This is a genomic window from Rhodococcus sp. P4_B6, from assembly GCF_056402215.1.
The window spans coordinates 1-57,039 of record NZ_JBFUHV010000033.1 but is presented as its reverse complement, the minus strand read 5'-3'; the positions used below and the strand labels follow the sequence as shown (position 1 = coordinate 57,039).

At 68.4% G+C, this 57,039-nt stretch carries 52 protein-coding genes, 2 tRNA genes and 1 pseudogene (1 of these 55 only partly in view); 37 read left to right on the top strand and 18 right to left on the bottom strand.

What is annotated here, in order from left to right; all coding sequences use genetic code 11:
* Positions 1-204 carry the 3' end of a membrane protein YczE gene (gene yczE, locus AC1DWT_RS18315; RefSeq protein WP_477921634.1) on the top strand. 498 nt of this gene lie to the left of the window's left edge, so the window shows 204 of its 702 coding nt (coding positions 499-702); its start codon lies beyond the left edge, outside the window; it ends in the stop codon at positions 202-204.
* A 62-nt stretch (positions 205-266) separates the two neighbouring features.
* Here yczE and glgX read toward each other — a convergent pair.
* Positions 267-2,186: pseudogene (gene glgX / locus AC1DWT_RS18310) on the bottom strand (glycogen debranching protein GlgX); the annotation flags it as partial.
* Positions 2,187-2,269: 83 nt separating this feature from the next.
* Here glgX and AC1DWT_RS18305 point away from each other — a divergent pair.
* The 5 genes from AC1DWT_RS18305 to AC1DWT_RS18285 are packed head-to-tail and all read left to right on the top strand — an operon-like array spanning position 2,270 to position 7,012.
* Entirely contained in the window at positions 2,270-3,094 is an 825-nt protein-coding gene (locus AC1DWT_RS18305) for an ABC transporter ATP-binding protein (protein ID WP_072937719.1), read from the top strand.
* A 52-nt stretch (positions 3,095-3,146) separates the two neighbouring features.
* Entirely contained in the window at positions 3,147-3,989 is an 843-nt protein-coding gene (locus AC1DWT_RS18300) for an NUDIX hydrolase (RefSeq protein WP_072937720.1), read from the top strand.
* Between the two features lie 57 nt (positions 3,990-4,046).
* Positions 4,047-4,826, top strand: a complete 780-nt coding sequence (locus AC1DWT_RS18295; RefSeq protein WP_072937721.1) for an enoyl-CoA hydratase/isomerase family protein — start codon at positions 4,047-4,049, stop codon at positions 4,824-4,826.
* Between the two features lie 55 nt (positions 4,827-4,881).
* Positions 4,882-5,853 carry a class I SAM-dependent methyltransferase gene (locus tag AC1DWT_RS18290; RefSeq protein WP_072937722.1) on the top strand — a complete coding sequence of 324 codons (972 nt, stop codon included), beginning with the start codon at positions 4,882-4,884 and terminating at the stop codon, positions 5,851-5,853.
* Between the two features lies 1 nt (position 5,854).
* Complete coding sequence (locus tag AC1DWT_RS18285; protein WP_477921632.1) at positions 5,855-7,012, top strand: THUMP-like domain-containing protein; 1,158 nt, start codon at positions 5,855-5,857, stop codon at positions 7,010-7,012.
* A gap of 39 nt (positions 7,013-7,051) precedes the next feature.
* Here the strand turns inward: AC1DWT_RS18285 and AC1DWT_RS18280 are convergent, their stop codons facing one another.
* A complete protein-coding gene (locus AC1DWT_RS18280) occupies positions 7,052-8,359 on the bottom strand; it encodes an outer membrane protein assembly factor BamB family protein (protein WP_095860800.1) in 1,308 nt (435 codons plus the stop codon).
* Positions 8,360-8,545: 186 nt separating this feature from the next.
* Here AC1DWT_RS18280 and AC1DWT_RS18275 point away from each other — a divergent pair, with 186 nt between their 5' ends.
* On the top strand, positions 8,546-9,289 hold the full coding sequence (locus tag AC1DWT_RS18275) for an acyltransferase (protein ID WP_072937725.1): 744 nt from the start codon (positions 8,546-8,548) through the stop codon (positions 9,287-9,289).
* 25 nt (positions 9,290-9,314) lie between these two features.
* Entirely contained in the window at positions 9,315-9,572 is a 258-nt protein-coding gene (locus tag AC1DWT_RS18270) for a DUF3253 domain-containing protein (protein WP_072937726.1), read from the top strand.
* Positions 9,573-9,637: 65 nt separating this feature from the next.
* On the opposite strand, the gene AC1DWT_RS18265 is transcribed toward AC1DWT_RS18270, so the two are convergent.
* The 3 genes from AC1DWT_RS18265 to AC1DWT_RS18255 are packed head-to-tail and all read right to left on the bottom strand — an operon-like array spanning position 9,638 to position 13,253.
* Positions 9,638-10,882, bottom strand: a complete 1,245-nt coding sequence (locus AC1DWT_RS18265) for a glycosyltransferase family 4 protein (protein WP_072937727.1) — start codon at positions 10,880-10,882, stop codon at positions 9,638-9,640.
* Positions 10,879-12,477 carry a 1,4-alpha-glucan branching protein domain-containing protein gene (locus tag AC1DWT_RS18260; protein ID WP_378677225.1) on the bottom strand — a complete coding sequence of 533 codons (1,599 nt, stop codon included), beginning with the start codon at positions 12,475-12,477 and terminating at the stop codon, positions 10,879-10,881. The genes AC1DWT_RS18265 and AC1DWT_RS18260 overlap by 4 nt, the downstream gene beginning before the upstream one ends.
* Complete coding sequence (locus AC1DWT_RS18255) at positions 12,474-13,253, bottom strand: class I SAM-dependent methyltransferase (RefSeq protein WP_072937728.1); 780 nt, start codon at positions 13,251-13,253, stop codon at positions 12,474-12,476. The genes AC1DWT_RS18260 and AC1DWT_RS18255 overlap by 4 nt, the downstream gene beginning before the upstream one ends.
* 241 nt (positions 13,254-13,494) lie before the next feature.
* On the opposite strand from AC1DWT_RS18255, the gene AC1DWT_RS18250 reads away from it, so the two are divergent.
* The 9 genes from AC1DWT_RS18250 (at position 13,495) to AC1DWT_RS18210 (ending at position 23,194) form a co-directional block, all read left to right on the top strand.
* The gene (locus AC1DWT_RS18250; protein WP_072937729.1) at positions 13,495-14,295 is read left to right on the top strand and encodes an electron transfer flavoprotein subunit beta/FixA family protein; all 801 of its coding nucleotides are present in this window, start codon (positions 13,495-13,497) and stop codon (positions 14,293-14,295) included.
* Positions 14,296-14,341: 46 nt separating this feature from the next.
* Positions 14,342-15,298: an electron transfer flavoprotein subunit alpha/FixB family protein gene (locus tag AC1DWT_RS18245; protein ID WP_072937730.1), complete on the top strand. Its 957-nt coding sequence runs from the start codon at positions 14,342-14,344 to the stop codon at positions 15,296-15,298.
* A gap of 134 nt (positions 15,299-15,432) precedes the next feature.
* On the top strand, positions 15,433-16,266 hold the full coding sequence (locus tag AC1DWT_RS18240) for a GNAT family N-acetyltransferase (RefSeq protein ID WP_477921627.1): 834 nt from the start codon (positions 15,433-15,435) through the stop codon (positions 16,264-16,266).
* Positions 16,263-17,165, top strand: a complete 903-nt coding sequence (locus AC1DWT_RS18235; RefSeq protein ID WP_095860797.1) for a lysophospholipid acyltransferase family protein — start codon at positions 16,263-16,265, stop codon at positions 17,163-17,165. Before AC1DWT_RS18240 ends, AC1DWT_RS18235 begins: the two co-directional genes overlap by 4 nt.
* Positions 17,166-17,182: 17 nt before the next feature.
* The gene (locus tag AC1DWT_RS18230; RefSeq protein WP_095860796.1) at positions 17,183-18,403 is read left to right on the top strand and encodes a cysteine desulfurase family protein; all 1,221 of its coding nucleotides are present in this window, start codon (positions 17,183-17,185) and stop codon (positions 18,401-18,403) included.
* Positions 18,403-19,497: a tRNA 2-thiouridine(34) synthase MnmA gene (gene mnmA, locus AC1DWT_RS18225; RefSeq protein ID WP_072937734.1), complete on the top strand. Its 1,095-nt coding sequence runs from the start codon at positions 18,403-18,405 to the stop codon at positions 19,495-19,497. The genes AC1DWT_RS18230 and mnmA overlap by 1 nt, the downstream gene beginning before the upstream one ends.
* A complete protein-coding gene (locus AC1DWT_RS18220) occupies positions 19,494-20,516 on the top strand; it encodes a methionine synthase (RefSeq protein WP_477921623.1) in 1,023 nt (340 codons plus the stop codon). Before mnmA ends, AC1DWT_RS18220 begins: the two co-directional genes overlap by 4 nt.
* A gap of 41 nt (positions 20,517-20,557) precedes the next feature.
* The gene (gene ligA / locus AC1DWT_RS18215) at positions 20,558-22,648 is read left to right on the top strand and encodes an NAD-dependent DNA ligase LigA (RefSeq protein WP_072937800.1); all 2,091 of its coding nucleotides are present in this window, start codon (positions 20,558-20,560) and stop codon (positions 22,646-22,648) included.
* Positions 22,649-22,705: 57 nt separating this feature from the next.
* Positions 22,706-23,194, top strand: a complete 489-nt coding sequence (locus tag AC1DWT_RS18210; RefSeq protein ID WP_072937736.1) for a GNAT family N-acetyltransferase — start codon at positions 22,706-22,708, stop codon at positions 23,192-23,194.
* A gap of 39 nt (positions 23,195-23,233) precedes the next feature.
* Here the strand turns inward: AC1DWT_RS18210 and AC1DWT_RS18205 are convergent, their stop codons facing one another.
* Positions 23,234-23,884 (bottom strand): ACT domain-containing protein, encoded by a 651-nt coding sequence (locus AC1DWT_RS18205; RefSeq protein ID WP_025432327.1) that lies wholly within the window; start codon positions 23,882-23,884, stop codon positions 23,234-23,236.
* Positions 23,885-24,088: 204 nt separating this feature from the next.
* Here AC1DWT_RS18205 and AC1DWT_RS18200 point away from each other — a divergent pair, with 204 nt between their 5' ends.
* From AC1DWT_RS18200 to gatA, 3 genes are all read left to right on the top strand, one after another.
* Entirely contained in the window at positions 24,089-24,646 is a 558-nt protein-coding gene (locus AC1DWT_RS18200; protein ID WP_072937737.1) for an antibiotic biosynthesis monooxygenase, read from the top strand.
* 75 nt (positions 24,647-24,721) lie between these two features.
* Positions 24,722-25,021 carry an Asp-tRNA(Asn)/Glu-tRNA(Gln) amidotransferase subunit GatC gene (gene gatC / locus AC1DWT_RS18195; protein WP_095860794.1) on the top strand — a complete coding sequence of 100 codons (300 nt, stop codon included), beginning with the start codon at positions 24,722-24,724 and terminating at the stop codon, positions 25,019-25,021.
* Complete coding sequence (gene gatA, locus AC1DWT_RS18190) at positions 25,018-26,499, top strand: Asp-tRNA(Asn)/Glu-tRNA(Gln) amidotransferase subunit GatA (protein WP_072937739.1); 1,482 nt, start codon at positions 25,018-25,020, stop codon at positions 26,497-26,499. Before gatC ends, gatA begins: the two co-directional genes overlap by 4 nt.
* Here the strand turns inward: gatA and AC1DWT_RS18185 are convergent.
* Positions 26,496-27,947 (bottom strand): alpha/beta-hydrolase family protein, encoded by a 1,452-nt coding sequence (locus AC1DWT_RS18185; RefSeq protein WP_072937740.1) that lies wholly within the window; start codon positions 27,945-27,947, stop codon positions 26,496-26,498. The genes gatA and AC1DWT_RS18185 overlap by 4 nt on opposite strands.
* Positions 27,944-28,585, bottom strand: a complete 642-nt coding sequence (locus AC1DWT_RS18180) for a hypothetical protein (RefSeq protein WP_072937741.1) — start codon at positions 28,583-28,585, stop codon at positions 27,944-27,946. The genes AC1DWT_RS18185 and AC1DWT_RS18180 overlap by 4 nt, the downstream gene beginning before the upstream one ends.
* A 140-nt stretch (positions 28,586-28,725) precedes the next feature.
* On the opposite strand from AC1DWT_RS18180, the gene AC1DWT_RS18175 reads away from it, so the two are divergent.
* From AC1DWT_RS18175 to gatB, 4 genes are all read left to right on the top strand, one after another.
* Positions 28,726-29,922, top strand: a complete 1,197-nt coding sequence (locus AC1DWT_RS18175; RefSeq protein WP_477921618.1) for a sensor histidine kinase — start codon at positions 28,726-28,728, stop codon at positions 29,920-29,922.
* A 9-nt stretch (positions 29,923-29,931) separates the two neighbouring features.
* On the top strand, positions 29,932-30,594 hold the full coding sequence (locus AC1DWT_RS18170; protein WP_015890224.1) for a response regulator: 663 nt from the start codon (positions 29,932-29,934) through the stop codon (positions 30,592-30,594).
* A gap of 95 nt (positions 30,595-30,689) precedes the next feature.
* On the top strand, positions 30,690-31,721 hold the full coding sequence (locus tag AC1DWT_RS18165) for an ATP-dependent 6-phosphofructokinase (protein ID WP_072937743.1): 1,032 nt from the start codon (positions 30,690-30,692) through the stop codon (positions 31,719-31,721).
* 42 nt (positions 31,722-31,763) lie between these two features.
* Positions 31,764-33,278 carry an Asp-tRNA(Asn)/Glu-tRNA(Gln) amidotransferase subunit GatB gene (gatB, locus tag AC1DWT_RS18160; protein WP_072937744.1) on the top strand — a complete coding sequence of 505 codons (1,515 nt, stop codon included), beginning with the start codon at positions 31,764-31,766 and terminating at the stop codon, positions 33,276-33,278.
* A gap of 91 nt (positions 33,279-33,369) precedes the next feature.
* On the opposite strand, the gene AC1DWT_RS18155 is transcribed toward gatB, so the two are convergent.
* Positions 33,370-34,518, bottom strand: coding sequence for a PQQ-dependent sugar dehydrogenase (locus AC1DWT_RS18155; RefSeq protein ID WP_477921616.1), 1,149 nt, complete (start codon positions 34,516-34,518; stop codon positions 33,370-33,372).
* Positions 34,519-34,616: 98 nt separating this feature from the next.
* Between AC1DWT_RS18155 and AC1DWT_RS18150 the strand changes: the two genes are divergently transcribed.
* Positions 34,617-35,483 carry a DoxX family protein gene (locus AC1DWT_RS18150; protein ID WP_072937746.1) on the top strand — a complete coding sequence of 289 codons (867 nt, stop codon included), beginning with the start codon at positions 34,617-34,619 and terminating at the stop codon, positions 35,481-35,483.
* An 84-nt stretch (positions 35,484-35,567) separates the two neighbouring features.
* Here AC1DWT_RS18150 and AC1DWT_RS18145 read toward each other — a convergent pair whose 3' ends face one another.
* From AC1DWT_RS18145 to AC1DWT_RS18135, 3 genes are all read right to left on the bottom strand, one after another.
* Positions 35,568-37,109 carry an amino acid permease gene (locus tag AC1DWT_RS18145; protein ID WP_072937747.1) on the bottom strand — a complete coding sequence of 514 codons (1,542 nt, stop codon included), beginning with the start codon at positions 37,107-37,109 and terminating at the stop codon, positions 35,568-35,570.
* A 322-nt stretch (positions 37,110-37,431) separates the two neighbouring features.
* Complete coding sequence (gene ilvD, locus AC1DWT_RS18140; protein WP_477921614.1) at positions 37,432-39,276, bottom strand: dihydroxy-acid dehydratase; 1,845 nt, start codon at positions 39,274-39,276, stop codon at positions 37,432-37,434.
* Between the two features lie 52 nt (positions 39,277-39,328).
* Positions 39,329-39,826, bottom strand: coding sequence for a PH domain-containing protein (locus AC1DWT_RS18135; RefSeq protein WP_095860791.1), 498 nt, complete (start codon positions 39,824-39,826; stop codon positions 39,329-39,331).
* Between the two features lie 267 nt (positions 39,827-40,093).
* Here AC1DWT_RS18135 and AC1DWT_RS18130 point away from each other — a divergent pair, with 267 nt between their 5' ends.
* The 5 genes from AC1DWT_RS18130 to AC1DWT_RS18110 all read left to right on the top strand — a co-directional run bounded on the left by AC1DWT_RS18130 (position 40,094) and on the right by AC1DWT_RS18110 (position 46,486).
* On the top strand, positions 40,094-42,037 hold the full coding sequence (locus AC1DWT_RS18130) for an acetolactate synthase large subunit (protein ID WP_072937750.1): 1,944 nt from the start codon (positions 40,094-40,096) through the stop codon (positions 42,035-42,037).
* The gene (gene ilvN, locus AC1DWT_RS18125; protein ID WP_005240383.1) at positions 42,034-42,537 is read left to right on the top strand and encodes an acetolactate synthase small subunit; all 504 of its coding nucleotides are present in this window, start codon (positions 42,034-42,036) and stop codon (positions 42,535-42,537) included. The genes AC1DWT_RS18130 and ilvN overlap by 4 nt, the downstream gene beginning before the upstream one ends.
* 49 nt (positions 42,538-42,586) lie before the next feature.
* Positions 42,587-43,588: a ketol-acid reductoisomerase gene (ilvC, locus tag AC1DWT_RS18120; protein WP_174705454.1), complete on the top strand. Its 1,002-nt coding sequence runs from the start codon at positions 42,587-42,589 to the stop codon at positions 43,586-43,588.
* Positions 43,589-43,812: 224 nt separating this feature from the next.
* A complete protein-coding gene (serA, locus tag AC1DWT_RS18115; RefSeq protein ID WP_072937752.1) occupies positions 43,813-45,408 on the top strand; it encodes a phosphoglycerate dehydrogenase in 1,596 nt (531 codons plus the stop codon).
* A gap of 67 nt (positions 45,409-45,475) precedes the next feature.
* Complete coding sequence (locus AC1DWT_RS18110; protein ID WP_072937753.1) at positions 45,476-46,486, top strand: 3-isopropylmalate dehydrogenase; 1,011 nt, start codon at positions 45,476-45,478, stop codon at positions 46,484-46,486.
* Here AC1DWT_RS18110 and AC1DWT_RS18105 read toward each other — a convergent pair.
* Positions 46,483-47,727, bottom strand: a complete 1,245-nt coding sequence (locus AC1DWT_RS18105) for an MFS transporter (protein WP_072937754.1) — start codon at positions 47,725-47,727, stop codon at positions 46,483-46,485. The two genes, AC1DWT_RS18110 and AC1DWT_RS18105, sit on opposite strands and share 4 nt — an antisense overlap.
* Positions 47,728-47,842: 115 nt before the next feature.
* Between AC1DWT_RS18105 and AC1DWT_RS18100 the strand changes: the two genes are divergently transcribed.
* The 4 genes from AC1DWT_RS18100 (at position 47,843) to AC1DWT_RS18085 (ending at position 50,529) form a co-directional block, all read left to right on the top strand.
* Positions 47,843-48,616, top strand: coding sequence for a fumarylacetoacetate hydrolase family protein (locus AC1DWT_RS18100; protein ID WP_072937755.1), 774 nt, complete (start codon positions 47,843-47,845; stop codon positions 48,614-48,616).
* Positions 48,617-48,689: 73 nt separating this feature from the next.
* Complete coding sequence (gltX, locus tag AC1DWT_RS18095; protein WP_477921610.1) at positions 48,690-50,165, top strand: glutamate--tRNA ligase; 1,476 nt, start codon at positions 48,690-48,692, stop codon at positions 50,163-50,165.
* Positions 50,166-50,308: 143 nt separating this feature from the next.
* Positions 50,309-50,380 (top strand) — tRNA-Gln (locus tag AC1DWT_RS18090).
* A 76-nt stretch (positions 50,381-50,456) separates the two neighbouring features.
* Positions 50,457-50,529: transfer RNA gene (locus AC1DWT_RS18085), tRNA-Glu, on the top strand.
* Positions 50,530-50,592: 63 nt separating this feature from the next.
* Here AC1DWT_RS18085 and AC1DWT_RS18080 read toward each other — a convergent pair.
* From AC1DWT_RS18080 to AC1DWT_RS18070, 3 genes are all read right to left on the bottom strand, one after another.
* The gene (locus AC1DWT_RS18080; protein WP_015890240.1) at positions 50,593-50,760 is read right to left on the bottom strand and encodes a DUF5302 domain-containing protein; all 168 of its coding nucleotides are present in this window, start codon (positions 50,758-50,760) and stop codon (positions 50,593-50,595) included.
* Positions 50,761-50,846: 86 nt separating this feature from the next.
* On the bottom strand, positions 50,847-51,365 hold the full coding sequence (locus AC1DWT_RS18075) for a pyridoxamine 5'-phosphate oxidase family protein (protein ID WP_276139467.1): 519 nt from the start codon (positions 51,363-51,365) through the stop codon (positions 50,847-50,849).
* A gap of 38 nt (positions 51,366-51,403) precedes the next feature.
* A complete protein-coding gene (locus AC1DWT_RS18070) occupies positions 51,404-52,105 on the bottom strand; it encodes an IclR family transcriptional regulator (protein WP_015890242.1) in 702 nt (233 codons plus the stop codon).
* A 138-nt stretch (positions 52,106-52,243) separates the two neighbouring features.
* Between AC1DWT_RS18070 and leuC the strand changes: the two genes are divergently transcribed.
* The 3 genes from leuC (at position 52,244) to AC1DWT_RS18055 (ending at position 55,173) form a co-directional block, all read left to right on the top strand.
* Positions 52,244-53,665, top strand: coding sequence for a 3-isopropylmalate dehydratase large subunit (gene leuC, locus AC1DWT_RS18065; protein ID WP_072937758.1), 1,422 nt, complete (start codon positions 52,244-52,246; stop codon positions 53,663-53,665).
* Between the two features lie 27 nt (positions 53,666-53,692).
* Positions 53,693-54,301 (top strand): 3-isopropylmalate dehydratase small subunit, encoded by a 609-nt coding sequence (gene leuD, locus AC1DWT_RS18060; RefSeq protein ID WP_072937759.1) that lies wholly within the window; start codon positions 53,693-53,695, stop codon positions 54,299-54,301.
* 158 nt (positions 54,302-54,459) lie between these two features.
* Complete coding sequence (locus AC1DWT_RS18055) at positions 54,460-55,173, top strand: HU family DNA-binding protein (protein WP_477921608.1); 714 nt, start codon at positions 54,460-54,462, stop codon at positions 55,171-55,173.
* Positions 55,174-55,276: 103 nt separating this feature from the next.
* Here the strand turns inward: AC1DWT_RS18055 and AC1DWT_RS18050 are convergent, their stop codons facing one another.
* Both AC1DWT_RS18050 and AC1DWT_RS18045 read right to left on the bottom strand, forming a co-directional pair.
* A complete protein-coding gene (locus AC1DWT_RS18050; protein ID WP_072937761.1) occupies positions 55,277-56,212 on the bottom strand; it encodes an NUDIX hydrolase in 936 nt (311 codons plus the stop codon).
* A gap of 35 nt (positions 56,213-56,247) precedes the next feature.
* Positions 56,248-57,039, bottom strand: a 792-nt coding sequence (locus AC1DWT_RS18045) for a polyphosphate kinase (RefSeq protein ID WP_477921606.1), incomplete at its 5' end; no start/stop codon positions are given.

The following is a 57,039-nucleotide window of genomic DNA, read 5'->3' as shown; positions in this document are numbered from 1 at the left end:
GGGGTGGGCACCGTCGTCTACGCGCTGGGCATCGGCCCGCTCATCCAGTTGATGATGCGTTTCGGCGGCATCTACCCGACCGCGCGGAAGACGAGCAGTGCGGGACCGGACACCGCGACCGTGGAGTCGCCGGAGATCGGGCCGCCCGGTGCCGGTGCTCCGTCCGGTGAGGCCGAGTCGAACTCGGCGAGCACCGTCCCGTAGAACCATTCGGGACACCCCAGGGTGATCGCGGCAGGCCCGCCCGAGTGGAAGACGAGAAGCCAGCTGTCGTCGGTGAGCTGGTGCCCGTCCTCGGTGTGGGAGCGGATGTCGGAACCGTCGATCCACGCCTGCAGGGTGCGCCGGGAGTCGTCGTGCCACGCCGAATCGTCCATCTCGGCGCCGTCCGCGCCGAACCACACGAGGTCGGGATGGCCGGTGGGTGTGCGCCTGCCCTCGAAGAATTCCGGCTGACGCAAGGCGGGGGAGGCGCGCCGGAGGTCGAGGGCCCGGGTGACGAACGCGACAAGGGCCGGGTCCCCGGCGCTCCAGTCGAGCGGCCAGGAATCTTCAGGCGAGGTGCCTTCGGGGACGCAGTACGCGTTGTTGTTGCCGCCCAGGGTGTGACCGAATTCGTCGCCCGCGGTGAACATCGGTGTGCCGGTGGACAGGGCGAGGGTGGCCAGCAGCGCGCGGACGTGCCGGGACCGCGCCCCGGTGACCGCCGGGTCGTCGGTGGGGCCTTCGACGCCGTGGTCGACGGAGTCGTTGTGATCGGCGCCGTCCCGGTTGTCCTCGCCGTTGGCTTCGTTGCGTTTGCGGGTGTACGACACGAGGTCGGCGGCGGTGAACCCGTCGTGGGCAGTGACGAAATTGACGGTGGCCCAGGGGCGCCGGGTGCCGAAGACGTCCTCCGAGCCCGCCACCCGGGAGGCGAGTTCGCGCACCCCGGTGCCGCCGTTCCAGAACCGTCGAACGGTATTGCGGTACTTGTCGTTCCACTCGGACCACTGAGAGCCGAATTGCCCGACCCGGTATCCATCGGGCGTGGCGTCCCACGGTTCGGCGATCAGTTTGCAGCGCGTGAGAACGGGATCCGCGGTGATCGCGGAGAAGATCGAAGCGCGCGAATCGAATCGGCCGCCGCCGGGCCGGCCGAGCGCGGACGCGAGGTCGAACCGGAAGCCGTCGACCCCCATCTCGTGCGCCCAGTAACGCAGGCTGTCGCCGATCATCCGGACGACGACGGGCGACTGCGCGTCGACCGTGTTCCCGCAACCGGTGAGATCGATGTCGCGCCCCTCGGTATCGAGAAGGTAGTAGCCGGGGGCGTCGAGGCCGCGCCAGCTGAGGCTGATGCCGTCGACGCTCTGCTCGCAGGTGTGGTTGTAGACCACGTCCAGGACGACCTCGATCCCCGCGGCGTGCAGCGCGTCGACCATCGTGTGGAACTCGGTGATCTCCTCGCCGGGCACGACCGCGTACCCCGGGTGGGGGGCGAAGAACGCTGCGGTGGAGTATCCCCAGTGGTTGCGCATGCCCCGCGAGCGCACGGTGGCCTCGGAGACGTACGCCTGCACCGGGAGCAGTTCGACCGCGGTCACCCCGAGGCGCACGAGATGACCGACGACGGCCGGTTCGGCGAGACCCAGATACGTTCCGCGGTACCGCGGCGGCACGTCGGGGTGCCGCGCCGTGAACGACCCCACGTGGAGTTCGTAGACAACGGTTTCCTCCCACGGCCTTTCGATCCGCGGTCCGCTCGTGCGGGCGTGATCGGCCGTCACCACCGACAGTGGTGTGTGGCCGAGGCTGTCGATGAGCGACGGGCCGCCGAACGGGTCGCCGTCGTGGGAGAGCAGCGCCTCGTGGTCGCCGAGTTCGCCGGTGATGCGTGTGGCCCACGGATCCAGAAGTAGTTTGGCGGGGTTGAGGCGCACGCCGCACGCGGGATCCCAGCGACCGTGCGCGCGGTAGCCGTAGCGCTGCCCCGCGCCGACACCCTCGACGACGCCGTGCCAGATGCCGTACGTCCGCTGGACCAGGTCGATCCGGGTCTCGTCGCCCTCCTCCGAAATCAGGCACACCTGTACCAGTTCGGCGTCGGGGGCGTGAACCGCGAACTGCGTTCCGGTGCCACGCACTTTCGCTCCCAGGGGAAACGGCGACCCGGGCAGCCGCAGACTCGGCGGGAGAGACGACATCTCGCCGGGGTACGGATCGATGTGAGGCGACACGCAACTGATCCTGCCGTGAATGCCCGGAAGATGTGCGGGAAGATGGGTCCGTGCATGAACCTGATCCTGATCTCCTCATCGAATTCGACGACGTTCTCCTCCGCCGCGGGGGCAACACTCTGGTGGGCCCGGTCACCTGGAAGGTGGAACTCGACGAACGATGGGTCGTCCTCGGGCCGAACGGGGCAGGGAAGACGTCGTTGCTCCGCATCGCGGCCGCCGAACTGCATCCCACGAGCGGAAGCGCCTACCTCCTCGGTGAGCGGCTCGGCCGCGTCGACATCAACGAACTCCGGCCGCGGATCGGACTGTCCTCCTCGGCGCTCGCCAACCGGGTGCCGTCCGAGGAGGTCGTGAGCGATCTCGTCGTCTCCGCCGGCTACGCGGTGCTCGGGCGGTGGCGTGAGCGTTATGACGACATGGATACCGATCGTGCCGTAGAGATGCTCGAGAGCCTCGGCGCCGAACACCTCGCCAAGCGCACCTACGGCACGCTGTCCGAGGGCGAGCGCAAGCGCGTCCTCATCGCCCGTGCGCTGATGACCGACCCGGAACTGCTGCTGCTCGACGAGCCCGCCGCCGGTCTCGACCTCGGTGGGCGCGAGGAACTGGTCGCGCGCCTCACCGACCTCGCCGCCGACCCCGACGCCCCCGCGACGGTCCTCATCACCCACCACGTCGAGGAGATCCCGCCGGGATTCACCCACGCCATGCTCCTCAAGGAGGGGGCGGTGGTCTCGCAGGGGCTCTTGGACCAGGTCATCACGGCCGAGAACCTCAGCGAGGCGTTCAGCCAGTCCATCAGCCTGGACAAGGTGGACGGCCGGTTCTTCGCGCGGCGGACCCGCGTCCCCGGCGCGCACCGGAGAGGCTGAGGACCGGGGACCGACTGCGACGCGCGTCACCCGTCGGCGTAGGTTCCGAGGCATGGTCTCGAAGCAAGAGCAGACGCCCCGCGACAGTACCGACGTGGCGCCCAAGGACGCGTCCACCGTCATTCTCATCCGTGACGCCGCGGCAGGTGCCGCGGCGTCCGGCATCGAGGTGTTCCTCCTCCGCCGGGTGAAGGGGATGGCGTTCGCCGGCGGAATGACCGTGTTCCCCGGCGGCGGCGTCGACCCGTCCGACGCCGAGGCCGAGGTCGACTGGGCGGGACCGTCCGTCGACTGGTGGGCCGGGCGGTTCTCCACCGACGCGGCGCGCGCGAAGGCGCTCGTGTGCGCGGCGGTGCGCGAGACGTTCGAGGAATGTGGCGTGCTCCTCGCGGGACCGAGCGCGGACACGGTCGTGGCGGACACGTCGCGGTACGCCCAGGCCCGTACGCAGCTCGAGACACGCGAACTGTCGTTCAGCGACTTCCTCAAACGCGAGAACCTCGTCCTGCGGGCCGATCTGCTGCGGCCCTGGGCCAACTGGATCACCCCGGTCGGCGAGGGTCGCCGCTACGACACGCGCTTCTTCGTCGCCGCATCGCCGCACGGCCAGATCGCGGACGGCGCGACGTCCGAGGCCGAGGAGGTGCAGTGGCAGAGTCCGGCCGCGGCGCTCGCGCACTGGCAGGGCGGCGGAAGCATCCTGCTGCCGCCGACGTGGAGTCAGCTCACGGCGCTCAGCGCGTTCGGGTCGGTCGCGGACGTGCTGGCCGCGGAGCCCGAGATCCCGGTGATCCTGCCGACGCTGATCACCGGCGAGGAGCAGCTCCGCGTCGAGTTCCCGGGACAGGACGGCTACTACGAAGCCGGTCCGCATCCGTGGGCGTCACGCGGCTGATCGCGATGGGGCGGGCCGCGAAACCGGGTCGGAGGCAGACAAGTAGCCTTTTGCCTCATGGCTGAGTTTGTCACCCTCGAGGTATCCGAAGGCATCGGCACGATCCGGCTCGCGCGCCCCCCGATGAACGCTCTGAACCGTCAGGTTCAGCAGGAGTTGCGGGCGGCTGCGCGAGAGGCGACCGTCAATTCCGACGTGAAGGCCGTCATCGTCTACGGCGGCGAGAAGGTCTTCGCCGCGGGCGCGGACGTCAAGGAAATGTCCGAGATGACGTTCGGGCAGATGGCCGACGTGATCGGCGACCTGCAGTCCGACCTCGCGGCGGTCTCCGAGATCCCGAAGCCCACCGTTGCCGCCATCACGGGGTACGCGCTCGGCGGCGGCCTGGAGGTTGCGCTGTCGGCCGATCGGCGCATCGTGGGCGACAACGCGAAGCTCGGCGTGCCGGAGATCCTGCTCGGCATCATTCCCGGAGGCGGTGGCACCCAGCGTCTCGCCCGGCTGATCGGACCGTCGAAGGCCAAGGATCTGCTGTTCACGGGCCGGTTCGTCGACGCCGAGGAGGCCCTGGCGATCGGTCTGGTCGACGAGGTCGTGGCGCCGGACGACGTGTACGAGGCGGCACGCACCTGGGCGTCGCAGTTCACGAAGGGGGCGGGCCGCGCACTGGCCGCGGCCAAGGCGGCCGTCGACCGCGGGCTGGACGTCGACCTGGGCACCGGGCTGGCGGTGGAGCGTCAGCTGTTCACCGCGCTGTTCGCCACCCGGGACCGCAAGATCGGGATGGAATCGTTCATCGAGAACGGCCCGGGTAAGGCTCAGTTCACGGGCGAGTAGTCTGAAGCCCGAAACTAGAACCTGTTCACTCTTACCAGCGAGTAGGATTTGCCGCATGACTGCAAGCGCCCATGACGACCCAGCTCCTCATCCGCATGCCACCGCCGAAGAGGTCCAGGCTGCGCTGAAGGACACCAAACTGGCCCAGGTGCTGTACCACGACTGGGAAGCCGAGACGTACGACGAGAAGTGGTCGATCTCGTACGACGAGCGGTGCATCGACTACGCGCGCGGACGTTTCGACGCCGTCGCGGGCGATCAGCCGCTGCCCTACGAGCGGGCGCTCGAACTGGGCTGCGGCACCGGATTCTTCCTCCTCAACCTGATGCAGGGCGGAGTCGCGAAGACCGGTTCGGTCACCGACCTGTCGCCCGGCATGGTGAAGGTCGCGCTCCGCAACGCCGAGGGTCTCGGACTGTCCGTCGACGGCCGCGTCGCCGACGCCGAGACCATCCCGTACGAGGACGACACGTTCGACCTCGTCGTGGGACACGCGGTCCTGCACCACATCCCGGACGTCGAGCAGTCGCTGCGCGAGGTTCTGCGCGTCCTCAAGCCGGGCGGGCGTTTCGTGTTCGCCGGTGAGCCGACCACGATCGGCAACTTCTACGCCCGCTGGCTGGGTCGCGCGACGTGGGAGGTCACCACCCGGGTCACCAAGTTGCCGTTCCTCGCCGACTGGCGTCGCCCGCAGGCGGAACTGGACGAGTCCTCGCGCGCGGCTGCGCTCGAGGCCGTCGTCGACCTCCACACATTCGATCCGAGCGACCTCGAGAAGATCGCGAAGTCGGCAGGCGCCGAGCAGGTTCACGCGGCCACCGAGGAATTCGCCGCCGCTCTGCTCGGGTGGCCCGTCCGCACGTTCGAGGCCGCGGTGCCCCCGGAGAAGCTGGGCTGGGGCTGGGGACGTTTCGCGTTCACCGGATGGAAGACACTCAGTTGGGTCGACGAGAAGCTTCTCCGGCACGTGGTGCCGCGTGGATTCTTCTACAACGTCATGATCACCGGCGTGAAGCCCGGCAACTGAATTGGGTTATGCGTTCACTCCCGGGGACGTGGAGTTCCTGCAGAGTGCGGACGGGGCAGACGCTCTCGCGGAAGTGGACGCCCTCGCCCTGACCGCGTCGACGCGCCTGGCCGACATCGGCCGGGCGCGTACGCGTTTCGGCTCACACGTGGCGTTGCTGGTGGAGACCGTGCTGCTGCGACGGAAGGCGGCCGCCAAACTACCCGGCACCGAAAACTGGTTCTTCACCGACGACGCTCTGCAACAGGCGACGCCGCGTGCGGTCGCCGCACATCGTGCGTCGCGGCTGTCGGACCGGAACGTCCACGACGTCACCTGCTCGATCGGTGCCGAACTCGACGCGGTGGTCGGGACGGCGGCGACGGTGATCGGCAGCGACCTCGACCCCGTCCGCCTCCTGATGGCGCGGCACAACGTTCCTGGGGCGACGGTTGTGCGCGCCGACGCGCTCGTCCCGTGCACCCGCGGCACCGTCGTCCTCGCGGATCCGGCGCGACGGTCCGGTGGCAGGCGCACGCACGATCCCGCCGCGCTGGAACCGCCGCTCCCCGATCTGATCGACGCGTACCGCGGACGCGATCTGGCCGTGAAGTGCGCCCCCGGACTCGATTTCGACCGGCTCGGCTGGGACGGCGAGGTGGAGGTGGTGTCCCTCGACGGCGGTGTGCGCGAGGCCTGCCTGTGGTCGCCGGGGCTGTCCGGCGCCGGTGTCACGCGGCGGGCGAGCGTCCTCGGCTCCGACGGAACCGCGTGGACGATGACGGACGCCGAGGACGACGACATCCCCGAACGCGCGCCGGGGGAATGGATCGTCGACCCGGACGGCGCCGTCGTGCGCGCGGGCCTGGTGCGGCATTACGCGGCCCGGCACGGACTGTGGCAGCTGGATCCCCGGATCGCCTATCTCACCGGCGATTCCGTTCCTGACGGCGTGCGGGGCTTCCGCATCCTCGACCAGGTGAAGTATTCGGAGAAGTCGCTGCGGCAGGAACTGGCCCGTCACGATTGCGGTGTGGCGGAAATCCTGGTGCGCGGCGTCGACGTCGACCCCGCGGTCCTGCGGCCCAAGCTGAAGCTGCGTGGAAGCCGTTCGCTCAGTGTGGTGATCACGCGGATCGGCCGGGCCGGCGTCGCCTTCATTTGCGCTTCGCGCCCGTGAGTACTTCTCAACCGCCCGCGGTTGAGAAGTACTCACGGGTCAGCGGAGGACGAACAGCTCCCCGAGCAGGGTGGGCGTGAGCACTTCGCCCTTCGGGCCGACGGACGTGCCGACGGTGAACCCCTTCGCCCCGGGCAGAGTGTCCTGGTCGAGGGTTTCGCCGGTTCCGGTGTCGAACGTGAGCATCGCCAGTCCGTCCGTGCCCTCGCGGACCACGGCGTACCCGGTGGACCCGGCCGTCTGCGCCGGGACACCCAGCTGCAGCAGATCCTTCCGCTCCCAGACGAGTTCGGCGTGATCGCCCTTGTCCTGCAGTGCCAGCAGGTGGCCGTCGGGACCACCCGCGGGGATGATCAGACCGTCCGCGGACGTCGACGGGCTGCCTGCCGCGGCGTACCCGATGTCGTAGCTCCACTTCGGATCACCGGTCGCCGAGTCGATCGCCCACATCGTTCCCCAGTTGTCGTTGGCGTAGACGACGGAGCCGTCGGCCGACAGGTCGGGGCTGGACGCGCTGCCGCCCGGCAGAGTGTCGCTGGACCATTCCTGGGTGATCGCCGGGTTGTCGCCGCCGGAGTACTTCATCGCGACGAGTTCGGCCTGGGGTGCGCCGGGCGCGAAGAGCGTGAAGTAGAACTTGCCGGACTCGAGGTCGATGGCGGGCATGTTCGCCACCGGGCAGTCGGGGGCGCCGAAGAAGCAGCCGCGGAGGCCCTTGTCGTCGGGGAGGATGTCGATGTTGGCACCGTCGACGGGGGAGGGCGGCGGCACGAGATCGTAGGGCGCCACGACCTTCTGGCCGTTCTGCGTGTTCACGACGTTGATCTGGCCGAGCTGGGTGATGAAGAGGAGGTTGCCGTCGCCGGTGAACTGCGCGGACAGCGGGGTCCCGACCACCGGTGTGCGCCAACGCAGCTGGCCGTACTCGTTGAACGAGTTGATGGCGCCGTCCTCGCCGACGTACACGTTGGCGGCGCCGTCGACGACCGGTGTGGACGCCACGGCGCCGGGGGCGAGTTGCCGGCACCAGCGTTTGCGGCCGCTGTCCATCTGGTAGGAGAAGAGGTTGCAGCCCTTCTCGGTGCGCGCGGTGACGAAGATCTGGCCGCTCGCCGCCACGGACGCGTAGTTCGCGACAGGGCCGCCGAGCGGGCGCGACCATGCGAAGGAGAGGTCGCGGGAACCGGTGACGGGGCTGGTGTCGCTGTTGCGGGCGTCGGCGTGCATGCCGGGCCACCCGCCTGCCGAGAAGATGTCGTCGACCTGCGGTCCGCTGCTGCAGCCGCTGAGGACGACAGTCGAGATCGTCGCCAGCGCCAGTACTGACGAACGTAGGACCCGCCGCATTACATCTCCTCGTCTTCGATAACGCTCGGCCCAGAGACTATCCCGCCGAGGCGGGGCCGAGCACACGCCCCGAGGCGGGGCCGAGCACACGCCCCGAGGCGGGGCCAGCGTCACACCCCGATGGCGGTGTCGGAGTCCGGACGCACCCGAACGGGGGTACGGGCGGTGAACGTAGGCTGACAGGCTATGACGAGCATGTGGGGCGCACCGTTGCGTACGAGGTGGCGAGGATCCCGGCGGAGCGACAGCGAGCAGGCCCGCTTCCTGACACGCGCCTCGCTGCGATGGGTGCTGGCGAACAAGGCGTACACGCCGTGGTACCTGGTGCGGTACTACCGGCTCGCGAAATTCAAGCTCGCCAACCCGCACGTGATCCTGCGCGGCATGGTGTTCCTCGGCAAGCGGGTGGAGATCCATTCGACCCCCGACCTGTCCCGGCTCGAGATCGGCCGGTGGGTGCACATCGGCGACGGCAACGCCATCCGCTGCCACGAGGGTTCGCTGCGCATCGGCGACAAGGTGGTGTTCGGCAAGGACAACGTCGTCAACACGTACCTGGACATCGAGATCGGTGCGTCGACGCTCGTGGCGGACTGGTGTTACATCACCGACTTCGACCACCGCATGGACGACGTGAATGTCCCGATCAAAGATCAGGGCATCGTGAAGGGCCCGGTCCGCATCGGTCCCGACACGTGGGTGGCGGCCAAGGTGACGGTCCTGCGCAACACGCGCGTGGGGCGCGGCTGCGTTCTCGGTGCGCACGCCGTCGTGAAGGGCGATATCCCCGATTTCAGCATTGCCGTCGGGTCGCCGGCCAAGGCCGTGAAGAACCGCAAGGCGGAGTGGGAGGCGGGCGCGGCGGACCGCGCGAAGTACATCGCGGCCCTCGAAGACATCGCTCGCAAGAAGGCGGCGCAGGAGAACTGAGCGGCGCGGTGGCATAGTCGGCAGCATGACCTCGGCGGACGGCGAACTCGAGGACCGCATCCGGGCGCTCCTCGACGCCCGGGCCGACACCGCGAGCATTTGCCCGTCGGACGTCGCGCGAGCCGTCGCCCCCGGCGACTGGCGGCCCCTCATGGAGTCGGTGCGGGAGGCCGCGCGGCGTCTGGCCGCCGCCGGCGAAGTCGAGATCACCCAGAAGGGTGATGTGGTGGATCCGGACTCGGCTCGGGGTCCGATCCGGATCAGGCGGGCCCGCACGAACTGAGCGGCGAATGTATCGCTCGCGCACCGAACGCGCCGAACGGTACATTCGCCCGGTCAGCGCCAGGCTCAGCGTCCGGGCAGGGGGCGCTCGGGAATCTCCGGCCGCGCCAGCGGATGCCGCACGCGACGTTTGGCGCCCGCGTAGACGTGGACGGTCTCCTCGGCCACCTTGTGCCAGTCGAAATCGGCGGTGAGGCGGTCGCGGGCGGCGACTGCACGCTGTTGCGCCCCGGCCGGGTCGTCGAGGACCTCCCGGACCGCGGACGTGAGTCCGGTGACGTCGCCCGGCTGGAACGACATGCCGGTTTCGCCGTCGACGACCGCTTCACCGAGACCGCCAGCGGTGGACGCGACGAGGGGGGTTCCGGAGGCGGCGGCCTCGAGCGCGATGATGCCGAACGGCTCGTACCGGCTGGGCAGGACGATGGCGTCGGCGCCGTGCAGCCACCCGAGCAGTTCGACGTGGTCGAGGTTGCCGAGGAAGTTCACGGCACGGGCGACGCGATGCGTGCGGGCCTGCTGATAGAGCCAGGTGAACTGGGTGCCCTCCCCGGCGATCGACAGCGTCGTGCCGGGGTGGCTGCGGCGGATGCGGGGGAGCGCGGCGATGGCGTCCTGCACGCCCTTCTCGTATTCGAGGCGGCCGACGAACAGCAGTTTCGGCGGTCCGGACCGTGGCGCACGCTCGCGGAAGCTCCACGTGGTGAGGTCGATTCCGTTGCGGATCACCGTGATCGGCGGGAGCTGCGGACCGTAGAGTGCGGTCACCTCGTCCTGCATCGACGCGGAACACGTGATGAGCGCGTCGGATTCGTTGGCCAGCCACCATTCCACCGAATGCACCTGCCGGTTGATCCGACCGGACACCCAGCCGCTGTGCCGTCCGGCTTCAGTGGCGTGGAGCGTGGAAACCAAAGGGACGTCGTAGAATTCGGCCAACGCGATGGCCGGATGCGCCACCAGCCAGTCGTGCGCGTGCACCACGTCCGGATGCCAGCCTTCCCCGACACCCGGCTTGTGCAGTGCGACGCCGGCCCGCACCATCGCGTGCCCCATCGCGAGCGTCCACGCGAGCATGTCCTCGCCGAACACGAAGTGCGCGGGGTCCTCGGCGACGGCGACCACCAGGACGCCGTCCTCGATGTGGGTGACGGTGGGATGGGTCGACGCGTCGGTGCCCGACGGCCGCCGCGACAGCACCACCACTTCGTGTCCGGCGGCAGCGAGTTCGGTGGCCAGGTGGTGCACGTGGCGGCCGAGGCCGCCGACCACGACGGGTGGGTACTCCCACGACACGATCAGGATCTTCACGACGCCCCTCCCTCGGTGCCCGTCAGCCGGTGGTCCCCGGCGGGCAGACGTCGCGCGTCGAGCCCGGGAAACAGGCCGTCGGCGCGGTTCCATCCCTCTGCGAGTCTGCTCGCGGCCGCTTCCTTGCCCGCCGACACGGCGGCGGCGATCTCACGGGTGGCGTGCGCGTGCTTGTGTGCCCGGTCGCGGGCGTACCCGGCCGCCGAATCCTTGCTGACCATGAACGCCCAGTCGCTCGACACCGTCATCAGTGCCTCGCGCAGCATCTGGTCGTTCACGCGGTTTCGCAGCGCGGGACGTCCGGGGGCGGCGTCGTGGTCGTGGGTCTTGTCGACGGTATCGAGTGCGGTCCCGACCACCTCGGAGTTGAGTTGCACCAGGTCCGCGACCTGATCGCCGGCCCACACCCGCCAGTCCTTGCCGGATCCCCACGACGAGTTCTCGAGCTGGACGGGTTCGCCGACGTAGCCCTGGCTGCGGGCGTCGTCGAGGGTGCCGACCCGGATCCCGGCCTCGGGCAGCGCGCGCAGCACCTTCTCGAGCCATTCGGGGCCCTCGTGCCACCAGTGCCCGAACAGTTCCGTGTCGAACGCGGCGACGACGAGTGCGGGCCGGCCGATGCGGCCGGATTCGTCGCGCAGCCGCTTGCGGACGGTGGCGACGAAGTCGGCCACGTGCCGGTCGACCGCCGCCGACGCGAGGGCGGGGTCGTACGGCGCCTTGTCGGCCGAGTCGACCGTGCGGCCGGTGACCCGGGCCGGTTTGAGTCCCGTGGCGTGGTCGTACGTGTGGAAGTCGCGATAGGCGCCGTGGCCGGGGTAACCCGACTTCGGCGACCACACCCGGTAGCTGACCTGCAGATCGCGTCCGAACGCGACCACGTCCGACTCCCGGACCGGCCGGCCGAGGGAGGTGTCGCCGCGCAGCGCGGGACCGTCGACCATGAAATGCGTGACGCCGGCCTCGGCGTATCCGGTCTCCATGCCGGGGGTGTACCCGCATTCGGGCCCCCAGATACCTGTCGGCGTGCAGTTCCACCGGGCGGCGGCGTCGGCGAGCCCCTCGCGGAGGGAGAACGACCGCAACCGCGGATCGAGCAGCGGCTGGAACGGGTGGGCGAGCGGACCGCCGAGCAGTTCGAACGACTCTCGGTCGAGGAGGTCCCGCAGCACTGGCGAGCCGCCGTGGCGCCAGCGCACCTCGAAGTCGGCGAGGGCGGCGGCGGACGCACGGTGTTCGCGCGCACCGAGTTCGCGGTGCGCGTCGTCGGGCATGCCTGCCGCCTCGTGCGCGCGGATCTGCCAGTTCCCGAGCCAGTGGTGCATCCCGGCGAGGCAGTGCGGGTCATCGAGCTGAGCTGCGAGAACGGGGGTGATGCCGAGGGTCAGCAGATGCGAGCGACCCTCGTCGGACAGCCGCCGCAACATCGCGGTGAGGGGGAGGTACGACGCCGCCCACGACTGGTAGAGCCATTCCTCGCCGACGGGCCAGCGGCCGTGGTTGGCGAGCCAGGGCAGGTGGGAGTGCAGGACCAGGCAGAACATGCCCGGTTCCGTCGCTTCGCCCGCTCCGGTGCGGTTGTCGGATTCGGTCACCGAACAGGATCCTTCACCGCGATGGCCACCAGGTCGAGGCTGTCGTCGATGTCGCCTTCGTGCAGTGCGAAATCGTCGACGGTGATGCCCTCGACGTCGCGGGTCAGTTCCTCGGGCCACGGTTCGCCGGCGAGTGCACGGTCGATCTGCGCGCCGATGAATGAGCCGCCGTGCTTCGTGTCGAGGGCCTTCAGCCGCGTGCCGTGGTGCACGCCGGTCATGAGGGCGACGGTGAATCCGGCCTCCTCGAGCAGTTCGGTCAGCTCGGCCGCGTCGAGTTCGCGGGTGTGGAACGGATTCAGCGGCGTGTCGCGGCCCGGCGAGAACGTGATGCGGTTGGGTGTGCTGACGAGCAGTTCCCCTCCGGGGGTCAGCACCCGGAAGCACTCGCGCAGGAATTGGGCCTGGTCCCACAGGTGTTCGATCACCTGAAAATTGACGACGGTGTCGACGGATTCGTCGCCGAGGGGAAGCTCCGCGAGATTGCCGTGCAGCATCTCGACCCGGGGGTACCGCGCGCGGACGTGTTCGACGGCGGAGATGTCGTAGTCGAGTCCGGTGACGCCCTGTGCCACATCGGCAATCATGTTGGCGCCGTAGCCTTCTCCGGATCCGGCCTCGAGTACCCGGCGTCCCGCGCAGCGGGGGAGGAGGTCGCGGTAGACGACCTCGTGCCGCCGGAACCAGTAGTTCTCCTCGGGGATACCGGGCACGGTCCGCTCGCCCGTGAGGGGCAGTGGTGCGTCCTCGCGGTCGCCGACAAATGATTCGCTCACCGGTGCGAGGTTAGTGCCCCCGGCAAGGTCGCTCGTCCAGGTGGTCTACATCACAGCGGTGAAATGCGGTTTCGGCCGTTATGGTGAACGAGACTTTCACGCAAGTTACCGATGGGTAACTTAGCGTGGGGTAATCTGTCGCAGAGCAATCGTGCGACGAAATATCGAAGGCGAGAGCTCGGCCCACGCGGAGCGACTCACGATAACCACGCAAGAACACACAGGAGGTCGACGAAGACCCATGACGAACATCGTTGTTTTGATCAAGCAGGTCCCCGACACGTGGTCCGAGCGCAAGCTGACCGACGGCGACTACACGCTTGACCGCGAGGCCGCCGATGCAGTGCTCGACGAGATCAACGAGCGCGCCGTCGAAGAAGCGCTCCTGATCAAGGAGGCCCAGGGCGGCGAGGTGACCGTCCTCTCCGCAGGTCCGGACCGCGCCACCGACGCCATCCGCAAGGCCCTGTCCATGGGTGCCGACAAGGCAGTGCACATCAACGACCCGGCCCTCCACGGCTCCGACGCGGTGCAGACCGCGTGGACGCTGGCCGCGGCGCTCGGACAGATCACGTTCGAGAACGAAGAACCTGCCGACCTGATCATCGCCGGTAACGAGGCCACCGACGGCCGCGTCGGCGCCGTTCCGGCCATCATCGCCGAGTACCTGGGCATCCCGCAGCTCACGCAGCTGCGCAAGCTCACGGTCACCGACGGCACCGTAACCGGCGAGCGCGAGACCGACGAGGGTCTCTTCGGCCTCGAGGCGAGCCTGCCGGCCATCGTCAGCGTCACCGAGAAGATCAACGAGCCCCGCTTCCCCTCCTTCAAGGGCATCATGGCCGCGAAGAAGAAGGAAGTTCTCGTCTACACGCTGGCCGACCTCGGTGTCGACCCGGAGACCGTCGGTGTCGCCAACGCGGGCACCACCGTCACCGCCTCCACCCCCAAGCCCCCGCGTACCGCTGGTGAGCGCATCGTCGACGAGGGCGACGGCGGCAGCAAGATCGCTGCCTACCTCGTGGGCCAGAAGATCATCTGATCGCGCCCCTCTACAGACCAGCAGACACACACAGGGAGAGTTAGACATGGCAGAAGTACTGGTGCTCGTCGAGCACGCAGAGGGTGCGCTCAAGAAGGTCAGCACCGAACTCATCACCGCCGCTCGCGCGCTCGGTGAGCCGGCCGCAGTGGTCACCGGTCCCGCCGGTACCGCCGACAAGCTTGCCGAGGGCCTCGCCGCCGCAGGCGCGGCCAAGATTTACGTCGCCGAGTCGGATGACATCGACGGCTACCTGATCACCCCGAAGGTCGACGTACTCGCGTCGCTCGTCGAGTCGGCAGCTCCGGCCGCGGTGATCACCGCCGCCAGCGTCGAGGGCAAGGAGGTCTCCGGACGTCTTGCTGCCCGCATCGGCTCCGGCCTGCTCGTCGACGTCGTCGACGTGAAGTCCGACGGCAGTGCCGTGCACTCCATCTTCGGTGGCGCGTTCACCGTCGAGGCGAAGGCCAACGGCGACGTCCCGGTCATCTCGGTCCGCCCGGGCGCCATCGAGGCGAAGCCCGAAGCCGGTGCAGGCGAGAAGGTTTCCGTCGAGGTTCCGGCCCAGGACGAGGGCGCCGTCAAGATCACCTCGCGTGATCCGATCGTCGGTGGCGACCGCCCGGAGCTCACCGAGGCGACGGTCGTCGTCTCCGGTGGTCGCGGTGTCGGCAGCGCCGACAAGTTCACCGTCGTCGAGGAACTCGCCGATTCGCTGGGTGCCGCTGTCGGTGCTTCGCGTGCCGCGGTCGACTCGGGCTACTACCCGGGCCAGTTCCAGGTCGGTCAGACCGGTAAGACGGTCTCCCCGCAGCTGTACATCGCGCTCGGCATCTCCGGTGCCATCCAGCACCGCGCCGGTATGCAGACGTCGAAGACCATCGTCGCTGTGAACAAGGACGAGGAAGCCCCGATCTTCGAGATCGCGGACTACGGCATCGTCGGCGACCTGTTCAAGGTTGCGCCGCAGCTCACCGAGGCAGTCAAGGCCCACAAGGGCTGATTGTCGACCGACGGCGGCCCCGTTCCCTTCGAGGGAGCGGGGCCGCCGTCGTATCTTCCGTCGTTCATCCGGGCTGCATCGACACGACACCCGGGCGATGCCCCCACGCCGCCCCTGCTCGGTAAACCTGCGCCATGACAACTTCGTCAGTTCTCCGCGCACCGAGTGAGACCGCCGATTCTGTTGTAACCGCGCCCCGATACTCCCTGGTCGTCTCGTCCGACCGCGAACACCGCGTGGCAGCCCAGCGGCTGCGCTACCGCGTGTTCGCCTCCGAACCCGGATTCTCCGTCCCCGCACACGCGGATGCCCTCGACGCCGACCGGTTCGACGACTTCTGCGACCACCTCCTCGTTCGGCACGAGGAGACCGGCGAATTCGTCGGGTGCTATCGCATGCTCCCGCCCGACGCCGCCGCCCAGGCCGGCGGCTATTACACCGCCACCGAATTCGACATCTCGGCACTCGATCCCGTCGGCAACCGCATCGTCGAGATGGGCCGGGCGTGCGTCGACCCCGATCACCGTTCCGGTTCGGTCCTGAGCCTGATGTGGGCCGGGATCCTCCACTACCTGCAATTGACCGGATACGAGTGGGTGATGGGCTGCGTCTCCGTGCCGATGCGGGAGCACCCGGACGCGGTGGCCGGTTCCAACGTCCGCGGCGTGCGTGATCTGCTGCTCCGCAAGTACGGCAGCGACCCGGCCTCCCGGGCCGTGCCCAGGAACCCGGTGCGCGTCGACGGGCGATCACTCGACGAGATCGACCCGCCCACCCGCCCGGTCCTGCCGCCGCTGCTCCGGGGATATCTGCGCCTCGGCGCCAAGGTGTGCGGCGAGCCCGCGCACGACCCGGAATTCGGTGTCGCCGACTTCGTCGCCCTGCAGGGACTGCACGGCGCGAACGAGCGCTACCTCGACCGCCTGCGTTCGGCTTCGGCCACTTTCGAGGCGGGGGCGCAGGCATGAGCGCCGCGGTGCCGGAGACGGCTGCAGTGCCCGTGCATTCGTGGATGCCGTCGAGTCCGTGCGGCGCGGGATGCCTGCCCGCGGAGGCGAACGCGGTGTCGATCCCGACCGTGGTCGTGCGGTGGTGCCTCGTGGTGTCGGCGCTGGCGACGGCGCCGCTCCTGACCGCGGGATGGTTGCTGCCGCGGTCGTGGCGGACCGGTCTGCAGCGTCGGTACGCGGCGATGCTGTTGCGCTGCGTGGGAATTCGCCTCGTCGTGGTCGATCACCGCGGAAAGCGTCGGCACGACGGCGGGCTTCTGGTGGTGGCCGGCCACGTGTCCTGGACCGACGTGCTGGTGCTCAGCGCGCTCGCACCGGCGAACTTCGTCGCCCGCGGCGATCTGCTGGACTGGCCGGTGCTGGGTTCGCTCGCCCGGCGGATGCGGGTCGTCCCGATCGAACGGCAGAGCCTGCGGGCGCTCCCGGGCACGGTGGCGACGACGGCGGGCAGGCTGCGCGACGGCGAACGAGTCGTGGCGTTCCCCGAGGGCACCACGTGGTGTGGACGGGCGTACGGCGGATTCCGGCCCGCGCTGTTCCAGGCGGCGATCGACGCGGAGTGCCCGGTTCAGCCGATCTCGCTGCGATACACCGGACGGGGCGGGGAACTGACGACCGGGCCGTGCTTCGTGGGCGAGGAGACGATCGGCCGGTCGATCCGGCGCATCATCCGTCAGAAGGGCGTCAACGCCGAGGTCCGGCTGGCGCCGATCGAGTATCCGGGGGAGTGCCGCCGCGATCTGGCGGCCCGATGCGAACGCGCCGCCCGAGGCGACGAACGCATCGATCTCGCAGCGCACGACATCGTCGATCCGCTGCAGAGTGCGGTCGGGGCGGCGGAGCGTCTCGTCGCCTGAGCTATCCTGGTCACGTCATGACCTCTGCCCGCAGTGCCGATCACCCCGTCTACCTGGACCACGCAGCCACCACTCCCATGGTGCCGGCGGCCGTCCGGGCGATGACCGACATCTTCAGTACCGTGGGCAATGCGTCCTCGCTGCACGGTTCCGGGCGCGCCGCCCGCCGTCGCATCGAGGAGGCCCGCGAGTCCATCGCCGCCGACCTCGGCGCCAGGCCGTCCGAGGTCATCTTCACCTCCGGTGGCACCGAGAGCGACAACCTCGCGGTCAAGGGCATCTTCTGGGCGCGGCGTGACGCCGACCCCGGACGGGTGCGGATTTTGGCCAGTGCCGTCGAGCATCATGCGGTGCTCGACGCGGTGGAGTGGCTCGAGAAGCACGAGGGCGCACAGGTCACGTGGCTACCCGTCGACGAACTGGGCCGGGTGTCGCCGCAGACGCTGCGCGACGAACTCGCCGTCCATGCGGACGAAACCGCCCTGGTGACGATCATGTGGGCCAACAACGAGATCGGCACGATCATGCCGATCACCGAACTCGCCGCGGTGGCGGCCGAGTTCGGTGTGCCCATGCACAGCGACGCCGTCCAGGCCGTCACGCACATCCCCGTGGACTTTGCTGCCAGCGGGCTGTCCGCGCTGAGCATCGCCGCGCACAAGGTCGGCGGACCGCAGGGTGTCGGTGCACTCCTGCTGGGACGGCAGGTGCCGTGTGTGCCGTTGCTACACGGCGGGGGACACGAACGCGACCTGCGTTCGGGCACCCCGGACACCGCCGGTGTCGTCGGCATGGCGGCGGCGCTGCGCGACGCGACCGCGAACCTCGACTCCCGCGCCGCGGACCTGTCCGTCCTGCGCGACCGCCTCATCGAGCGCGTCGGGGAGATCGTCCCGGACGCCGTGCTGAACGGTCCGGTGGGCAGCGCGCGACTGCCGGGCAACGCCCACTTCACGTTCCCCGGTTGCGAGGGCGATTCGCTGCTGATGCTGCTCGACGCCGCCGGGATCGAGTGTTCGACCGGTTCGGCGTGTACCGCCGGTGTCGCCCGCCCCAGCCACGTCCTGACCGCGATGGGAGTGGAGGCCGCGACCGCGCGCGGATCGTTGCGCTTCTCCTTCGGGCACACGTCGACGGTCGCGGACGTGGATGCAGTCATCGCGGCACTGCCGCAAGTTGTGGAGCGGGCCCGCGCCGCCGGGCTCGCCGGTGTCGGAGCGCGTGGAGGGAATCGTTGATGCGAGTACTGGCGGCCATGAGCGGCGGCGTCGATTCCGCCGTGGCGGCGGCACGGGCAGTCGCTGCCGGACACGACGTGGTGGGTGTGCATCTCGCACTCTCCGCCGAGCCGGGCACGCTGCGCACCGGTTCCCGGGGCTGCTGCTCCAAGGAAGATGCCGGTGACGCCCGGCGTGCCGCGGACGTGCTCGGAATCCCGTTCTACGTCTGGGATTTCGCCGACCGCTTCAAGGAAGACGTGATCGACGACTTCGTGGCGTCCTACGCGGCGGGGGAGACCCCCAACCCGTGCCTGCGGTGCAACGAGAAGATCAAGTTCGCTGCGCTCGCGGACCGCGCGATCGCCCTAGGGTTCGACGCGGTGGCCACCGGTCACTACGCGCAGCTCGACAACGGTGTGCTGCGCCGGGCCGTCGACGCGGACAAGGACCAGTCGTACGTGCTCGGTGTTCTGACGGCCGAGCAGCTGTCGCGGGCGATGTTCCCCGTCGGCGACACCCCGAAGGACCGGATCCGGGAAGAGGCCGCCGAACGCGGTCTCGCCGTGGCGAACAAGCCCGACAGCCACGACATCTGCTTCATCCCGTCCGGTGACACCCGGGCATTCCTCGGCGCCCACATCGGTGTCCGTCCGGGCAGTGTGGTCGACGCCGATTCGGGTGAGGTGCTCGCGGAACACGAAGGCGTGCACGGGTTCACGATCGGACAGCGGAAGGGCCTCGGCGTCCAGGGCCCCGCGGCCGACGGGCAGCCGCGGTACGTGACGTCGATCGAACCCGAAACCGGCACCGTCCGTGTCGGTTCGGCACGCAACCTCGAAGTGCACGCGATCAGCGCGGACCGCGCCGTGTGGACGTCCGGGAGCGCGCCGGCCGGACCGGTCGAATGCACCGTCCAGGTGCGCGCGCACGGCGGACTCGCCGAGGCGGTGGCGGAAGCCGTCGACGGAGGTATTCGCATCTCGCTGCGCGAACCGCTCACCGGTGTGGCGAAGGGGCAGGCCGTCGTTCTGTACCGGACCGACCCGGCGGGCGACATCGTGCTGGGCAGCGGAACCATCTCGGGCACCGACGCGCATCCGAACACGCAGTGACGCAGGATATTTCATTGGCCGGTGGCGTCACCGGCGTCGGCTCGTGGCCCGGAGCGGACCCGCGTGAAGCCGCCACCGTCGTCCTCGGCGAGCTCGGCAGGCTCCCGCACCTGGTGGAGCTGCCCGCCCGCGGGCTCGGCGCCGACATGATCGGCCGCGCCAGCGCCCTGCTCGTGGATCTGCAACTGGACGTGTCCACGTCCGCCTACCGCGTGGTGCAGCGTCGCGGCTCGGTGGCCAAGCGGGCGACCGACTTCCTGAACCAGGACCTCGACGCGCTCGAGGAAGCGTGGGAGAGTGCGGGCCTCGTCGGGGCCGATCACGTGGTGAAGGTGCAGTCGGTCGGTCCTCTCACGCTGGCGGCCGAGGTGGAACTCGGCACCGGAAGGCGCGTGCTCACCGACCCCGGTGCGGTGCGCGATTTCGCCGAATCGCTGGGGGAAGGACTCGCGCGGCATGCCGCGGAGGTCACTCGGCGTCTCGGTGCGCAGGTGCTGATCCAGTTCGACGAGCCACGACTGCCAGCTGTGCTGGCGGGCACGCTGTCCGGTCGGTCGAGGCTCGAGACCGTGCGGGCGATGCCGGAGCCGGAGGCTCTCGCCGTGCTCGAGGCCGCCCTCGCCGGGTCCGGCGGAGTGACCATGGTGCACTGCTGCTCCGCGGACCTGCCCACGGACCTGCTGCGGCGCAGCAGTGCGCGCGCGGTCGGTCTGGACGTGTCGCAGCTGGCGCCTTCGGACCTGGACGGCATCGGCGAGTTGCTCGACGCGGGCAAGGAGCTGGCGCTGGGGCTGATCCCGACCACCGCTCCCGCCGTGCCCGCCACCTGGCGCGACCTTGCCGGACCTGCGGTGACGCTGATCGACCGGCTCGGATTTCCGCGCACGACGCTGCGGACCCAGGTCGCCGTGACACCGGCCTGCGGACTCGCGGGCGCCGACGGCTCCTGGAGCCGCGACGCGCTGAAGTTCTGCGCCGAGGTGAGCAGCGCGTTCACCGACGACCCCGAATCACTCTGAGTACGGCGTTCGGTGTCGGCCGGACCGGTTAATCTTCGATGGTGAGTGAATCGACCGAAGCCCCGACACCGGCCCCCGGACACGTCCGGGAGCACTGGAACGAGCTGGCCGAGGAAGTGCGGCAGCACCAGTTCCGCTACTACGTCCGCGACGCGCCCATCATCTCCGACGGAGAGTTCGACGTGCTGTTGGGCGAGCTGAACGACCTCGAGAACCAGTACCCCGACCTGCGGACGCCGGATTCGCCGACTCAGCTCGTCGGCGGCGGATTCGCCACCGACTTCGCCTCCGCCGACCACCTCGAGCGGATGCTGAGCCTCGACAACGTCTTCGCGACCGACGAACTGCGCACCTGGATCAGCCGGGTGGAGCAGGAGACCGGCCCCGACCTGCACTACCTGTGCGAGGTGAAGATCGACGGCGTCGCGCTGAACCTGGTGTACGAGAACGGCAGACTCGTCCGCGCCGCCACCCGCGGCGACGGCCGGACCGGTGAGGAAGTGACGCTCAACGCCCGGACCATCGACGATATCCCGGAAAAACTCACCGGCACAGACGAATACCCGGTTCCGGCGCTCCTCGAGGTGCGCGGCGAGGTGTTCTTCCGGCTCGAGGACTTCGCGGCACTCAACGCGGCGCTCGTCGAGGAGGGCAAGGCGCCGTTCGCGAATCCCCGGAACTCCGCGGCCGGGTCGCTGCGGCAGAAGAATCCGGCCGTCACGGCCCGCAGGCGCCTCGGGATGATCTGCCACGGCCTCGGCCGGAGCGAAGGATTCGAGCCGGCCTCCCAGTACGACGCGTACACGGCGCTGGCGGCGTGGGGCCTGCCCGTGTCGACCCACACCGTCCGCGTCACGGGCGCGGACGCCGTCGTGGACAGGGTGCAGTACTGGGGCGAGCACCGGCACGACGTGGAGCACGAGATCGACGGTCTGGTGGTCAAGGTCGACGAGACGTCGCTGCAACGCCGGCTGGGGTCCACGTCGCGGGCGCCGCGCTGGGCGATCGCGTACAAGTACCCGCCGGAGGAGGCCACCACCAAGCTCCTCGACATCCGGGTCAACGTCGGCCGCACCGGCCGGGTCACTCCGTTCGCCTACATGGAGCCGGTCACCGTCGCCGGATCCACCGTCTCCCTCGCCACCCTGCACAACGGCTCCGAGGTCAAACGCAAGGGCGTGCTGATCGGCGACACGGTGGTGCTGCGCAAGGCCGGCGACGTGATTCCCGAGGTCCTCGGGCCCGTGGTCGACGCCAGGACCGGCGACGAATACGAGTTCGTGATGCCGGCGAACTGCCCGGAGTGCGACACGCCGCTCGCTCCCGCCAAGGAGGGCGACGCGGATATTCGCTGCCCCAATCAGCAGTACTGCCCCGCGCAACTCCGGGAACGTGTGTTCCACGTCGCGGGCCGCGGTGCGTTCGACATCGAGGTGCTCGGCTACGAGGCCGCGACGAGCCTGCTCGAAGCGAAGGCGATCGGCGACGAAGGCGACCTGTTCTCGCTCACCGAGGACGATCTGCTGAAGACGACGCTCTTCCGGACCAAGGCCGGCGGGTTGTCGGCAAACGGCCGCAGGCTGCTCGACAATCTCGATACCGCCAAGGACAAGCCGCTGTGGCGGGTGCTGGTCGCCCTGTCGATCCGCCACGTCGGTCCGACGGCGGCGCGGGCGCTCGCGGGCGAGTTCGGGTCGCTCGACCGGATCCGGGAGAGCTCCGTCGAGGAACTCGCGGCGGTCGACGGGGTCGGCGGCACCATCGCCGCGGCCGTCGTCGAATGGTTCGGCGTCGACTGGCACCGGCAGATCGTCGACAAGTGGTCGGCGGCCGGTGTGCGCATGGAAGACGAACGCGACGAATCGATTCCGCGCAACCTCGAGGGCCTGTCGATCGTCGTCACGGGTTCGCTCGAGACGTTCTCCCGCGACCAGGCGAAGGAGGCGATCCTCGTCCGGGGCGGCAAGGCCGCGGGTTCGGTGTCGAAGAAGACGGCGTTCGTGGTGGCCGGCGAATCCCCGGGGTCGAAGCACGACAAGGCCGTCGAACTCGGTGTGCCGGTCCTCGACGAGGACGGGTTCCGCCGACTGCTGGAGGGGGGACCGGACGCGGTCGCGGATTCCGGAGTGTGACGGGAACCTCACACTCGAGTTTTGGGCGGCGTGAGCTGTCCTGTCATAGTTCTGGACATGATCGAGATTCGGAATGCGACACCGGACGAGTACGAGGCCGTCAGCGACCTCACGGTGATCGCCTACGTGGGCGGCGGACACGTCGAGGCACACGATCCGTACACGAACCGGTTGCGCGACACCGCTGAACGAGCGGACAAGGCGGAGGTCCGGGTGGCGGTGTTGGAGGGCCGGGTCGTGGGTTCCGTCACGATCGCGGAACCGGCGTCCCCGTACGCCGACGTCGCGCAGCCGGGGGAACTCGAATTCCGGATGCTCGCCGTGTCACCCGACGCCCGCGGTTCCGGCGTCGGGTCGGCGCTCGTGCGGCACGTGCTCGACACGGCCTACGACCGCGGCGACCGCGCGGTCGTGATGTCGACCCAGTCCGACATGGAAGACGCCCGCCGCATCTACGACCGCAACGGGTTCGTGCCTGTGCCCGACCGCAATTGGGCGCCCGTCCCCGGTGTCGAGCTCACCGTCCTGGTCCGCGAACTCGTCTGAGGCGACCACGGCCCCGGACCTTCCGGCCCGGGGCGGAGGTCAGCTCAGCACGGTCGCGATGATGCCGGCGAGGTAGCCCAGCCGGGCGATCTCGGACGGACGGAACTCCGGGCCGCCGGGGCGGCCGAGCATCAGCACCCGGCCGGTGGTCCCGAGGGGAGCCGCGGCGAGCGTGGTATTCATGTCGCGCCACACCTGCGGCACCCAGTCGCCCTCGCCGTCGAGCGCGGTGGGCTTCTCCAGCGGCATCCACGGGATCTCGGTGGCGTGCGTCTCGGGCGCTCCCGAGCTGCCGACCACCCGGTATGCGCCGTGCGGGCCGAGGTCTGCGACCACGGACCAGCCGACCCGGAGCACCCGCGGGGCGCCGTCGACGAGGACCTGCAGTCGATCGTCCGCGGCGGTGGCGACCTGGTCGATGAGCTCGAGCTCGCGGTGGGTGTCGAGTATTCCGGCGTACGGCCGGATGGAGTCGACGGTGACGCCGGGCAGGTTCTCGGCGGCCGTGATGAGGGTGTCGGGGAGCGATCCCGGCTCGACATCGACGACGAGGTCGTCGATGGCGAATCCGGCACCCCGTTCCACCACGTCGAGCGACAGAATGTCAGCACCCACCGAGCCCAGGGCGACGGCGAGAGAGCCGAGGCTACCGGGACGGTCGGGGAGCTGGACGCGAAGCAGATACGACACGTGCGTCCCTTTCACCACGAGATAGACGCGGGAGTACCTGCGACCCCCGTCGCTCACCATCCTTGCACTTTCGTTCCCGAGTATGCGGTCCCCCCTGCGGCTTCGCCCGGGGCGGGACGGGGATTCGCAGGTCGCGTTCGATTCGTGACATCGCCGATACGGATTCGCCTCGTGCGCGAAACACGACGGCCCAAACATGGGTGCATGAACACCACGGCAACGGGAGTGACGACGTCCGTCTCGAGGCGGGTGGCGGCGGGCCGGGAGCAGGAATTCCTGCGCTGGACGGACGCCGGGATGGCGATGGCGGGCACGTTCCCGGGGTTCCTCGGCGGGGGCTGGCTGCGCGCGGCGTCCGACCCCGAGCAGTACCACGTGGTGTACCGGTTCGCGGACGAGCACACGCTCGCCGCGTGGACCACCTCGCCCGCGCGGAAGGTGTGGGTGGGGCGGGGGACGGGTCTGGCGCAGGACACGGTGACGCACCGGCTGACCGGGGTGGAGGGCTGGTTCGAACCGCAGTCGACGCTCACCCACGCCGTGCGGGTCAGCGTCCCACCGCCGCGGTGGAAGCAGGCGGTCACCATCTGGCTCGGCTTCTTCCCGATCTCGCTGCTCGTCGCGGTGTTCGTCACTCCCCGGCTGGCGCCCCTGGACGTGGTGACCCGCACCGTGGTGGCGACGGTGCTCACGACTCCGGTGATGGTATTCGTGGTTCTGCCGTTCCTGACGGCCAGGTTGCGGCGCTGGCTGCACGGCTGATCCGGGCACTGCTCTAGGCTGGGACCCACTTGTGTACGTCCGAATGTGTACGTCCGAACCGAAAGGGGCCCCGCGGTGCCTGCCATCTCCCGTGACGAGGTCGCGCACCTCGCGCGGCTGTCTCGACTCGCCCTGACCGATGCCGAGCTCGACGAGTTCGCCGGTCAGCTGGACTCGATTCTCAGCCACGTGAAGGTGGTCACCGAGGTGCCCGCCGAGGATGTTCCGCCGATGGCGAACCCGAACGCCGTCACCAACGTGACCCGTCCCGACGTGATCGTTCCCGGCCTGACGCCCGAGCAGGCGCTGTCCGGCGCGCCGTCCGTCGAGCAGGATCGTTTCGCCGTCCCGCAGATTCTTGGAGAGGGCGAATGAGCGCCGAACTGACCACTCTCGACGCCGCAGACCTCGCGTCGAAGATCCACAGCCGTGAGGTGTCCTCCGTCGAGGTCACCCAGGCGCATCTGGACCGCATCGCCGCGGTCGACGGAGAGCTGAACGCCTTCCTGCACGTGGCGGGCGAGCAGGCCCTCGTGTCGGCGAAGGAGGTGGACAGCAGCCTCGCCGCAGGTGATGCTCCCGCCTCCCCGTTGGCGGGAGTTCCGTTGGCGCTCAAGGACATCTTCACCACCACCGACATGCCCACCACGTGTGCGTCGAAGATCCTCGAAGGCTGGATCGCGCCGTACGACGCGACGCTGACGAAGAAGCTGCGCGACGCAGGCATCCCGATCCTGGGAAAGACCAACCTCGACGAGTTCGCGATGGGCTCGTCCACCGAGAACTCCGCGTACGGCCCCACCCGCAACCCGTGGGACACGACCCGCATCCCGGGCGGCTCCGGCGGCGGCAGCGCCGCGGCCCTCGCGTCCCGGCAGGCCCCGCTCGCGATCGGCACCGACACCGGTGGCTCGATCCGCCAGCCCGCCGCCGTCACGGCGACGGTCGGTACCAAGCCGACGTACGGCACGGTGTCCAGGTTCGGTCTCGTCGCCTGCGCGTCCTCGCTCGACCAGGGTGGTCCGTGCGGTCGCACGGTGCTCGACACCGCACTGCTGCACGAGGTCATCGCCGGGCACGACCCGCGCGACTCCACGTCGATCGACGCGCCCGTGCGTCCCGTGGTGGCGGCTGCGCGCGAGGGCGCAGGCGGCAACCTGAAGGGCGTGAAGGTCGGTGTGGTCAAGGAACTGCACTCCGACAGCTACCAGCCCGGGGTCATCTCCTCGTTCGATGCCGCCGTCGCGCAACTCACCGAACTCGGTGCCGAGGTCGTCGAGGTGTCGTGCCCCAACTTCGAGTACGCGCTCGCGTCGTACTACCTCATCCTGCCGAGCGAGGTGTCGTCGAACCTCGCTCGCTTCGACGCCATGCGGTACGGGCTGCGCATCGACCAGGGCGACATGAGCGCCGACCAGGTGATGGCCGCGACGCGTGCCGCCGGCTTCGGCCCGGAGGTCAAGCGTCGCATCATGATCGGCACCTACGCGCTGTCGTCCGGCTACTACGACGCCTACTACGGTCAGGCGCTCAAGGTGCGGACGCTCATCGCCCGGGACTTCGACAAGGCCTACGAGAAGGTGGACGTCCTGGTGTCGCCCACCAGTCCGTTCACGCCGTGGAAGCTGGGCGAGAAGGTCGGCGACCCGCTCGCGATGTACCTGTCGGACCTGTGCACGCTGCCCACCAACCTGGCCGGGCACTGCGCGATGTCGGTTCCGTCGGGGCTGTCCGCGGACGACGGTCTGCCGGTGGGACTGCAGATCATGGCCCCCGCGCTCGCCGACGAGCGGCTGTACCGGGTCGGGGCCGCCTACGAGGCCGCGCGCGGTCCGATCGGCTCGCCGAGCTAGGAGCAGTCGGGCAGGGCGGTGCCCTGCTCGTTGCCGTAGCGGTGTCCGTGCCCGGACGCGAAGTTCAGCGCGGACACCAGGTCGACACTCGTCTGCAGGAACGTGATGCCCGGAATCCATCGGGGGACCGGCGCATCGCGTACCGCGAGCGAGAGGTCGGGCCGGCGCAGGATCAGGTCGGGCGACCACCACACCACCGGGTCGGACGTGTTCGCCAGCACCGTCGCGCCGTCCGTCAGCACGGAGCCGGCGGGCGGGCCCGACCACAATGCGCCGCAGGCGCGTTCCCGGAGTTGATCGGCGCCGGTGAAAATCGCACTGCCGCCGACGGATCCGAGACTCTGGCCGTAGACGTAGAGCGCCGGGCGAAGGACGTCGGGTAGGTCGGCGATCCGCTCGGCGACGGCATCGAACAATGCTGCCGCCGAGTCGTCTGCAGCGGAACGTCCGAACACGAACGTGATCCAGCTCGGCAGATACGAGTACTGCATGCCGACGATCGCGACGTCGTCGGCGAAGCGCTCCTCGAATCCTTCGGCCGCGTTCTCGTCGATCCATCCCGAGCCGGTGGGTACCGTGACGACGATGGCGGACCGGGTGAACCCGCCCGCCCGCTCCAGCTCCGAGACCGCCAGTGCCGCACGTGATTCGACGTCGGGAGCCGAATCCATTCCCACGTAGGTGCGGATGGCGGCCGACTGCTCGCCCGCAGCCACGAACCGCCGTCCCTGGCGCCCGAGCGACTCCCAGCTGATCGCGGACTCCGGACTGCCGGACGATTCGGCGGACACCGGCCGGTGCAGGGACACGTCGACGAGCGCGTTGGAGTCGCTGTAGGAACGGGACATCATCCCCCACAACGCGGGTCCGGCGACCAGCTGCAGCCCGGTCGCGAGTACGACGGCGGTGGTGGCGCTGCCGATCCAGCCGAGACGGCGGGCGACCGCGGCGACGACGCTGCCGATACCGGCGAACAGCAGGAACGTCAGCGCCGCCCCGATGATCGCCTGCATCCAGTGGTCCGGCCCGATGCCCGGCATGCCCATGGCGGCGCGCAGCGAATCCTGCCAGTGGTCGGCGAGGACGATCGCCCACGTCACCACGATCATGGCGCCGATCAGGACCAGCAGACGCACCGAGTCCCGCGGAGGGTGATGCGGGTGCGTACGCGTGACGAATCGCCGCAGCAGGCGGACGAGGACGACGATCCCGAAGCCGACCGCGGCGAGGAACCCGGTGAACAGCGCCTGCGTCAGGGCGCTCCGGGGGAGCAGGGAGGGGGCGAGCGACGCGAGTGTCGCGGTGGTGACGGCGATCGTGGAGGAGGTGCGGGGGAGCGCCGAGATCGGAATCGTCGTGGTCAGTGTGCGGCGCAGGGCATTCGGCTCGGTACGCGAGCGAGAGTGCGCCGGGCTCCGTCCTGGACCGGACAGAGCCGCGGTGGTCATGCGATCGCCCCGACCGGACGCGGGCGGCGGCGGATCGACCAGGCCGCGCCTGCGAGCAGTGCGGCGCCGGCGGTGCCGGCCAGCGCGTACGGGAGCCCGGATTCGGTGATCGGCGTCGAATAGCCTTGACGCCAGCTGTTTCCGGTGACGAAGGTGGCCGCGACGTTCGCCATCACGAAGCACTGCGCCCGTGCCTGCTCGTCGAGACGGCTGTCGCACGCGGTGTGCATCCGCTGATCCAGCTGCGCGTCGAGGGACTGCCGCGCCCAGGGTCCGAGATCCTCGCCGGACCGCGATGCGTACCGCAGGAGGTCGTAGCCGAGGTCGTGGGCCTTGCATGCGGTGTCGAACTCGAGCGGCAGCGGCACCGGGGAGGAGCAGTCTCCGCCGGGGTTGGCGAGCATGCCGTCGATCCGCACCGGTGTGTACCCCATCACCGATGCGAAGTCCTCGGGAATGGAGTCCTCGGTGAGCGCTTCCGGTGCGGTGAGCGTGTGCACCGCGGCGGAGGCGGCGACGTTCTCGTGGCGGGGCGTGCTCGCCGCGCCGGTGCCGGCGAATCCTGTGGTGGTCAGCAGTGCGGTGGCGGCGCACGCCACCGCGGCCCAAGTCGTTCTCCGTGTCCCCGTCGTTCGCATGACGACGACGTTATGAATTCGTGTTGCGCAGCCACATCACTCCCGGGTCCGGTTCGGTCACTGGCCTCGTGGGGGGGAGGGGACTCCGATCTCATACTCCGGTACTACGTCGACGTGAGTCCGGGGTATGAGGACAGGCCGTGACCTGTGTTTCTAGTGTCGAGGGTGTGAAGACGAAGACGCGCATCCGGAGAGCCGCCGAAGGTCAGTGGCTGAACGTGGCAATCGTCGTGGTCACGGCGATCCTGTTCGCCGTGGCGTGGCCGACCCTGCAGCTGACCCACCAGGTCAGTCCCCCGATTCAACCGTTCGTGGCGGCGCTCGCGACGTTCCCGTTCCTGCTCATCCGGTCGAACCCGGCGCTGGCCTGGGCCGTCTCCGCGATCTCGGCGCTGGTGATTCCGCGCGTCTTCGCCCTGCAGGACGGCTACGACTACCCCTGGCAGGTGGTCCACATCCTCGTGATGCTCGCCCTGCTGGCCGCGGTCAGCATGCGGGCCGCGATCCCGGTCGTGGGTGTGGCATGGATCGCCACCGTCCTGCTGTTCCTCGCCGACACCCCGGGCACCAACGGTCGCGGGTGGGCCGTGGGACTGACCGCCATCGTCGTGTTCGGTCTGCTGATCCGGTGGCTGGTGCTGTCCCGGCGGCAACTCGCGCAGCAGGAGGAGCTGAGCGAACTCGAACGCACGCGCCGGACGATCCTCGAGGAGAAGGCCCGCATCGCCCGGGACCTGCACGACGTCGTCGCGCACCACATGTCGATGGTCGTGGTGCAGGCACAGAGTGCGCCGTACCGCATCGCGGGCATGTCGGACGAGACGCGGGCCGAGTTCGAATCGATCGGAGCCGCAGGCCGCGCCGCGCTGAACGAGGTGCGCGGACTCCTCGGTGTGCTGCGCAGCGACGGCCAGGTCGCCGAGCATGCGCCGCAGCCCGGGGTCCAGCAGATCAGCGAGCTGCTCGAGGGCAGCCGCAGGGCCGGCATTCCCGTCTCCTGGCACACCGACGGCGACCCGCGGCACGTGTCGGAGTCGGTCGGGCTGGTGATGTACCGCATCCTGCAGGAATCCCTCGCCAACACGGCCCGGCACGCAGCGGGCGCGGCGGTCGAGGTGACGATCGCGTACGAGACGCCGATCGCGTCAGTGTCGATCGTCAACGGCCCGCCGCGACGGAGCCTCGTCTCGGCCCTGACCAGGCACGAGTCGACAGGCGGCAACGGCATCATCGGGATGCGCGAGCGTGCGCAGGCGGTCGGCGGCGTACTCACCACGCACCTGCACGACAACGGCGGATTCGAGGTCCACGCCGAGTTCCCGGTCGCCTCCGCCTAGGCTGGCGGCGTGGCCATCACCGTATTCATCGCCGACGACCAGGCTATGGTCCGGCAGGGTTTCGGAGCCCTGCTCGCGTCCCAGCCCGACATCAGCGTCATCGGTGACGCCCCGGACGGTGCGGTGGCGGTGAGCGAGGTGAAGCGCCTGCGACCCGACGTGGTCCTGATGGACGTCCGCATGCCGGAGATGAACGGACTCGACGCCGCCCGCGTCATCCTGTCGGCGGGGTTCGATCCGCCGGTGCGGGTGCTCATGCTCACGACGTTCGACGTGGACGACTACGTGTACGAGGCTCTGAGCATCGGGGCCAGCGGCTTCATGCTCAAGGACGCGCCCGCGGAGGAACTCATCCGCGCGGTGCGGGTGGTCGCGGACGGCGAGGCCCTGCTCGCGCCGACCGTCACCCGGCGTCTCATCGCCGACGTGACCAGCCGCCGCAGCACGGCGCGCCGTAAACCGGCCGCGCTGTCGGCGCTGACGCCCCGCGAGCGCGAGGTGCTCGAACTCATCGCCCGGGGTATGTCCAACACCGAGATCGCGGAGCGCCTGTTCGTCGCCGAGCAGACCGTCAAGACACACGTCGGAAAGGTGCTGTCCAAACTGGATCTGCGCGACCGCGCACAGGCAGTGGTCCTGGCGTACGAGAGCGGTCTCGTCACACCCGGCTGAGTGAACACACCGATCCGAGGTGCTCGAACACGGTTCGAGCGGCAAGATGTGTATGAGAACCACCATCACCACACGAGACGACGAGGGGTGCTTGGATGCGGATCGGAATGCTCACCGGAGGCGGCGACTGCCCCGGACTGAATGCGGTGATCAGGGCGGTGGTTCGGACCGCCGCCGGCCGATACGGCAGCTCGGTGGTGGGATTCCGTGACGGCTGGCGCGGACTGCTCGAGGATCGCAAGGTCGTGCTGTCCAACGACGACCGGATCGATCGCATCCTCACCCGCGGCGGCACCATCCTCGGCACCGCGCGGGTCAACCCCGACAAGTTGAAGGCCGGCCTCGACCAGATCCGGCAGACTCTCGACGACAACGGGATCGACGCGCTGATCCCGATCGGCGGGGAGGGCACGCTCACGGCCGCGAGCTGGCTCGCCGAGAGTGGGGTGCCCGTGATCGGGGTTCCGAAGACGATCGACAACGACATCGACTGCACCGACGTCACGTTCGGTTTCGACACCGCGCTGTCCATCGCGACCGATGCGATCGACCGCCTGCACACCACCGCCGAATCCCACCAGCGGGTGATGCTCGTCGAGGTGATGGGACGGCATGCGGGCTGGATCGCGTTGCACTCCGGGCTCGCGACCGGTGCGCATCTCACCCTCGTTCCCGAGGTCCCGTTCGACGTCGGCGAAGTCTGTTCCCTCGTGAAGAAGCGATTCCAGCGCGGCGATTCGCATTTCATCTGCGTCGTCGCCGAGGGCGCCACTCCCACCCCGGAGTCGATGAGTCTGCGCGAAGGCGGTATCGACGAGTTCGGTCACAAACGGTTCACCGGCGTCGCACAGCAGCTCGGCGACGAGATCGTCCGCCGCATCGGCAAGGAGGTGCGGACAACGGTGCTCGGGCACGTGCAGCGGGGCGGAACCCCGACGCCGTACGACCGGGTGCTCGCCACCCGCTTCGGGGTGCACGCCACCGACGCCGTCCACCGCGGCGACTTCGGCAACATGGTGGCGCTGCACGGCACGTCGATCGACCTCGTGCCCCTCCAGGAGGCGACCCGGCGTCTCAAGACGGTGCCGAGGGAGCGGTACGACGAGGCGGCCGCATTTTTCGGCTGACCGCGTTTTCCGGCGAACCGCAGGACGCATAAACTCTGTGGCATGACTGCTGTCGACACTCCGGACCTCCTCGACTACGACGACGTGCTCGCCAAGTACGAGCCTGTTCTCGGCATGGAGGTGCACGTAGAGCTCGGCACCGACACGAAGATGTTCTGCCCGTGCCCCACCGAGTTCGGCGCCGAGCCGAACACGCAGGTCTGCCCGGTGTGCCTCGGTCTGCCCGGCTCGTTGCCCGTCGTGAACGAGGCGGCGGTCGAGTCCGCGATCCGGATCGGACTCGCACTGAACTGTTCCATCACGCCGTGGGGCCGGTTCGCGCGGAAGAACTACTTCTACCCGGACCAGCCGAAGAACTACCAGATCTCGCAGTACGACGAGCCGATCGCCACCGACGGCTACCTCGACGTCGTCCTCGACGACGGCACCACGTGGCGCGTCGAGATCGAACGCGCGCACATGGAGGAGGACACCGGAAAGTCGCTGCACGTCGGCGGCGCGACCGGTCGCATCCACGGTGCCAGCCACTCGCTGCTCGACTACAACCGCGCCGGGGTCCCGCTGGTCGAGATCGTCACCAAGACGATCAGCGGCGCCGGTGCCCGCGCCCCCGAGGTGGCCCGCGCGTACGTCACCGCGCTGCGCGACCTGCTGAAGTCGCTGAACGTGTCGGACGTCCGCATGGACCAGGGTTCGATGCGGTGCGACGCCAACGCGTCGCTGATGCCGATCGGGGCGACCGAACTCGGTACCCGCACCGAGACGAAGAACGTCAACTCCCTCAAGAGCGTCGAGGTTGCGGTCCGGTACGAGATGCGCCGCCAGGCAGCGGTGCTCGAGGCCGGCGGCGAGGTGATCCAGGAGACCCGGCACTTCCAGGAAGCGGACGGCACCACGTCGCCGGGCCGCCGCAAGGAGACCGCCGAGGACTACCGCTACTTCCCGGAGCCCGACCTCGAGCCGGTCGCGCCCAGCGCCGAGTGGGTCGAGGAACTGCGGGGCACCCTGCCCGAGCTGCCGTGGGTCCGCCGCGCCCGGATCCAGGCCGACTGGGGTGTCTCCGACGAGGTCATGCGTGACCTGGTCAACGCGAACGCCCTCGACCTCGTCATCGCGACCGTCGAGGCCGGCGCCTCGCCGGAGGCCGCACGGTCCTGGTGGGTGTCGTACCTGGCGCAGCAGGCGAACACCCGCGGGGTGGAACTCGGTGAATTGCCGATCACGCCGGCCCAGGTCGCGCAGGTGGTCGCGCTGATCGACAGCGGGAAGCTGAACAACAAGGTGGCCCGCCAGGTGGTCGACCACGTTCTCGCCGGTGAGGGCGACCCCGATCAGGTCGTCGCGGATCATCCCGAGCTCGTCGTCGAACGCGACGACACGAAGCTGAAGGCGGCCGTCGACGAGGCGCTCGCCGCGAACCCCGACATCGCCGAGAAGATTCGCGGCGGCAAGGTCGCGGCCGCGGGCAAGATCGTCGGCGACGTGATGAAGGCCACGCGCGGTCAGGCCGATCCGGCCCGCGTCAAGGAGCTGGTCATCGAGGCCTGCGGCGGCTGACCCCCTCTCTGCACCAACGGGACGCTCGTTCGGATCAACCGAACGAGCGTCCCGTTCGTTGCGAGGGGGACGCGACGCAGGGGAGGGCCCGTCAGTCGAATCCGCCGCCACCGGAGGGCAGGGGCATCTTGATGACGCGGTCGTCGTTGGGTCCGGGCTGACCGGCGGTCTTGTTGACGGTGCTCACCCAGATGAGCCCGTCGGGACCGAGTGCAGCGCCGCCGAGTTGGCCGTACCGGTCCTGGACGATGACACCCGGTGCGGTAGTGACGGCGCCCGTGCCGGGGTCGGCGGCGAGCGCCGACATGGCCTTCGCGGTGCTCAGTGACACCGCCACGACGTCACCGGCGGCGACGCAGCCGCCGACGCCCGGCCGCTCCGGCCACGTCCACACCGGAGACGACACCGCTCCGTCCGCGCTGACCCGCACCAGCCGATCCTCCAGCGGGGTGCGGTCGGTGACCCACACGGCCACACCCGGGTCGACGCAGACCCCGCCCGCGGTCCCGATGCCCGACAGCACCACCTGCGGCCGGGGCTGTGCCGGCGTCGGTGCGGGCGACAGCGCGGTGACCTTCAGCAGTTTCCCGGCCAGGGACGCCGGATCGGCGGCCGCCGCCACGTTGTTCGCGTTCCCGGTCAGGACCATCAGTTCGTCGCCCGAGAATTCGAGCGACCCCGCATTGCCCGTGTCGCCGCGCGGGATCCCGCCGAGAACCTCCTTGGCGGAGTCGCCCGGTGCGATCCGTACCACCCGGTTGTCGGTCGGGGTGGTGACGTAGGCGTAGATGAGGTTGTCCTCGACGAAACTCGGGGACAACGCGATGTCGAGGAGGCCGCCGTCCGTGCTGCCGTCGACGTCGACGTGCGCGATCTCCTTGGGGGTCTGCCCCTGGGCGACCTGCAGGATGCGGCCGGTCCGGCGCTCCGCGACCAGAGCGGTCGCCCCGTCGGGGAGGACGACGAGTCCGCCGGTGGTGTCGAGGCAGGTCGCGATGACACTGGGATCCGGATCCTGGCACGGTCCCAGCGGGCCGCTCGGCGGTGGTGTGGTCGTGGTGGACGTCGGCGGGTTCTCGGGTTCCACTTCCGCGCCCGACGCACCCGTCGGCTCGGGTGTGAAGGGGGAGGACGCGGAGTCGTCGAATTTCGCGCACCCGGCGGCGAGGACCGCCGTCACGCAGAGTGCGGACATCGCCATCTTGCGGGACACCGTGCGGCGCCGCCCACCCACCATCATGATGGAGACGTTACGGAAGAGTGCGAGGTCGCCGCCACGCCGGTTCCGCCTACCAGCGATGTCCGGCGGATCGACCTAGGCTTGACGGTGTGACTGACATGCGGAAAGACCCCAGCGAGTCGTCGGACGACGGTGCCGCGCAGCAAGGCGCCTCACCCGGCTACGGCAGGGTCTCGAGCCCTTACGACCTTCCCACCGAGAGGTTTCCGTCGGCCACGCCGACATCCGGTTCCGCGGGACAGGGTCTCCCGCACACCGACGACGAACTCGATCACGGCGATGCGCGCGGCGCCGGTCTGCCCACCGAACAGATCCCCGCGTACCGGCAGTCGGCGTCCGACATGCCGGACCAGCCGACGCAGGTGATCGGCGCGACCTCCGGTGCGTCCCTCGGATCCACGGCGGGTGATCCGTCGACCGACCGGCTCGGCGAGGGGGACGTGAAGATCGGCCGCGGCACCCTGGACCTCGGCCTGCTGGCACTGCGACTCGCGGTCGGCGGCACGGCGCTGGTGCACGGTCTGCAGAAGCTGACCGGACTGTGGAACGGTCCGGGCCTCGACGGTTTCGAGGAGGTGCTCGTGAACGCGGGCTTCCAGCAGGCGAAACTGCTCGCGATGCTCGGTGCCATCGGTGAGGTCGCGGGCGGTGCGCTGCTGATCCTCGGCCTCGTCACGCCGCTTGCCGCCGCCTCGGTGCTGGCCGTGATGATCAACGCGTGGGCGTTCCGGCAGATCGCGGAACCGGGACTGGAGTACTTCGCGCCCTCCGGCACCGAGTACGAGACACTCCTGGGTGTGTGCGCGGGGGTGATCATTCTCACCGGGCCGGGCCGGATCTCACTCGACGGCCGCCGCGGCTGGGCCACGCGGCCGTTCATCGGGTCGTTCGCGGCACTGATCCTGGGCGTCGCCGCCGGTGTGTGCATCTGGATCTTCCTCAACGGCGCCAACCCGCTCATCTGATCGTCTCCCTGAACCACGACTGCGCCGCACCCCCGATCGGGAGTGCGGCGCAGTCGTTTCTGCCGGATCAGTGCCGGCCGAGAGTCAGCGCTGGACGAGTTCCGGGATGTTCTCCTCCTCGGGCGGGGTGGCCTGGGCCTGTGCGGCGAGCTTCTGTCCGAGGACGGACTTGCGGCGGCCGTAGGCGAGGTAGACGACGACGCCGAGGGCCATCCAGACGAGGAATCGGATCCAGGTCTCGACGGACAGGTTCAGCATGAGCCATCCGCAGGCCAGGACGGCGAGGATGGGGACGAGCGGGACCAGCGGAACGCGGAATCCGCGCGGCAGGTCGGGGCGGGTGCGGCGCAGGATGACGACGCCGATGCAGACGAGGACGAACGCGAAGAGGGTGCCGATGTTCACCATCTCCTCGAGTGTGCCCATCGGGAAGAAGGCGGCGAGGAGTGCCACCACGGCGCCGACGAACAGGGTGATGCGGACCGGGGTGCCCTTCTTGCCGGTCTTGGCGAGACCGCGGGGGACGAGTCCGTCGCGGGACATGGCGAACAGGACGCGGGTCTGGCCGAGCATCATCACCATCACCACGGTGGTCAGGCCTGCGAGTCCGCCGAAGTTGATGGCGGTCTGCGCCCAGGTGATGCCGTGTGCCTCGAAGGCGGTCGCCAGGGTGGCGCTGCTGTCGCCGACGAGCGGGCTGCCGGTCTTGAGGTCGGTGTACTTCACCATGCCGGTGAGCACGAGGGTGACCGCGACGTAGAGCACGGTGACGATGGCGAGCGAGCCGAGAATGCCGCGGGGGAGCGCCTTCTGCGGGTCCTTGGTCTCCTCGGCGGTGGTGGCGACGACGTCGAATCCGATGAAGGCGAAGAACACGAGGCTCGCGGCGGCGAGGAGGCCGTACCAGCCGTAGCTGCTGCCGTCCGCTCCGGAGAGGAAGGAGAACAGGGTCTGGTGGATACCGTGTGCGGCGCTCTCGTTGCCCTCGGCCGGCGGGATGTACGGGGCGTAGTTCTCCTTCTTGATGTAGAAGACGCCGACGGTGATGACGAGGAGGACGACGGCGATCTTGATGGCCGTGATCACGGCGGACACGCGTGAGGACACCTTGGTCCCGATCGCGAGCACGAGGGTGATGCCGCCGACGATGATCAGCGAGCCCCAGTCGAAGTCGATGGGCCCGAGGTGGGCGGTGGTGGATCCGCTGAATCCGAGGACGTTGCCCAGGTACAGCGACCATCCCTTGGAGACGACGGCCGCCGCGAGGGCGAATTCGAGGATGAGGTCCCAGCCGATGATCCAGGCGACGAACTCGCCGAAGGTGGCGTAGGAGAACGTGTACGCGCTGCCCGCGACGGGCACGGTGGAGGCGAACTCGGCGTAGCAGAGGGCGGCCAGGCCGCACGCGATGGCGGCGAGGACGAAGGCGAGCGAAATGGACGGCCCGGCAACGTTGCCTGCGGTCCGGGCGGTGAGCGTGAAGATACCGGCGCCGATCACGACGGCGACACCGAAGACGGTGAGGTCCTTCGCGGTGAGTTCCCTCCGCAGCCGGGTGTCGGGTTCGTCGGTGTCCGCTATCGATTGCTCAACGGATTTCGTTCGCCATATGCCGACTCCTGGCATGTGTCGCTCCTAGGTTGTGTTCCCGATGGCCTCGTGGGCCGGAGATGTTCCGGTAGTGCTGCCGATTGTGATGTAGGTCTCAACGGCCAACTGAGGGAACCACTACTGAGCGCCGTGTGCAAGAAGCGTGGGCTCAACTGATCAAATCGATCAGTAGAACCTGTTCACGGGTGTCGCCGCTTGAGCGAGTTGATCACCCGTGAGCGCCGTCACACCCGAGGCGGATTTCGCGGTCGCACCGACGACGGAAGCCGGGTGCCGCGGCAGGAAACCTGCTGCGGCACCCGGCATCGTGAGTGCCCGGTGCTGTCGGTGCGTGCGGTCAGGGAACCTGGCGGACCGCGCCCTTGTCGGCGGACGTCGCCAGTGCGGCGTACGCGCGCAGGGCCGTGGTGACGGTCCGTTCGCGGTTCACCGGCTGCCACGGACGCTCGGACGACTCCATCTTCGCGCGACGCTCGGCGAGCACCGCGTCGTCGACGAGGAGTTTCAGGGTGCGGGTCGCGATGTCGATGAGGATCTGGTCGCCGTCCTCCACGAGGCCGATGGCGCCGCCGCTGGCGGCTTCCGGGGAGATGTGGCCGATGGACAGCCCCGAGGACCCGCCGGAGAAGCGGCCGTCGGTGATCAGCGCGCACTTCTTGCCGAGGCCGGAGCCCTTGAGAAATGCGGTGGGGTGCAGCATCTCCTGCATGCCCGGGCCGCCCGCGGGACCCTCGTAGCGCACGACGAGGACCTCACCGGGCTGGATCTTCTTGCCGAGGATCACCGACACCGCCTCCTCCTGGGATTCCACGACACGCGCGGGTCCCTGGAAGTGGAACAGGTCTTCGTCGATGCCCGCCGTCTTGATGACCGCGCCGTCGACGGCGATGTTGCCGCGCAGCACGGCCAGGCCGCCCTCGACCGTGTGCTTGTGCTCGAAATCGCGGATGCAGCCGTTCGCGGCGTCCGTGTCGAGCGACGACCAGCGGTTGTTCGTCGAGAACGGCTCGGTGGTGCGGACGCCGCCGGGAGCGGCGTGGAACAGTTCGACGGCCTCGTCGGATGCCTTGCCGGACCGGATGTCCCACGTGTCGAGCCACTCGTCGAAGCTCTTCGTGTGCACGGTCGAGACGTCGCTCTCGAGCAGTCCCGCCCGGCGGAGTTCGCCGAGGATCGCGGGGATTCCGCCCGCCCGGTGCACGTCCTCCATGTGGTAGTCCGAGTTGGGCGAGACCTTCGACAGGCACGGCACCTTGCGGCTGATCTCGTCGATCTTGTCGAGGTCGAAGTCGTAGACCTCACCCTCCTGCGCGGCCGCGAGGGTGTGCAGGACCGTGTTGGTGGAACCTCCCATCGCGACGTCCAGCGCCATCGCGTTGCGGAACGCGGCGGGCGTCGCGATGTTGCGGGGGAGGACGGAGTCGTCGTCGTCCCGGTAGTACCGCAGGGCGGACTCGACGACGGTGGTGCCCGCGCGGGTGAACAGTGCGCGCCGGGCTTCGTGGGTGGCGAGCGTCGAACCGTTGCCCGGCAACGCCAGACCGAGCGCCTCGGTGAGGCAGTTCATCGAGTTGGCGGTGAACATGCCCGAGCACGAGCCGCACGTCGGGCAGGCGCTGCGCTCGACCTCGGACAGCCCCTCCTCGTCGACCTCGTCGTTGGCGCTCGCCGAGATCGCCGTGATGAGGTCGGTCGGTGCCTGGGCGACACCGTTCACCACGACCGCCTTGCCCGCCTCCATCGGCCCGCCCGAGACGAACACGGTGGGAACGTTCAAACGCAGTGCGGCATTGAGCATTCCGGGGGTGATCTTGTCGCAGTTGGAGATGCACACGAGTGCGTCGGCGGTGTGCGCGTTGACCATGTATTCGACGGAGTCGGCGATGATCTCCCGGCTGGGAAGGGAATACAGCATGCCGCCGTGTCCCATCGCGATGCCGTCGTCGACGGCGATCGTGTGGAATTCGCGAGGTACACCACCGGCGGCGCGGACGGCGTCGGCGACGATGTCGCCGACGTTCTTGAGGTGGACGTGCCCGGGAACGAACTGCGTGTACGAGTTGGCGATCGCGACGATCGGCTTCCCGAAGTCGGAGTCGGTCATTCCGGTGGCGCGCCACAGTGCGCGGGCGCCTGCGGCATTTCGTCCTGCGGTGGTGGTTCGGGACCTCAGCGGGGGCATGAGCGTATTCCTTAGTCAGCGTACGGAAGTACTGACAAACGCTACTCGCGCACTATTCCCCGTCTGTGTCCGGCCGGTTCTTCGCCGGCTGCTCGCCGTTCGATTCGGCGTCGGCATACTGGGCCGCTTCCTCCGCCGCGGCCGCTGCCGCGTAGGGGTCGGTGATGCGGCCGCCGCTTGCCTCGGCGATGTCGGGGAGCCGGTCGAACGTGACGACGGGAAGGGTGACCTCGCCGCCGTCGGCCAGTGTCGCCCGGGCCCAGCCGCGCTTGGGGAAGCGGAATCCGGCGATCTCGGACCATGAGAGGGACCGTCCGCCGAACAGCCGGCGCACCTCGAGTCCGTCGGGCGTGACCGTGGTGCGCACCCGCGCGACCCAGGCCACCGCGATGATCGGGGCGATCACGAGCCAGCCGAAGGCGGCGGGCCAGCCGAAGACGGGGAACGAGACGGCGAACAGGAGGAAGGCGCATCCCAGATAGGCGAGGGGAGAAATCCGGATGACCTGCTTGGGCGGGTTCGTCGTGTGGGATGATGATTCTGGTGGCACGGGCTGCTGCGGAGTTGACACCTCTACATCTTCGCACCGCAGCCGACGTATCTCATATTCTGGGACGGCCGACTCACCAAGTTGACTGTTCACCATTAGCGCGCCTACCGTCGAGCGCGTGAAACAGAATGAGTTGCTCGTAATCGGCCGGCGCGTCGTCGCCTGAGTCGATTTCTTCAACTCGCCAGATAACGACGCGCCACCCTCGTACAGCATCAGCTGACGGGGGTTTTTTGTTGCCCGGAGCCAGAATCAGAGGATTTCCCAGTGAGCGCACCAACCGCACGGCCTCAACCCACGCCGCGCAAGTCGGGGGCAGCAAGCCCGACGACCGCGGCCGCCGCGACGCAGACCGGTAGCCGCCGCCAACTCGCCCCTGAGCGGGTCAGCGGCGCCCAGTCCGTGGTCCGAGCCCTCGAGGAGCTCGAGGTCGACACGGTATTCGGCATTCCGGGTGGTGCCGTTCTGCCTGTCTACGACCCGCTCTTCGACTCGAAGAAGGTCCGGCACGTGCTCGTCCGTCACGAGCAGGGTGCAGGTCACGCCGCCACCGGGTACGCCCAGGCGACCGGCAAGGTCGGCGTCTGCATGGCGACGTCCGGTCCCGGTGCGACGAACCTGGTGACGCCGCTCGCCGACGCGCAGATGGACTCCGTTCCGGTCGTGGCCATCACCGGTCAGGTCGGCCGCGGGCTCATCGGCACGGATGCGTTCCAGGAAGCCGACATCTCCGGCATCACGATGCCCATCACGAAGCACAACTTCCTCATCACCGACGGCGTCGACATCCCCCGGATCATCGCGGAGGCCTTCTACCTCGCCTCCAGCGGTCGTCCCGGCGCGGTGCTCGTCGACATCCCGAAGGACGTCCTCCAGGCGCAGACCACGTTCTCGTGGCCGCCGGAGATGCGGCTGCCCGGATACCGTCCCGTCACGAAGCCGCACGGCAAGCAGGTCCGCGAGGCCGCTCGCCTGATCGCCGACGCGAAGCACCCGGTGCTGTACGTCGGTGGCGGCGTGGTCAAGGCCGAGGCGTCTCCGGAACTGCTCGAACTGGCCGAGCTCACCGGCATTCCGGTGGTCACCACCCTCATGGCGCGCGGCGCGTTCCCGGACAGCCACACGCTGAACTGCGGCATGCCCGGTATGCACGGCACGGTCGCGGCGGTGGCGGCACTGCAGCGCAGCGACCTGATGATCACGCTCGGCGCGCGCTTCGACGATCGCGTCACCGGTCAGCTCGATTCGTTCGCCCCCGACGCCAAGGTCATCCACGCCGACATCGATCCGGCGGAGATCGGCAAGAACCGGTACGCGGACGTCCCGATCGTGGGCGACTGCAAAGAGGTCATCGTCGAGCTGATCGAGGCGATCAAGGCGGACCTGGCCACCGGAACCACACTGGACCTCACCGAGTGGTGGGCGTACCTCGACGGGATCCGCCGCACGTACCCGCTCAGCTACGACCGTCCCTCCGACGGCGCGCTGTCCCCGGAATACGTGATCCAGTCGGTCGGCAAGCTCGCCGGTCCCGACGCGATCTACTGCGCCGGTGTCGGCCAGCACCAGATGTGGGCCGCGCAGTTCGTCAACTACGAGAAGCCGCGCACCTGGCTGAACTCCGGCGGTCTCGGCACGATGGGTTACGCCGTGCCCGCCGCGATGGGCGCCAAGATGGGCATGCCCGACACCGAGGTGTGGGCCATCGACGGTGACGGCTGCTTCCAGATGACCAATCAGGAACTCGCCACCTGTGCGCTCGAGGGCATCCCGATCAAGGTTGCGCTCATCAACAACGGCAACCTCGGCATGGTGCGCCAGTGGCAGACGCTGTTCTACGACGAGCGTTACTCCAACACGAACCTCGGCACGCACGGCGCAGTCCGCATCCCCGACTTCGTGAAGCTCGCGGAGGCGTTGGGCTGCCATGGCATTCGCGTCGAGCGCGAAGAGGACGTCGAGGCGGCGATCCGTGAGGCGCAGGCCATCAACGACAAGCCGGTGGTGATCGACTTCATCGTCGGCGCCGACGCCCAGGTGTGGCCGATGGTCGCGGCGGGCACGAGCAACGACGAGATCATGGCGGCGCGGGGCATCCGTCCGCTGTTCGACGACGACGAGGCGGCCGCCGAGCCGGCCGTCATTCACGAGGCCATGGAGCGCGAGCAGCGTTCGGGCACGGCCGCAACGGCCGGGGAGGAAGATCAGTGAGCACCAGCCACACCCTCAGTGTTCTCGTCGAGGACAAGCCGGGCGTGCTGGCCAGGGTGGCCGCGCTGTTCTCCCGTCGTGGGTTCAACATCGAGTCGCTCGCCGTCGGTGGCACCGAGCTTCCCGAGATCTCCCGCATGACCATCGTCGTGACCGTCGACGAGTTCCCGCTCGAGCAGGTGACCAAGCAGCTCAACAAGCTCATCAACGTCATCAAGATCGTCGAGCAGGACGGTGAGGCCTCCGTCGCCCGCGAGCTGGTTCTCATCAAGGTGCGAGCCGACGCCAGCGTGCGCACGCAGGTGATCGAGACGGTGAATCTGTTCCGCGCCAAGGTGATCGACGTCTCCCCGGAGTCGGTCACGATCGAGGCGACTGGAACACGATCCAAGCTGGATGCGCTGCTGCGGATGCTCGATCCGTACGGCATCCGGGAGATCGTGCAGTCCGGGGTCGTGGCCGTGGGACGGGGGCCTAAGTCCATCACGGCCACTCGCTAGTACTTTAGATACGCAAATCCAAGAAAGAGGTTGAACTGTGGCAGTCGAGATGTTCTACGACGACGATGCCGATCTGTCGATCATCCAGGGCCGTAAGGTCGCTGTGATCGGTTACGGAAGCCAGGGCCACGCGCACTCGCTGAGCCTGCGCGACTCGGGCGTCGATGTGCGTATCGGCCTCAAGGAAGGCTCGAAGTCCCGCGCGAAGGCCGAGGAGCAGGGCCTGACCGTCGGTACCCCCGCCGAGGTCTCCGAGTGGGCCGACGTGATCATGGTGCTCGCACCCGACACCGCGCAGGCGTCGATCTTCAAGGCGGACATCGAGCCGAACCTGAAGGACGGCGACGCGCTGTTCTTCGGACACGGCCTCAACATCCACTTCAAGCTGATCGAGGCTCCGGCCAACGTCACGGTCGGCATGGTCGCCCCCAAGGGCCCGGGCCACCTGGTGCGTCGTCAGTTCGTCGACGGCAAGGGTGTCCCCGCGCTCATCGCGATCGACCAGGACCCGAAGGGTGAGGGCCAGGCTCTCGCGCTGTCCTACGCCAAGGCCATCGGTGGCGCCCGCGCCGGCGTCATCAAGACCACGTTCAAGGAAGAGACCGAGACGGACCTCTTCGGCGAGCAGGCCGTGCTGTGCGGTGGCACCGAGGAACTGGTCAAGACCGGTTTCGAGGTCATGGTCGAGGCCGGCTACGCGCCCGAGATGGCGTACTTCGAGGTCCTGCACGAGCTCAAGCTCATCGTCGACCTCATGTACGAGGGTGGCATCGCCCGCATGAACTACTCGGTGTCCGACACCGCGGAGTTCGGTGGCTACCTGTCCGGCCCGCGCGTCATCGACGCCGGCACCAAGGAGCGCATGAAGGCGATCCTCGCCGACATCCAGTCGGGTGAGTTCACCCGCCGTCTCGTCGCCAACGTCGAGAACGGCAACACCGAGCTCGAGGGTCTGCGCAAGGCCAACGCCGAGCACCCCATCGAGGTCACCGGCAAGAAGCTGCGCGACCTGATGAGCTGGGTCGACCGGCCGATCACCGAAACCGCCTAGGTTTCACCGCTTTACAGCTCCACCGCAACACCGGCCCGATGTCGCGTCGGCCTCGTCGGAGGTCTCCGCAGCGACATCGGGCCGGTGTTGTTTCGTGCCCGTTTCCGTTGTTGCAGGCGTCCACTATGTGGTATCGCAGACCAGGATGCGGTTTCCCTGTGAGGGCGGACTAAGCTGTGTGTGGTTAAAACACCCCCACGCCCACCTATTCAGGGAGTTTGCACGTGAGCCAGCCAGGCCGTCCTGTAGTTCTGATCGCCGACAAGCTCGCGCCGTCCACCGTCGAGGCATTGGGCGACGGTGTGGAGGTGCGATGGGTCGACGGACCTGATCGCCCGGCCCTGCTCGCGGCGGTGCCCGAGGCCGACGCGATCCTCGTCCGTTCCGCCACCACCGTCGACGCCGAGGTCCTGGCGGCCGGTACCAAGCTCAAGATCGTCGCCCGCGCCGGCGTCGGCCTCGACAACGTCGACGTTCCCGCCGCCACCGAGCGCGGTGTCATGGTCGTCAACGCCCCGACGTCCAACATTCACACGGCCGCCGAGCACGCCGTCGCGCTGATGCTCGCCACCGCCCGCCAGATCCCCGCCGCGGACGCCACCCTGCGCGACCGCGAGTGGAAGCGCAGCAAGTTCAACGGCGTCGAGATCTTCGGCAAGACCGTCGGCGTCGTCGGCCTCGGCCGCATCGGGCAGCTGTTCGCGCAGCGCCTCGCCGCGTTCGAGACCCACGTCATCGCGTACGACCCCTACGTGTCGGCCGCGCGCGCCGCGCAGCTCGGCATCGAACTCGTCACCCTCGACGAACTGCTGAAGCGCGCCGACCTCATCTCCGTGCACCTCCCCAAGACCCCCGAGACCAAGGGGCTGCTCGGCACGGAGAACCTGGCGAAGACCAAGAAGGGCGTCGTCATCGTCAACGCCGCCCGCGGCGGCCTGATCGACGAGGCCGCGCTGGCCGAGGCCATCAAGTCGGGTCACGTGCGCGCCGCGGGCCTCGACGTGTTCGAGACCGAGCCGTGCACCGACAGCCCGTTGTTCGACCTGCCCGAGGTCGTCGTGACGCCGCACCTCGGCGCGTCGACGAGCGAGGCCCAGGACCGCGCGGGCACGGACGTCGCGAAGTCCGTACTGCTGGCTCTCGCAGGCGATTTCGTCCCGGATGCCGTCAACGTGTCCGGTGGCGCCGTGGGCGAGGAAGTTGCCCCGTGGCTCGAAATCGTCCGCAAGCAGGGTGTGCTTCTCGGCGCACTGTCGGGCGAACTGCCCGTCAGCCTGTCCGTCGACGTGCGCGGCGAGCTCGCATCCGAGGACGTCGAGGTGCTCGCGCTCTCGGCCCTGCGCGGCGTGTTCTCCGCCGTCATCGAGGACGCGGTCACGTTCGTCAACGCCCCCGCCCTCGCGGAGGAGCGCGGTGTCACGGCAGAGGTCACCAAGGCGGCCGAAAGCCCCAATCACCGCAGCGTCGTGGACCTGCGCGCCGTGTTCGGCGACGGCAGCGTCCTCAACGTCTCGGGCACGCTGACCGGCCCGCAGCAGGTCGAGAAGATCGTCAACATCAACGGCCGCAACTTCGAACTGCGCGCCGAGGGTCTCAACCTGCTGGTCAACTACACCGATCAGCCCGGCGCACTGGGCAAGATCGGCACGCAGCTCGGCAATGCCGGCATCGACATCCAGGCCGCGCAGCTCAGCCAGGACGCCGAGGGTGAGGGTGCGACCATCCTTCTCCGCGTCGACCAGGAGGTGCCGAGCGAGGTGCGGGACGCGATCTCCACCGCCGTCGGCGCCACCAAGATCGAGCTCGTCAACCTGGCCTAATCCCCACTGTGCGCGTGCCACGACCCTGTCGTGGCACGCGCACAGCTCTATGTGAAGTGAGGCGTTCATGAAGCTTGCGGTCATTCCGGGTGACGGCATCGGTGTCGAGGTCACGGCCGAGGCGCTGAAGGTGCTGCGGAAACTCGTCCCCGATCTCGAGACCACCGAGTACGACCTCGGTGCCCGTCGATACAACGCCACGGGGGAGTTGCTCCCGGACGCCGATCTCGCGGCGATCCGCGAGCACGACGCGATCCTGCTGGGCGCCATCGGCGACCCGTCGGTCACGCCGGGCGTGCTCGAGCGTGGTCTGCTGCTGAACATGCGGTTCGCGTTGGATCATCACGTGAATCTGCGTCCGTCGCAGCTGTATCCGGGATCGAAGTCGCCACTCGCGGCGCAGCCGGACATCGATTTCGTGGTGGTGCGCGAGGGCACCGAGGGCCCGTACACCGGTAACGGTGGCGCGATCCGTGTCGGCACTCCGCACGAGATCGCGACCGAGGTGTCGATCAACACGTGGTTCGGCGCCGAGCGGGTGGTGCGGTACGCGTTCGCCCTCGCACAGACCCGGCGCAAGCACGTCACCCTGATCCACAAGACGAATGTCCTCTCCAACGCCGGTGCGATCTGGACGCGTGCGGTGGAGACGGTGTCGGCCGAGTATCCGGACGTGGAGACGGCGTACTGCCACATCGACGCGGCCACCATCTACATGGTCACCGACCCGTCGCGCTTCGACGTGATCGTCACGGACAACCTGTTCGGCGACATCATCACGGACCTCGCGGGTGCGGTCACGGGCGGTATCGGCCTGGCGGCGTCGGGGAACATCGACGCCTCGGGGACGAACCCGTCGATGTTCGAACCGGTGCACGGCAGCGCCCCGGACATCGCGGGCCAGGGGATCGCGGATCCCACGGCGGCCATCCTGTCCGCGGCACTGCTGCTGCGTCACCTCGGCCGGGAGGGCGACGCCGCGCGCATCGAAGCCGCGGTCGAGGCCGATCTGGCGTCCCGGGGTGACTCGAAGGTCGTCACGTCGGAGGTCGGCGACCGGATCACCGCGGCCCTCTAGGTCCGGGCTTCGGCCCTGTCTCCCTCGATCCCCGTGGCCCGGTCTTCGGACCGGGCCACGGGGATCAGTGGTATCGAGGCGGCCGGGAATCCCGCGGCTATCGCGAAAGTCACCGGGAATCCGACGATTCCGATCAGTGCGCCGAACACCGGGGGAACGATCGAGGCCGCGACGAACTGTCCGGTGTTCTGGACTCCGAGGGCGCGCCCACCCCAGAACGGGCCCGCGATCTCGGCGACGGCGGTGAAGGCGAGCCCGTTCGGTGCCACCGTCGCGACGGACGCCGCGAGCAGCGCCACGATCGCGAGAGGCGAATCCATCGCGTCCGTCACGGCGAGCGCCGCCATCGACAGTCCGCCGCCGGCCGCGACCCAGCGGAGCGGACGCATGCGGCTGCCCACCACGTCGGACCAGAAACCGACGCCCATCCGGCCGAACGCGCCGAGGATCTGGGCGAGGGTCACGATCAGGCCCGCCGCCGTTGCTTCCCAGTGCCTTTCGGAGATCAGCCAAACGAGTGCGTACGTCCACACCGTGTACTGCGGCACGACGAGCAGCACGGAGACGGCGTGGATGCGCCACAGTGTGCCGCTGCTGCGGTACGGATTCGTGAGCATGCCGAGATCCGCCGCGTCGCTGCGACTCGGCCGGGGCGGATCGACCACCCAGAGTGCGCAGGCCAGCGCGGCGGCGGCGCACAGGGCGGCGGGCAGCGCGAGCGCCCATCCGATGCCGTGGTCGTGGGCGACCGAGGGGAGCGTCAGCGCAGCGCAGGCGATGCCGAGCGGCAGTGACATCTGCCGGATGCCCATGGCCAGGCCGCGGCGCTCGGGAGGGAACCATCCGACGACGACGCGTCCGCTCGCGGCATTCGCCGAGGCCGCCGCCGTGCCGCCGAGCAGCAGGAAGACCGCGGTGGCCGTGAGCGATCCGGCGAGGGCCGCGCCCACGCCCGCAGCCGCGGTGGTCGCCATGCCTGCGGCCAGCACCCTGCGTTCGCCGTAGCGGTCGGCCAGTGCGCCCCACGCGATCAGCGTCACCATGACCCCGAGGGTGGGTGCGGCGACGACGAGTCCGGTGCGGGCGAGGCTGAGCCCGTGGTTCGCCTGGAGTTCGGGGATGAGGAAGGCGACGCCGTTGACGAAGACCGCCTGTGCGGCCTGGGCGAACATCCCGAGGGCGAGCATCCACCATCTGCGAGCAGTTCCGACGGCGGACGCGGTGTCGATCGATGCAGTCATGTCATCTCAATATCTAGGATTCGATTCTCATATAGTGGCGCTGGTTCGGAGTCTATACCCCGCGTCGTCCGGCGTCCCGGCACGGCGGTGAACCCGGGCCGATAGACTCGGCGCCATGCGTCTTGGTCGAGTGGCAAGTCCCGATGGTGTTGCGTTCGTCAGTATCGAAGGAGACGGGGAGTCCCGGATCGCGAAGGAGATCGCCGAGCATCCGTTCGGCAACCCGACTTTCACCGGCCGGAGCTGGCCGCTCGCCGATGTGCGACTGCTGGCCCCGATCCTCGCCAGCAAGGTCGTCGCCATCGGAAAGAACTACGCCGCCCACGCCGCCGAGATGGGGGGAGAGGCACCGGCCGATCCTGTGATCTTCCTCAAGCCCAACACCTCGATCGTGGGCCCCGACGCTGCGATCGTCCTGCCGAAGTCCTCCAACGAAGTTCACTACGAAGGGGAACTCGCGGTCGTCATCGGGCGCCCCTGCAAGGACGTGCCCGCGGCCAAGGCCCTCGACGTGGTGCTCGGCTACACGGCGGCCAACGACGTGTCGGCCCGTGACCATCAGCGCCACGACGGTCAGTGGACGAGGGCGAAGGGCCATGACACGTTCTGCCCGCTGGGGCCGTGGATCGAGACCCAGCTCGACGCGTCCGACGTCGACATCACCACCGAGGTCGACGGGGTGGTGAAGCAGCGGAGCAACACTTCGCTTCTGCTGCACGACATTCCGAAGATCATCGAATGGGTGTCGGCCGTGATGACGCTGCTCCCGGGCGACGTCATCCTCACGGGTACCCCGGAAGGAGTCGGTCCGATCGTCGACGGCCAGAGCGTCAGCGTGACCATCGGCGGTATCGGCACCCTCACCAACCCGGTGACCGCCAAGCGCTGACGGCTCTCGTGTCGACATCGGGAGCGGACTAGCCTGTAGGAGTCCGTTTTCCCAGCGTCGACCCAAGTGAGCCATGACCACAAGCGAAGTTCGCGTCCGTTTCTGCCCGTCGCCCACCGGAACCCCGCACGTGGGGCTCGTCCGAACCGCCCTGTTCAACTGGGCGTTCGCCCGACACAACGGCGGGTCGTTCGTGTTCCGCATCGAGGACACCGATGCTGCCCGTGACAGTGAGGAGTCGTACCAGGCGATCCTGGACGCGCTGCGCTGGCTCGGACTGAACTGGGACGAGGGCCCGGAGGTCGGGGGACCGTACGAGCCGTACCGCCAGTCCCAGCGACGTGACCTGCACCTGGACGTCGTCGCGAAACTGCTCGCAGCGGGCGAGGCGTACGAGTCGTTCTCGACGCCCGAGGAGGTCGAGGAGCGGCACAAGGCCGCCGGCCGCGACCCCAAGCTCGGCTACGACAACTTCGATCGTGACCTGACGCCGGAGCAGCGGCAGGCGTTCCTCGACGAGGGCCGCAAGCCCGTGGTCCGGCTCCGGATGCCCGACCACGACCTGACGTGGGACGACCTCGTGCGCGGTGAGACGACGTTCAAGGCCGGCACCGTGCCCGACTTCGCGCTGACCCGCGGCAACGGGATTCCGCTGTACACGTTGGTCAACCCCGTCGACGACGCGTTGATGAAGATCACACACGTCCTGCGCGGCGAGGACCTGCTGTCGTCGACGCCGCGGCAGCTTGCCCTCTACGAGGCGATGCAGCGGATCGGCGTGGCCGATTTCACACCGAAGTTCGGGCACCTGCCGTTCGTCATGGGACAGGGCAACAAGAAGCTGTCCAAGCGCGATCCCGAGTCGAACCTCTTCATCCATCGCGACCGCGGTTTCGTCCCCGAGGGATTGCTGAATTACCTGGCGCTGCTGGGCTGGGGTATTTCGGACGACCACGACGTGTTCTCGCTGGACGAGATGGTCGCGGCCTTCGATATCTCCAAGGTCAATTCCAATCCGGCCCGGTTCGATCAGAAAAAGGCCGACGCGATCAACGCCGAGCACATCCGGCTGCTCGAGCCCGCCGATTTCGCCGCGCGCCTGCGTGCGTTCCTCACGCTCCACGGCCACCTCGGGGAGACGGTGGACGAGGCCGTCTTCGCGACCGCCGCCGATCTGGTCCAGACGCGCATCGTGGTCCTGTCCGACGCGTGGGATCTGCTGAGGTTCCTGTTCGTCGAGGAGGCCGACTTCGCGATCGACCCGGCCGCCGCGGCGAAGAACCTGGGGGCCGACTCCGCGCCGGTTCTCGACGCCGCCCTCACATCGCTGGACGCAGTCGGTGCGTGGGACGCAGCGTCGCTGGAGGAGGCCCTCAAGACCGCTCTCGTGGACGAACTGGGCCTCAAGCCACGTAAGGCGTTCGCTCCGGTGCGGGTGGCCGTCACGGGCTCGCACATCAGCCCGCCGCTGTACGAATCGATGGAACTGCTCGGTCGCGACGTGTCGCTGTCCCGGCTGCGTTCCGCGCGGGCCGGCATCGCCGGCTGACACCGCCGCCCTCGGGCCGAAAAGGGTGCAAAAACAGCCTCTGACCATACGATTTGGTAAATCCCGGCAGTAGGCTGGTAATCTCTTCTTCGGCCCGAGGCGGGCCGCAGAGCCCAGAAGCTCAGCGGTTCGAGAACGGCCATTGGGGTATGGTGTAATTGGCAACACAGCGGTTTCTGGTACCGCCATTCTAGGTTCGAGTCCTGGTACCCCAGCGGAAGTTCGGCCGATTTTGACTCCGAACTTCTGGAAGCTATGCTTGCTGAGCTTCCAAAGCAAGACAAAGTTCCTGGCCCCGTCGTCTAGCGGCCTAGGACGCCGCCCTCTCAAGGCGGTAGCGCGGGTTCGAATCCCGTCGGGGCTACAAAGAGAAACACCCTCCGAGTAATCGGAGGGTGTTTCTTCATATAAACGGACGGTCCGTCGTTTATCCGGTCTTGCGGCGGAATTCGCGTTTGTGATCGGCAGGCCCGTGGGCCTCGTGCACCTTGGAATGCGCGTCCTTGTGATCGGCGGACAGACCGGCCTGATGATTCTTCCGCTCGAGTGCTTCGCGGAATTTCTTTTTCGTGTCCTCGTTATCGGCGTCAGTCACGGTGAACTCCCTCGGGTAGTCGGTTCACTCTGTGAAGCTACGCCGAGGGCACCGAGAATTCTCCTGTTTTTCCGCCCTGCCCGGTGTCAGGAGCGACGGTCGGCCGTCTCCAGGTACGCCGCGGTGGTTCCGCCCACCGGCATCGCGGGAAGGCCGAGCTTGGCGTGGTCCCAGCTCCTGATGCGTTCGGGAACGATCCGCACGACCACCCGCTTGTGCAGCAGCTGATCGATGGCGGGACGCAGATCGTCGGTGTAGGGCCCGGTGTAGCGCTCCCACACGCTGACACCGACGGCGAACATCGCATCGGGGTCCTCCACGATCTCCGCCCGGCCCTCGACCGAAATTCCACGCAGAGTGTCATACGTCTGGCCGTCCTCGATCAGGACGGTGACCCGGTCGTCGCGGCGCAGGTTGACCGCCTTCTGCGATTTGGACTTCGTCTCGAACCAGATCTCGCCGTCGATCACTGCGTACCACATGGCGACGAGATGGGCCCTGCCGTCCGCTGCCACCGTTGCCAGGGTGGCGATCCGGCTCCGGTCCACGAATTCGGCGATCTCCGAATCCGTCATCGTGATCTGCGATCGTTGGTTCTTCCCCATCGGCTTCTCCTGTCGCGGTGCGTGTCGGTCGTGAGAGGTCAGAGTCTCTTGTGCAGCGCCTCCGCGGCGGCGAGGAGGTCGGCCGCCCACCGGGCGCCGGGGCGCCTGCCCATCCTGTCGATGGGGCCGGACACCGAAATCGCCGCGATGACAGCGCCCGCGGAGTCCCGCACGGGTGCGGCGACACTGGCGACGCCGGGTTCACGCTCGGCGGCGCTCTGTGCCCAGCCGCGGCGGCGGACCTCGAGCAGGACGCGCTCGCCGAACGCCGCGTCGGGAAGAACCGTGCGCTGGGTCTGCGGGTCGGCCCAGGCGAGGAGGACCTTGGCGCCCGAGCCCGCGCTCATCGGGAGGCGTGCCCCGACGAGAACGGTGTCTCGGAGGCCGGTGGGTGGCTCCATCGCCGCCACACAGATGCGTTGCGTGCCTTCCCGGCGGTACAGCTGCACGCTCTCGCCGGTGATCTCGCGCAGACGCGGAAGGACGAGAGCCGCCGCCGAGACGAGCGGATCGTTAGCCGTTGCAGCCAGTTCGGCGAGGCCGGGACCGGGGCACCACAGCCCGTCGGAGTCACGCGTCAGGAGGCGGTGGACCTCGAGTCCGACGGCCAGCCGGTGGGCGGTGGCGCGGGGGAGTCCGGTGCGCGAGCACAGTTCGGTGAGGCTGCAGGGCTTCTCGGCCACGGCGTGGAGTACGCCCACCGCTTTGTCAAGGACCCCGATGCCGCTATGCTGTCTCATAGGTCGATACCACTTTCTCGCATACTGGGATCATAGCGCACCTTCGTCTCACGTCGAGTGCGTGTCCGGGAAGAGGGTAACGACGACAAGCGCACGGCGGACCAGTCCGAAGCCCGCGGTGCGAGAGGACACACAGAGGTGGAGAAGATGGCCGAGAAAGCACGCACCCTGGCAGAGAAGGTGTGGGACGACCACGTCGTGGTCCGGGGTGAGGGAGACAACCCCGACCTCATCTACATCGATCTGCATCTCGTTCACGAAGTGACGAGTCCGCAGGCATTCGACGGACTTCGACTGGCGGGGCGCCCGCTCCGCAGGCCCGACCTGACGATCGCCACCGAGGACCACAACGTCCCCACCGTCGACATCGACAAGCCGATCGCGGACCCCGTCTCCAAGACTCAGGTGGACACGCTCCGGCGCAACTGTGAGGAATTCGGCGTCCGGCTGCACCCGATGGGAAACATCGACCAGGGCATCGTCCACGTCGTCGGCCCGCAACTCGGTCTCACCCAGCCCGGTATGACCGTGGTGTGCGGCGACAGTCACACGTCCACCCACGGCGCCTTCGGTGCGATCGCGATGGGTATCGGCACCAGTGAGGTCGAACACGTCATGGCGACGCAGACGTTGTCGCTGCGTCCGTTCCGGACGATGGCGATCACCGTCGACGGCGAATTGCCCGAAGGCGTGACGAGTAAAGATCTCATTCTGGCCGTCATCGCGAAGATCGGAACCGGCGGAGGCCAGGGCTACGTCCTGGAGTACCGCGGCGAAGCGATCCGGAAGATGTCGATGGAAGCGCGGATGACCATCTGCAACATGTCCATCGAGGCGGGCGCGCGGGCGGGCATGATCGCCCCCGACGAGATCACCTACGAATTCATCAAGGGACGCCCCCATGCGCCGAAGGGCGCCGACTGGGACGCCGCGGTGGAGGCCTGGGAGCAGTTGAAGACCGACGAGGGTGCGGTTTTCGACAACGAGGTCCACATCGACGCGAGTTCGCTGACGCCGTTCGTGACCTGGGGCACAAACCCGGGGCAGGGTCTGCCGCTCGGCGAGACCGTGCCGGATCCTGCGCAGATCGTGGACGAGAGCGAGCGTCACGCCGCGGAGAAGGCGTTGACCTACATGGGTCTCGAAGCCGGAACTCCGTTGCGTGACGTGGCGATCGACACAGTCTTCGTGGGTTCGTGCACCAACGGCCGGATCGAGGATCTGCGGGCCGTGGCCGACGTGTTGCGCGGAAGGCACGTCGCCGACGGGGTCCGGATGCTGATCGTGCCGGGTTCGATGCGCGTCCGCGCCCAGGCCGAAAAGGAGGGTCTCGGCGAGATCTTCACCGCCGCCGGCGCCGAATGGCGGCAGGCGGGCTGCTCCATGTGCCTCGGCATGAACCCGGATCAGCTCGCGCCCGGCGAGCGTTCAGCCTCCACGTCCAACCGCAATTTCGAAGGCCGTCAAGGCAAGGGCGGGCGGACTCACCTGGTTTCGCCGCTGGTCGCCGCCGCGACCGCAGTCCGGGGAACCCTGTCCGCGCCGACAGATCTGGCCTAGGACCCAAGGAATTTAGGAGATTTTTCGATGGAATCCTTTAGCACACACAAAGGTATCGGCGTTCCGCTGCGGCGATCCAACGTGGACACGGACCAGATCATCCCGGCGGTCTACCTGAAACGAGTGACCCGCACCGGTTTCGAGGACGGTCTGTTCGCCGCGTGGCGGAACGATCCGAACTTCGTCCTCAACGTCGCCCCGTACGACAAGGGCAGCGTTCTGGTCGCGGGACCGGACTTCGGCACGGGCTCCTCCCGGGAACACGCCGTGTGGGCGCTATCCGACTTCGGATTTCGGGTCGTCATCGCGTCTCGGTTCGCGGACATCTTCCGGGGCAACGCCGGCAAGGCCGGTCTGCTGGCCGCCCAGGTGTCCCAGTCGGACGTCGAACTGCTCTGGAAGTTGCTCGACGAACAGCCCGGTCTCGAATTGATCGTCGACCTCGAGAACAAGACCGTGACCGCCGGAACCACCGTGGTGCCCTTTGCGATTGATGACTACACACGGTGGCGTCTGCTCGAAGGTCTGGACGACATTGGATTGACATTACGGCAGGTAGAAGCCATTTCCGAGTTCGAAAAGGCAAGGCCTTCTTGGAAACCTGTGACTCTTCCGGAGCCCACTTCCGCCGACTGAAAGTTGGAATCGGAGCCCTGTCTCCCAGATAATAAGTTCCTGAGAATGGTGCCGCGTTGTTTGAGAATTGGCGTGGCACATAGACTCCTGCGGTATTCAGGTTTACCGTAGTTCGTAGTCGGTCCGATGATGGACCATTAGTTCGCGGAGGAATTTCAATGAATAAGGCAGAGCTCATCGATGTTCTGACCGAGAAACTGGGCACGGACAGGCGCACGGCAACGGAAGCTGTCGAGCATGTCGTGGACACGATCGTCCGGGCAGTGCACCGCGGCGACAGCGTGACCATCACCGGTTTCGGCGTCTTCGAGCAGCGGCGTCGCGCGGCACGTGTCGCACGTAACCCGCGCACGGGTGAGACCGTCAAGGTCAAGCCGACGTCGGTGCCGGCGTTCCGTCCGGGCGCTCAGTTCAAGGCGGTTATCGCTGGCGGCCAGAAGCTTCCGGCCACCGGTCCGGCAGTCAAGCGCGGCGCAGCGGCGCCCGCCACCAAGGCCGCCGCCACCAAGGCCGCCGCCAAGAAGGCTGCTGCCAAGAAGACGGCCGCGAAGAAGACCGCCGCCAAGAAGGCTGCACCGGCCAAGACGGTTGCAGCGAAGAAGACTGTCGCGAAGAAGGTCGCTCCCGCCAAGACTGCGGCAGCGAAGAAGACTGTCGCGAAGAAGGTCGCTCCGGCCAAGACGGTTGCCGCGAAGAAGACTGCAGCCAAGAAGGCTCCGGCCAAGACTGCGGCAGCGAAGAAGACCGTCGCGAAGAAGGTCGCTCCGGCCAAGACGGTTGCCGCGAAGAAGACTGCAGCCAAGAAGGCTCCGGCCAAGACGGCTGCAAAGAAGACCGCAGCAAAGAAGGCTCCCGCGAAGCGCGCCAAGTAAGACAGCGCACACGGGTCTTCCCGAACACAGACAGGCGCCGACCCTGGGGGTTGGCGCCTGTCTGTGTCGTTGTCGTTCCCGGACGAAATCCGGCCGGCGGCTCTCAGTCCTTGCGCGTGGGAGGCAGGGGACTGTCGAGGTGGTCGGCGGCGATGAGTTTGCCCCCGGACAGTGAGAGCACCCAGGTGCTCGCCTTTCTGTTCCGTGCCGGGGGGAGTGCGACGCCGTCGATGTCCGCCCACCAGTCGAGCAGATCGGGAATGACGCCACCCTGGCTGCAGATCACCTGAACCCCGCCGAGTGCGGCGATCTTGCGGACCCGGGTACGGGTGGCCGCCGGGTCGGCGGTGTAACTCTCCTCGGACAGCAGCGGATCCAACCGGACGGTCGTGTCCAGCGCGCGGGCCAGCGGCTCGACCGTCTGTGTGCACCGCGTTCTGTCGGCCGACGTGATGTCGGTGGCCCCGAACGCCTCGAGCTGGGCTACGAGGGCGTCGGCCTGGAGTATGCCGTTCGCATCCAGGGGCCGTGTGGCGTCGTCGCCCCTGTACCGTTTCCGGCTTCCCGCCTTGGCATGCCGGACCAGGAGGACGGTCGCGGTGTCGGGCGGTTGAGCCGTGAAACGGCGGAGCATCTTGCGATCCATGGGATAGGACAGCTGATCGGCCACGTCCGATACGGGAAGCCACCGCATCAGGTCCACCTCGCTGTTGGGGACGAATTCGCCCGCGCGGGCCTCGGCCGCCCAGTATTCGACTCGTTTCAATCGGCGGTGCCCGGGAATCGGATAGGTCAACGCGCCGAGATGCCTCCCGAGACGCCCGCGAATACCCGTCTCTTCTTCCACCTCGCGCAGTGCTGCCACCACCGCGGTTTCGCCGGGGTCGAGTTTTCCCTTGGGAAACGACCAGTCCTCATACTTGGGCCGGTGAATGACCGCGATCTCGATCTCGTCGGGATTCTCGGGAGACTTTCGCCACAACACTGCTCCCGCCGCGAAGATATTGGCTTTGACCGGTTTGCCGGGTGTGCTGCTCACCGAGTTCCTTCCCTACTGCCGCGGGTACGCCGCGATCAGGATCCGGTGCCCATTCGTTTGCGCATCATGGCCTCCTGGTGGTCCCGGACCTCCTCGCCGTGCGCGGGGGACGGAACCCACCGGCCGTCGGGTCCGAGCACCCAGCACCGCGTGACGGGATCGAGCGCCGAATCGACGATCTCGCCGATCTGAGCGGTGAGGCGAGGATCCTTCACCTGCGCCATGACCTCGACGCGTCGGTCGAGGTTGCGGTGCATCATGTCTGCGCTGCCGATCCAGAATTCGTCGGCGCCGCGGAAGTGGAAGACTCGCGAATGCTCGAGGAAACGGCCGAGGATCGACCGGACGTGGATGTTCTCGCTCAGTCCGGGAACTCCGGGCTTGAGGGCGCAGATGCCGCGGACGACGATCTCGACGGGCACGCCGGCCTTGGACGCGCGATAGAGCGCGTCGATCACCTGTTCGTCGACCAAGGCGTTGGCCTTCAGGAGGATTCCGGCGTCTTCGCCCCGCAATTTGTGCGCAATCTCACCGTCGATCCGCTCGATGATGCCCCGGCGCACACCGTACGGCGCGACGAGGAGGTTGCGATACCGGGTTTTCCGCGAGTAGCCGGTGAGCGAGTTGAACAGGTCGGTGAGGTCGGCGCCGATCTCCGGTGCCGCGGTGAGCAGACCGATGTCTTCGTACAGCCGGGCCGTCTTCGGGTTGTAGTTTCCGGTGCCGATGTGGCAGTAACGCCGGATGGTGGACCCCTCGCGGCGGACGACGAGGCACGTCTTGCAGTGGGTCTTGAGCCCGACCAGTCCGTACACCACGTGCACACC

Bases quoted from the DNA above. Each gene is read 5' to 3' on its own strand.
- AC1DWT_RS18110 (WP_072937753.1), top strand. From the start codon at position 45,476: ATGAAGCTTGCGGTCATTCCGGGTGACGGCATCGGTGTCGAGGTCACG.
- AC1DWT_RS18075 (WP_276139467.1), bottom strand. From the start codon at position 51,365: ATGGGGAAGAACCAACGATCGCAGATCACGATGACGGATTCGGAGATC.
- AC1DWT_RS18180 (WP_072937741.1), bottom strand. From the start codon at position 28,585: ATGCGAACGACGGGGACACGGAGAACGACTTGGGCCGCGGTGGCGTGC.
- AC1DWT_RS18290 (WP_072937722.1), top strand. From the start codon at position 4,882: ATGACTGCAAGCGCCCATGACGACCCAGCTCCTCATCCGCATGCCACC.
- AC1DWT_RS18150 (WP_072937746.1), top strand. From the start codon at position 34,617: ATGCGGAAAGACCCCAGCGAGTCGTCGGACGACGGTGCCGCGCAGCAA.
- AC1DWT_RS18165 (WP_072937743.1), top strand. From the start codon at position 30,690: ATGCGGATCGGAATGCTCACCGGAGGCGGCGACTGCCCCGGACTGAAT.
- mnmA (WP_072937734.1), top strand. From the start codon at position 18,403: ATGCGAGTACTGGCGGCCATGAGCGGCGGCGTCGATTCCGCCGTGGCG.
- AC1DWT_RS18280 (WP_095860800.1), bottom strand. From the start codon at position 8,359: ATGCGGCGGGTCCTACGTTCGTCAGTACTGGCGCTGGCGACGATCTCG.
- AC1DWT_RS18275 (WP_072937725.1), top strand. From the start codon at position 8,546: ATGACGAGCATGTGGGGCGCACCGTTGCGTACGAGGTGGCGAGGATCC.
- AC1DWT_RS18245 (WP_072937730.1), top strand. From the start codon at position 14,342: ATGGCAGAAGTACTGGTGCTCGTCGAGCACGCAGAGGGTGCGCTCAAG.
- AC1DWT_RS18185 (WP_072937740.1), bottom strand. From the start codon at position 27,947: ATGACCACCGCGGCTCTGTCCGGTCCAGGACGGAGCCCGGCGCACTCT.
- AC1DWT_RS18155 (WP_477921616.1), bottom strand. From the start codon at position 34,518: ATGATGGTGGGTGGGCGGCGCCGCACGGTGTCCCGCAAGATGGCGATG.
- AC1DWT_RS18055 (WP_477921608.1), top strand. From the start codon at position 54,460: ATGAATAAGGCAGAGCTCATCGATGTTCTGACCGAGAAACTGGGCACG.
- AC1DWT_RS18070 (WP_015890242.1), bottom strand. From the start codon at position 52,105: ATGAGACAGCATAGCGGCATCGGGGTCCTTGACAAAGCGGTGGGCGTA.
- AC1DWT_RS18270 (WP_072937726.1), top strand. From the start codon at position 9,315: ATGACCTCGGCGGACGGCGAACTCGAGGACCGCATCCGGGCGCTCCTC.
- AC1DWT_RS18145 (WP_072937747.1), bottom strand. From the start codon at position 37,109: ATGCCAGGAGTCGGCATATGGCGAACGAAATCCGTTGAGCAATCGATA.
- AC1DWT_RS18240 (WP_477921627.1), top strand. From the start codon at position 15,433: ATGACAACTTCGTCAGTTCTCCGCGCACCGAGTGAGACCGCCGATTCT.
- AC1DWT_RS18230 (WP_095860796.1), top strand. From the start codon at position 17,183: ATGACCTCTGCCCGCAGTGCCGATCACCCCGTCTACCTGGACCACGCA.
- gatA (WP_072937739.1), top strand. From the start codon at position 25,018: ATGAGCGCCGAACTGACCACTCTCGACGCCGCAGACCTCGCGTCGAAG.
- AC1DWT_RS18300 (WP_072937720.1), top strand. From the start codon at position 3,147: ATGGTCTCGAAGCAAGAGCAGACGCCCCGCGACAGTACCGACGTGGCG.
- AC1DWT_RS18200 (WP_072937737.1), top strand. From the start codon at position 24,089: ATGAACACCACGGCAACGGGAGTGACGACGTCCGTCTCGAGGCGGGTG.
- AC1DWT_RS18105 (WP_072937754.1), bottom strand. From the start codon at position 47,727: ATGACTGCATCGATCGACACCGCGTCCGCCGTCGGAACTGCTCGCAGA.
- AC1DWT_RS18295 (WP_072937721.1), top strand. From the start codon at position 4,047: ATGGCTGAGTTTGTCACCCTCGAGGTATCCGAAGGCATCGGCACGATC.
- AC1DWT_RS18210 (WP_072937736.1), top strand. From the start codon at position 22,706: ATGATCGAGATTCGGAATGCGACACCGGACGAGTACGAGGCCGTCAGC.
- leuD (WP_072937759.1), top strand. From the start codon at position 53,693: ATGGAATCCTTTAGCACACACAAAGGTATCGGCGTTCCGCTGCGGCGA.
- ilvC (WP_174705454.1), top strand. From the start codon at position 42,587: ATGTTCTACGACGACGATGCCGATCTGTCGATCATCCAGGGCCGTAAG.
- gatB (WP_072937744.1), top strand. From the start codon at position 31,764: ATGACTGCTGTCGACACTCCGGACCTCCTCGACTACGACGACGTGCTC.
- AC1DWT_RS18100 (WP_072937755.1), top strand. From the start codon at position 47,843: ATGCGTCTTGGTCGAGTGGCAAGTCCCGATGGTGTTGCGTTCGTCAGT.
- AC1DWT_RS18250 (WP_072937729.1), top strand. From the start codon at position 13,495: ATGACGAACATCGTTGTTTTGATCAAGCAGGTCCCCGACACGTGGTCC.
- AC1DWT_RS18235 (WP_095860797.1), top strand. From the start codon at position 16,263: ATGAGCGCCGCGGTGCCGGAGACGGCTGCAGTGCCCGTGCATTCGTGG.
- gltX (WP_477921610.1), top strand. From the start codon at position 48,690: ATGACCACAAGCGAAGTTCGCGTCCGTTTCTGCCCGTCGCCCACCGGA.
- ilvD (WP_477921614.1), bottom strand. From the start codon at position 39,276: ATGCCCCCGCTGAGGTCCCGAACCACCACCGCAGGACGAAATGCCGCA.